Annotated in this window: 62 protein-coding genes (1 of these 62 running past the window's edge); 41 read left to right on the top strand and 21 right to left on the bottom strand. The window is 55.2% G+C overall.

The features are described 5' to 3' along the window. From ID864_RS22790 to ID864_RS22770, 5 genes are all read right to left on the bottom strand, one after another. A protein-coding gene (locus ID864_RS22790) for a hypothetical protein (protein ID WP_099753753.1) crosses the window boundary here: on the bottom strand, positions 1-782 show its 5' portion. Its footprint begins 244 nt before the window's first position; only the first 782 of its 1,026 coding nucleotides appear in the window; it begins with the start codon at positions 780-782; the stop codon falls past the left edge of the window. An 875-nt stretch (positions 783-1,657) separates the two neighbouring features. Beyond that, complete coding sequence (locus ID864_RS22785; protein WP_099753755.1) at positions 1,658-2,092, bottom strand: hypothetical protein; 435 nt, start codon at positions 2,090-2,092, stop codon at positions 1,658-1,660. A 68-nt stretch (positions 2,093-2,160) separates the two neighbouring features. Then, entirely contained in the window at positions 2,161-2,592 is a 432-nt protein-coding gene (locus ID864_RS22780) for a hypothetical protein (protein ID WP_224750607.1), read from the bottom strand. Further along, positions 2,586-3,209 (bottom strand): peptidoglycan recognition protein family protein, encoded by a 624-nt coding sequence (locus tag ID864_RS22775; RefSeq protein ID WP_191150416.1) that lies wholly within the window; start codon positions 3,207-3,209, stop codon positions 2,586-2,588. Before ID864_RS22775 ends, ID864_RS22780 begins: the two co-directional genes overlap by 7 nt. A 26-nt stretch (positions 3,210-3,235) precedes the next feature. Further along, positions 3,236-3,718 (bottom strand): Hcp family type VI secretion system effector, encoded by a 483-nt coding sequence (locus ID864_RS22770; RefSeq protein WP_191150415.1) that lies wholly within the window; start codon positions 3,716-3,718, stop codon positions 3,236-3,238. 550 nt (positions 3,719-4,268) lie between these two features. On the opposite strand from ID864_RS22770, the gene ID864_RS22765 reads away from it, so the two are divergent. Together ID864_RS22765 and ID864_RS22760 are read left to right on the top strand one after the other, a co-directional pair. After that, complete coding sequence (locus ID864_RS22765) at positions 4,269-4,559, top strand: type II toxin-antitoxin system TacA family antitoxin (protein WP_099753758.1); 291 nt, start codon at positions 4,269-4,271, stop codon at positions 4,557-4,559. Next, complete coding sequence (locus ID864_RS22760; RefSeq protein WP_191150414.1) at positions 4,547-5,068, top strand: GNAT family N-acetyltransferase; 522 nt, start codon at positions 4,547-4,549, stop codon at positions 5,066-5,068. Before ID864_RS22765 ends, ID864_RS22760 begins: the two co-directional genes overlap by 13 nt. A 41-nt stretch (positions 5,069-5,109) precedes the next feature. Here ID864_RS22760 and ID864_RS22755 read toward each other — a convergent pair whose 3' ends face one another. Genes ID864_RS22755 through fliE form a run of 8 tightly spaced genes read right to left on the bottom strand, consistent with a single transcriptional unit; the run spans position 5,110 to position 12,128 of the window. Next, positions 5,110-5,526, bottom strand: a complete 417-nt coding sequence (locus ID864_RS22755) for a flagellar protein FlhE (protein ID WP_191150413.1) — start codon at positions 5,524-5,526, stop codon at positions 5,110-5,112. Beyond that, a complete protein-coding gene (gene flhA, locus ID864_RS22750) occupies positions 5,526-7,628 on the bottom strand; it encodes a flagellar biosynthesis protein FlhA (RefSeq protein WP_099753761.1) in 2,103 nt (700 codons plus the stop codon). Before flhA ends, ID864_RS22755 begins: the two co-directional genes overlap by 1 nt. After that, the gene (gene flhB / locus ID864_RS22745; RefSeq protein WP_099753762.1) at positions 7,628-8,773 is read right to left on the bottom strand and encodes a flagellar biosynthesis protein FlhB; all 1,146 of its coding nucleotides are present in this window, start codon (positions 8,771-8,773) and stop codon (positions 7,628-7,630) included. Before flhB ends, flhA begins: the two co-directional genes overlap by 1 nt. Positions 8,774-8,791: 18 nt before the next feature. Continuing rightward, positions 8,792-9,430, bottom strand: coding sequence for a protein phosphatase CheZ (gene cheZ, locus ID864_RS22740; protein ID WP_099753780.1), 639 nt, complete (start codon positions 9,428-9,430; stop codon positions 8,792-8,794). Between the two features lie 5 nt (positions 9,431-9,435). Continuing rightward, positions 9,436-9,822: a chemotaxis response regulator CheY gene (gene cheY / locus ID864_RS22735; protein WP_099753763.1), complete on the bottom strand. Its 387-nt coding sequence runs from the start codon at positions 9,820-9,822 to the stop codon at positions 9,436-9,438. Between the two features lie 47 nt (positions 9,823-9,869). After that, a complete protein-coding gene (locus ID864_RS22730) occupies positions 9,870-10,925 on the bottom strand; it encodes a protein-glutamate methylesterase/protein-glutamine glutaminase (protein WP_099753764.1) in 1,056 nt (351 codons plus the stop codon). Then, positions 10,922-11,776, bottom strand: coding sequence for a CheR family methyltransferase (locus tag ID864_RS22725; protein WP_099753781.1), 855 nt, complete (start codon positions 11,774-11,776; stop codon positions 10,922-10,924). The genes ID864_RS22730 and ID864_RS22725 overlap by 4 nt, the downstream gene beginning before the upstream one ends. 19 nt (positions 11,777-11,795) lie before the next feature. Beyond that, positions 11,796-12,128 (bottom strand): flagellar hook-basal body complex protein FliE, encoded by a 333-nt coding sequence (gene fliE / locus ID864_RS22720; protein ID WP_191150412.1) that lies wholly within the window; start codon positions 12,126-12,128, stop codon positions 11,796-11,798. 269 nt (positions 12,129-12,397) lie between these two features. Here fliE and fliF point away from each other — a divergent pair, with 269 nt between their 5' ends. The 15 genes from fliF (at position 12,398) to ID864_RS22645 (ending at position 27,584) form a co-directional block, all read left to right on the top strand. After that, positions 12,398-14,101 carry a flagellar basal-body MS-ring/collar protein FliF gene (gene fliF, locus ID864_RS22715; RefSeq protein ID WP_099753766.1) on the top strand — a complete coding sequence of 568 codons (1,704 nt, stop codon included), beginning with the start codon at positions 12,398-12,400 and terminating at the stop codon, positions 14,099-14,101. Continuing rightward, complete coding sequence (fliG, locus tag ID864_RS22710) at positions 14,098-15,084, top strand: flagellar motor switch protein FliG (protein ID WP_099753767.1); 987 nt, start codon at positions 14,098-14,100, stop codon at positions 15,082-15,084. The genes fliF and fliG overlap by 4 nt, the downstream gene beginning before the upstream one ends. After that, complete coding sequence (locus tag ID864_RS22705) at positions 15,071-15,781, top strand: flagellar assembly protein FliH (RefSeq protein ID WP_191150411.1); 711 nt, start codon at positions 15,071-15,073, stop codon at positions 15,779-15,781. Before fliG ends, ID864_RS22705 begins: the two co-directional genes overlap by 14 nt. Then, the gene (gene fliI, locus ID864_RS22700) at positions 15,778-17,157 is read left to right on the top strand and encodes a flagellar protein export ATPase FliI (RefSeq protein WP_191150410.1); all 1,380 of its coding nucleotides are present in this window, start codon (positions 15,778-15,780) and stop codon (positions 17,155-17,157) included. Before ID864_RS22705 ends, fliI begins: the two co-directional genes overlap by 4 nt. Positions 17,158-17,171: 14 nt before the next feature. Continuing rightward, positions 17,172-17,603 carry a flagellar export protein FliJ gene (fliJ, locus tag ID864_RS22695; RefSeq protein ID WP_230049511.1) on the top strand — a complete coding sequence of 144 codons (432 nt, stop codon included), beginning with the start codon at positions 17,172-17,174 and terminating at the stop codon, positions 17,601-17,603. Continuing rightward, positions 17,600-18,727: a flagellar hook-length control protein FliK gene (locus ID864_RS23820; RefSeq protein ID WP_224750606.1), complete on the top strand. Its 1,128-nt coding sequence runs from the start codon at positions 17,600-17,602 to the stop codon at positions 18,725-18,727. Before fliJ ends, ID864_RS23820 begins: the two co-directional genes overlap by 4 nt. A 127-nt stretch (positions 18,728-18,854) precedes the next feature. After that, positions 18,855-19,355, top strand: coding sequence for a flagellar basal body-associated protein FliL (fliL, locus tag ID864_RS22685; protein ID WP_191150409.1), 501 nt, complete (start codon positions 18,855-18,857; stop codon positions 19,353-19,355). Positions 19,356-19,360: 5 nt separating this feature from the next. Then, entirely contained in the window at positions 19,361-20,353 is a 993-nt protein-coding gene (gene fliM, locus ID864_RS22680; protein ID WP_180276730.1) for a flagellar motor switch protein FliM, read from the top strand. A 7-nt stretch (positions 20,354-20,360) separates the two neighbouring features. Next, positions 20,361-20,735 (top strand): flagellar motor switch protein FliN, encoded by a 375-nt coding sequence (fliN, locus tag ID864_RS22675; RefSeq protein ID WP_187499134.1) that lies wholly within the window; start codon positions 20,361-20,363, stop codon positions 20,733-20,735. Further along, positions 20,735-21,127, top strand: a complete 393-nt coding sequence (fliO, locus tag ID864_RS22670; RefSeq protein WP_191150408.1) for a flagellar biosynthetic protein FliO — start codon at positions 20,735-20,737, stop codon at positions 21,125-21,127. Before fliN ends, fliO begins: the two co-directional genes overlap by 1 nt. Next, positions 21,124-21,870, top strand: a complete 747-nt coding sequence (fliP, locus tag ID864_RS22665; RefSeq protein WP_191150407.1) for a flagellar type III secretion system pore protein FliP — start codon at positions 21,124-21,126, stop codon at positions 21,868-21,870. Before fliO ends, fliP begins: the two co-directional genes overlap by 4 nt. 10 nt (positions 21,871-21,880) lie before the next feature. After that, a complete protein-coding gene (gene fliQ, locus ID864_RS22660) occupies positions 21,881-22,150 on the top strand; it encodes a flagellar biosynthesis protein FliQ (protein ID WP_099753776.1) in 270 nt (89 codons plus the stop codon). Next, complete coding sequence (gene fliR / locus ID864_RS22655) at positions 22,150-22,929, top strand: flagellar biosynthetic protein FliR (protein WP_191150406.1); 780 nt, start codon at positions 22,150-22,152, stop codon at positions 22,927-22,929. Before fliQ ends, fliR begins: the two co-directional genes overlap by 1 nt. Positions 22,930-23,077: 148 nt before the next feature. Then, positions 23,078-26,464: an O-linked N-acetylglucosamine transferase family protein gene (locus ID864_RS22650; RefSeq protein WP_191150405.1), complete on the top strand. Its 3,387-nt coding sequence runs from the start codon at positions 23,078-23,080 to the stop codon at positions 26,462-26,464. Beyond that, positions 26,451-27,584, top strand: coding sequence for a DegT/DnrJ/EryC1/StrS family aminotransferase (locus tag ID864_RS22645; RefSeq protein ID WP_191150404.1), 1,134 nt, complete (start codon positions 26,451-26,453; stop codon positions 27,582-27,584). Before ID864_RS22650 ends, ID864_RS22645 begins: the two co-directional genes overlap by 14 nt. Before the next feature lie 16 nt (positions 27,585-27,600). On the opposite strand, the gene ID864_RS22640 is transcribed toward ID864_RS22645, so the two are convergent. The 4 genes from ID864_RS22640 to ID864_RS22625 all read right to left on the bottom strand — a co-directional run bounded on the left by ID864_RS22640 (position 27,601) and on the right by ID864_RS22625 (position 31,566). Continuing rightward, positions 27,601-28,185: an acyltransferase gene (locus ID864_RS22640; RefSeq protein ID WP_099754320.1), complete on the bottom strand. Its 585-nt coding sequence runs from the start codon at positions 28,183-28,185 to the stop codon at positions 27,601-27,603. 110 nt (positions 28,186-28,295) lie between these two features. Beyond that, positions 28,296-28,814: a hypothetical protein gene (locus tag ID864_RS22635; RefSeq protein WP_099754319.1), complete on the bottom strand. Its 519-nt coding sequence runs from the start codon at positions 28,812-28,814 to the stop codon at positions 28,296-28,298. After that, complete coding sequence (locus ID864_RS22630; RefSeq protein WP_191150403.1) at positions 28,786-29,616, bottom strand: winged helix-turn-helix domain-containing protein; 831 nt, start codon at positions 29,614-29,616, stop codon at positions 28,786-28,788. The genes ID864_RS22635 and ID864_RS22630 overlap by 29 nt, the downstream gene beginning before the upstream one ends. Before the next feature lie 459 nt (positions 29,617-30,075). Beyond that, complete coding sequence (locus ID864_RS22625) at positions 30,076-31,566, bottom strand: flagellin N-terminal helical domain-containing protein (RefSeq protein ID WP_099754317.1); 1,491 nt, start codon at positions 31,564-31,566, stop codon at positions 30,076-30,078. Between the two features lie 340 nt (positions 31,567-31,906). Between ID864_RS22625 and fliD the strand changes: the two genes are divergently transcribed. From fliD to ID864_RS22610, 3 genes are read left to right on the top strand one after another with little or no spacing between them, the layout of a single operon-like run. Further along, the gene (fliD, locus tag ID864_RS22620) at positions 31,907-33,376 is read left to right on the top strand and encodes a flagellar filament capping protein FliD (protein ID WP_099754316.1); all 1,470 of its coding nucleotides are present in this window, start codon (positions 31,907-31,909) and stop codon (positions 33,374-33,376) included. A gap of 46 nt (positions 33,377-33,422) precedes the next feature. Next, entirely contained in the window at positions 33,423-33,830 is a 408-nt protein-coding gene (gene fliS / locus ID864_RS22615) for a flagellar export chaperone FliS (RefSeq protein WP_191150402.1), read from the top strand. Next, positions 33,823-34,161: a flagellar protein FliT gene (locus ID864_RS22610; RefSeq protein ID WP_099754314.1), complete on the top strand. Its 339-nt coding sequence runs from the start codon at positions 33,823-33,825 to the stop codon at positions 34,159-34,161. The genes fliS and ID864_RS22610 overlap by 8 nt, the downstream gene beginning before the upstream one ends. A gap of 130 nt (positions 34,162-34,291) precedes the next feature. On the opposite strand, the gene ID864_RS22605 is transcribed toward ID864_RS22610, so the two are convergent. From ID864_RS22605 to flgA, 3 genes are all read right to left on the bottom strand, one after another. Further along, a complete protein-coding gene (locus tag ID864_RS22605) occupies positions 34,292-34,732 on the bottom strand; it encodes a flagella synthesis protein FlgN (RefSeq protein WP_099754313.1) in 441 nt (146 codons plus the stop codon). A gap of 19 nt (positions 34,733-34,751) precedes the next feature. Beyond that, positions 34,752-35,048 (bottom strand): flagellar biosynthesis anti-sigma factor FlgM, encoded by a 297-nt coding sequence (gene flgM, locus ID864_RS22600; protein ID WP_099754312.1) that lies wholly within the window; start codon positions 35,046-35,048, stop codon positions 34,752-34,754. A gap of 75 nt (positions 35,049-35,123) precedes the next feature. After that, positions 35,124-35,828 carry a flagellar basal body P-ring formation chaperone FlgA gene (flgA, locus tag ID864_RS22595; protein ID WP_191150401.1) on the bottom strand — a complete coding sequence of 235 codons (705 nt, stop codon included), beginning with the start codon at positions 35,826-35,828 and terminating at the stop codon, positions 35,124-35,126. Positions 35,829-36,091: 263 nt separating this feature from the next. On the opposite strand from flgA, the gene flgB reads away from it, so the two are divergent. From flgB to ID864_RS22490, 21 genes are all read left to right on the top strand, one after another. After that, the gene (flgB, locus tag ID864_RS22590; protein ID WP_191150400.1) at positions 36,092-36,499 is read left to right on the top strand and encodes a flagellar basal body rod protein FlgB; all 408 of its coding nucleotides are present in this window, start codon (positions 36,092-36,094) and stop codon (positions 36,497-36,499) included. 14 nt (positions 36,500-36,513) lie between these two features. Beyond that, a complete protein-coding gene (gene flgC, locus ID864_RS22585) occupies positions 36,514-36,918 on the top strand; it encodes a flagellar basal body rod protein FlgC (protein ID WP_099754310.1) in 405 nt (134 codons plus the stop codon). Between the two features lie 10 nt (positions 36,919-36,928). Continuing rightward, positions 36,929-37,606: a flagellar hook assembly protein FlgD gene (locus tag ID864_RS22580; RefSeq protein ID WP_099754309.1), complete on the top strand. Its 678-nt coding sequence runs from the start codon at positions 36,929-36,931 to the stop codon at positions 37,604-37,606. A 29-nt stretch (positions 37,607-37,635) separates the two neighbouring features. Then, complete coding sequence (gene flgE / locus ID864_RS22575; protein WP_191150399.1) at positions 37,636-38,844, top strand: flagellar hook protein FlgE; 1,209 nt, start codon at positions 37,636-37,638, stop codon at positions 38,842-38,844. Positions 38,845-38,856: 12 nt separating this feature from the next. Continuing rightward, positions 38,857-39,594, top strand: a complete 738-nt coding sequence (locus ID864_RS22570) for a flagellar basal body rod protein FlgF (RefSeq protein WP_099754307.1) — start codon at positions 38,857-38,859, stop codon at positions 39,592-39,594. Between the two features lie 21 nt (positions 39,595-39,615). Next, positions 39,616-40,398 (top strand): flagellar basal-body rod protein FlgG, encoded by a 783-nt coding sequence (gene flgG, locus ID864_RS22565; protein ID WP_099754306.1) that lies wholly within the window; start codon positions 39,616-39,618, stop codon positions 40,396-40,398. Between the two features lie 63 nt (positions 40,399-40,461). Further along, entirely contained in the window at positions 40,462-41,175 is a 714-nt protein-coding gene (locus tag ID864_RS22560) for a flagellar basal body L-ring protein FlgH (protein ID WP_099754305.1), read from the top strand. Position 41,176: 1 nt separating this feature from the next. Continuing rightward, positions 41,177-42,298, top strand: a complete 1,122-nt coding sequence (locus tag ID864_RS22555; protein ID WP_099754304.1) for a flagellar basal body P-ring protein FlgI — start codon at positions 41,177-41,179, stop codon at positions 42,296-42,298. Then, the gene (gene flgJ / locus ID864_RS22550) at positions 42,298-43,245 is read left to right on the top strand and encodes a flagellar assembly peptidoglycan hydrolase FlgJ (RefSeq protein ID WP_187499125.1); all 948 of its coding nucleotides are present in this window, start codon (positions 42,298-42,300) and stop codon (positions 43,243-43,245) included. Before ID864_RS22555 ends, flgJ begins: the two co-directional genes overlap by 1 nt. Positions 43,246-43,358: 113 nt before the next feature. Further along, positions 43,359-44,993 carry a flagellar hook-associated protein FlgK gene (gene flgK, locus ID864_RS22545; protein ID WP_191150398.1) on the top strand — a complete coding sequence of 545 codons (1,635 nt, stop codon included), beginning with the start codon at positions 43,359-43,361 and terminating at the stop codon, positions 44,991-44,993. 25 nt (positions 44,994-45,018) lie between these two features. Next, positions 45,019-45,927: a flagellar hook-associated protein FlgL gene (flgL, locus tag ID864_RS22540; RefSeq protein ID WP_099754301.1), complete on the top strand. Its 909-nt coding sequence runs from the start codon at positions 45,019-45,021 to the stop codon at positions 45,925-45,927. Between the two features lie 75 nt (positions 45,928-46,002). Further along, positions 46,003-47,643 carry a methyl-accepting chemotaxis protein gene (locus tag ID864_RS22535; protein WP_191150424.1) on the top strand — a complete coding sequence of 547 codons (1,641 nt, stop codon included), beginning with the start codon at positions 46,003-46,005 and terminating at the stop codon, positions 47,641-47,643. A gap of 170 nt (positions 47,644-47,813) precedes the next feature. Then, positions 47,814-48,542, top strand: a complete 729-nt coding sequence (fliA, locus tag ID864_RS22530; RefSeq protein WP_187498022.1) for an RNA polymerase sigma factor FliA — start codon at positions 47,814-47,816, stop codon at positions 48,540-48,542. Positions 48,543-48,768: 226 nt separating this feature from the next. Beyond that, on the top strand, positions 48,769-48,915 hold the full coding sequence (locus tag ID864_RS22525) for a hypothetical protein (RefSeq protein ID WP_180276756.1): 147 nt from the start codon (positions 48,769-48,771) through the stop codon (positions 48,913-48,915). Positions 48,916-48,957: 42 nt separating this feature from the next. Then, a complete protein-coding gene (flhD, locus tag ID864_RS22520) occupies positions 48,958-49,320 on the top strand; it encodes a flagellar transcriptional regulator FlhD (RefSeq protein ID WP_191150397.1) in 363 nt (120 codons plus the stop codon). Beyond that, the gene (flhC, locus tag ID864_RS22515; RefSeq protein WP_099754297.1) at positions 49,310-49,888 is read left to right on the top strand and encodes a flagellar transcriptional regulator FlhC; all 579 of its coding nucleotides are present in this window, start codon (positions 49,310-49,312) and stop codon (positions 49,886-49,888) included. The genes flhD and flhC overlap by 11 nt, the downstream gene beginning before the upstream one ends. A gap of 84 nt (positions 49,889-49,972) precedes the next feature. After that, complete coding sequence (motA, locus tag ID864_RS22510; protein ID WP_191150396.1) at positions 49,973-50,869, top strand: flagellar motor stator protein MotA; 897 nt, start codon at positions 49,973-49,975, stop codon at positions 50,867-50,869. Continuing rightward, positions 50,866-51,774: a flagellar motor protein MotB gene (gene motB, locus ID864_RS22505; RefSeq protein WP_099754295.1), complete on the top strand. Its 909-nt coding sequence runs from the start codon at positions 50,866-50,868 to the stop codon at positions 51,772-51,774. Before motA ends, motB begins: the two co-directional genes overlap by 4 nt. Next, entirely contained in the window at positions 51,761-53,728 is a 1,968-nt protein-coding gene (cheA, locus tag ID864_RS22500; protein ID WP_191150395.1) for a chemotaxis protein CheA, read from the top strand. Before motB ends, cheA begins: the two co-directional genes overlap by 14 nt. Beyond that, entirely contained in the window at positions 53,728-54,231 is a 504-nt protein-coding gene (locus ID864_RS22495) for a chemotaxis protein CheW (RefSeq protein ID WP_191150394.1), read from the top strand. The genes cheA and ID864_RS22495 overlap by 1 nt, the downstream gene beginning before the upstream one ends. A gap of 152 nt (positions 54,232-54,383) precedes the next feature. Beyond that, positions 54,384-55,931: a methyl-accepting chemotaxis protein gene (locus ID864_RS22490; protein ID WP_191150393.1), complete on the top strand. Its 1,548-nt coding sequence runs from the start codon at positions 54,384-54,386 to the stop codon at positions 55,929-55,931. Between the two features lie 502 nt (positions 55,932-56,433). Here the strand turns inward: ID864_RS22490 and ID864_RS23815 are convergent. After that, on the bottom strand, positions 56,434-56,672 hold a 239-nt coding region (locus ID864_RS23815), incomplete at its 5' end, for a hypothetical protein (protein WP_224750603.1).

Below are 56,672 nucleotides of genomic sequence, written 5' to 3'. Positions count from 1 at the left end.
TGATACATGGTGCCAACCCACAGGCTGGCATGAGACTGCGGAATATTGAACCTGTCGGAACCGGGTACGGTAAAGCGATAGCCTACGCGCGGCGTGAAGGTGAAGGCATGGGTGTTACCATCCAGAATATCGAAATCGGTGCGGGTATAGTTAAAATCGAGCGTACCAAACCAGTCATGATAGCCATAGGCCAGAGTGGTGCCTGCGCCATAGGTGGTGCCTTTAAATTTAAGCTTAAAATCGAGGTCTTTATACAGAACCTGAGCGCCCGCTGCCACCGTATCAATCCGGGAAACGGAAGAACCTTTGGTATGCCCTACGATGCCGTATATGTTCATAAACGGGAATAGCCAGGTATCCAGGCGCGCGGTGTGCGTCTGAGATTTTTCACGGGTATGTCCGACGTTGATCTTAAAATTATCGCTCGATAGCGGCGATCCGAATAGTGACAGTCCGCTAAAGTTAATGCTGTTTACCTTAATATTTTGGTGCATATCCATATAGTTATAACCTATCCCGTAAGGATCGGGCAGATCATAACCGCGCTGACGAATTTCCTCACCAAAGAATGGCAGTGGACCGGTGGTTTCACCAAACAGATCGGGCGCTCTGGCTGGCTTCGGTTCCTGACTCAGTGCAGAGGGATCAGGCGCGTGACGATAATCAAGTGCGAGCGGGTGTTTCTCAGCATTGGGAATAGCGGCGAACACCATTGATACGGGGGCAGAGCTTAAAAAAAGCCCGATAAGCATATTGGCCTTTTTGCGTGAGTGCTGGTTCATTATTACAATCCATGTATAGCGTTAGGGTAAGTTGTGCGCAGAAGTCTATATGAGTTTTATGCTAATAATTACGCCATAAAATGCGCTTGGGTTGAACTTTTTGGCTATCCCAACTTTAAATGCTAATGCTAGTTACTACGGGTTAATCTTATTCTTAAATATTTAAATTCTACCGTTTCGGTAGCCAGGCGCGGCGAGGAGTATTCATGGTATAACTCACCAGTTTTATTAATTTCAATATAACCTACATCTCTTCCAAAAACTTGGTGAGAAATGATAAGGGTTAATAGTAAAACGACCATTTTTGTGGGGGGGGGTAAGTTACCATTTTGCTGTGCTAGCCTCCTTACCCGTTTATTAAGAAGCAGACTACGCATACAAATGCGGATTCAATATTTAGCATTTGGGTTCATCTTGTTATGATTGTAGAAGAAATTTTCTGATTCTCCGTTGCTAAAAATAATGTATGCCAGACCGCTAGATTGCACAGTCCAGTCGCCGGATGACCCATCTTTGAACGTTATGGAACCTGTGGCAGAGCAAGGAGAGTAATATTCATGAAGAAGTTCGCCACTTTCCTTCTACTGTTTAGATAAACTAAAAAAACGGATTATCTGCTTTTTAGTGGGCCTGAAGGATTTACACTGCTTTTCTTCAGCCTTATCGTTACGCCCGTCATCATGTAACCCTACCCATTTTACTTCGACATGGCTGACTACTCTCGCTTCTGCATGGGCCTGGAGGATGAGCAAAGTTGAAATAACCACTAAGGATGAATTTTTAACGTTTATCATTTGCCTCCGTTGTCCTCCCTGGCGGTTTAATGACTTAGTTATTACGTCATTTTTCGCATAATCAATTGACTTAAATAACGATTAACATATGTCTTTAGGTTCATCGATGCCATTACCATGCTCACAAGGTAAAGGATTAAACCAGTGATTATCTCTGTAGAAAAACAGATGTTGTTTTTTATCGCTAAAAGTCACGTATGCGCCGCCATTTGCTTCTAAAGTCCAGCGTGCGGACGTACCGTCTTTAAACTTTACCAGTCCATAAGCAATGCACGGTGAATAATAGTCATGCAGCAACGGTCCGTTATCATCGGAATCTGTTGCCAGGTTGAAGTAACGAATTAATTGTTTCTTGCTCGGTCTGAATGCTTTGCAAACTTTCTCTTCATATTTATCATTTCTTCCGCTGTAATGTTCACCCACTGCTTGAATATCAATGCTGCTGACTACCCTGGATATGGCTGGAGTTGAGACAAGAAACAGGGTGATGATGATGATATTTTTAATCTTTACCATTTTGCTGAGCTAGCCTCCTTACCAGTTTATTAAGAAACAGACTGCGCATACAGATGCGCAGTCAATATTTAGCATTTTGGTTCATCACCTAAACCGTAAGTGCAAGCAAAAGGATCTTTCCATTTGTTATGATTGTAGAAGAAAGTTGCTGATTCTCCGTTGCTAAAAATAACGTATGCCAGACCGCTAGATTGCACAGTCCAGTCGCCGGATGACCCATCTTTGAATTTTATTGAACCGGACGAAACACAGGGTGAGTAGTAGTCATGTAGCAATTCTCCACTTTCCTTTGATTCTTTAGCTGAGTTAAAAAAATGTATAAGCTGTTTTTTAGTTGGCCTGAAAATTTTACAGGCTTTTTCTTCATTTTTATCATCTCGCCCATCATATTGTAATCCTATTCCTTTAATATTAATTTGACTGACTATCCTTCCTTGTGCTTGGCTTGATAAAAGACAGAGTAATATTAAGCCTGAAAAAAATTTATTCATTTTTACCATGTTGCGGTGCTAGCCTCCGTTTTGTTTTTTCGGGCTATTTCAGAATGGCGGTAGATCTCTTTCATGGATGTCTTCAATGTGTCAGATAGTTCTTTAATCAACCAATCTAACGATCTGTTTTGTTGTTCGTTAACTGGCTCATAAACATCACCAATATTAAGCCCTTTTTCATCTATCATCTTTTGTGCTTTACCTACAATTTCTATCCCTATGCTGTCAATGTTACCAGGGTAACGGTCAGGGAATTTTTTCTTCTTTTCTAATTTACTTATTTCAGGGTAATTTCTCCACGACTTTTCCAAACCAGCAGCTTTATCGAACTCAGCTGGTTTGCACTTTTTGGTTAAATAACAGCGAGATTTCATTGTTCCTACATGCCAAGTGACCCGAAATACCGAGGCTGTCTGATAAATAGTGCCATCGCGGTCAATCAGGAAGTGGGCACCGTTGGCTCCTGCGTTTTGATAACTGTTGAAGGTACTGCTTGCTGTCGGGGCATTGGTCTGATGGACAACGATACCATTCACCTTATCCATTTTCTCCCGTTCAATTTTATTGAATATTTTAACAATAATACGGTCATCATCGATGTATCCATGATCGTCTATATATAACATAACTAATCCTTAGTTTATGTGATGGTTTAGATGTTTTTGTTTGCCTTAATGTCATATCCCATTGCCACTGTTCCAGCGGGGCCACCTTCAGAATTTTGTAAAACATATTCCATTCTTACCCGAGAGAAAGAGAGTGCAACGCTTTCTCGCAGTGTGCGCGTGGATACGGTACCGTGTGGGCGTACGCCGCTAATAATGATCTCCTGTAAGATAATACGCAGATATTCCAGCGGCGAGCCTCCGGCTTTGCGTACCGTCAGCACCGCTTCGGGAATGTGTTTGCCGCTCAGGCAATACTGCAACAGATTAGTGCTGGCTTTGTCGAAGCGATGCACAAAGCACAGATCCTCAACGCTGCTTTTTCCGGCGCCGCCGCCGCTACCCGCGTGCATATTGGCGGGCTGGCTCACCGCCCAGTGCCAGCTGAGCACCTCAATTTCCCCGCGATGTGCAGCATCCGAGGATTCCCCTTCAACTCCGTTGATTTTGATAAAAATATCCTGAGCCATAACGCTTTCTTCCTTGACAGGTTCTGAAAAATGCAGTGGGTTAGTTTCTGCACAGGCAATCGTAGGGGCAAAAAACACCGGGGGAAAGCAGTAAAAATGCTATTTTTACCCTTAACTGATGCAGGGCGGAAAAATTAATTTAGCGTTTCCACTAATAAAAGGGGTAAGGGATTTCGCGTGGAACGATTGAGCTTTCACTTAATATATGTGAAATAGCAGAGCAGAAAAGAAAAGGATTTGCGTTGCGCGCATGATTCCATTGCTTCGACAAGTGCTGTAATGCAGCGATATTTTTTATGCGCCCGCTTCCAGAATTTAAAACGGGTGAGGAAAAGTGTTTGCGGCATCAGGCTGCGCTTGTCAGGATAAACTCACGTCGGCTAAATATCGCGTCATCACAGCGGGAGGGCCACAATCTTTCTGACACCGAAGACGCTTGCTGTGGCAGCAGCGATAACTTACTACCGGAACAAAAAGATCATTGGAACTGCCTGATTATATAATGTACTCTTTCTTGTACGTAAGATAACCGTACAAACTGGAGAAGCCCATGGTGGCCGTAGCAAAAACTGAACGACTGGAGCTGCGTATCAGCCCTGATGTTAAAAGTGAAATAGAAACTGCCGCGCAGCTGAGTCGTGTCAGTGTCTCCCAATTTATAGCGGACTCTGCCATGCAACGTGCGGAAACGGTAATCAACGAGCACAACCGTATTAAACTGACCGAACAGTCATGGAATGCGGTGATGGAAGCGCTGGAAAATCCACCCGCACCGAATGAACGACTGCATCGGGCGGCTGCACTCAGCCATGAGGGATCGACCTGGGAATGGAATCGGTAAAACTTAAAATCATGAAGTACTCGGCTGATATCATTATCAACGTCGAAAACTTCAGCTGTGGCCGCCCGGAGCTGGATGAATTTCTGAAAAAGCACCTGGCTAAGCAACATGCAGGCAACGTACTGAAAGCCTATCTGCTGGTTACTGATGAACCCGTCCCTGAGGTGGTGGGGTTTTATACTCTGTCAGGCGGCAGTTATGCAAAATCTGGCATGACGCGTCAATATCAGAATCAGATCCCATACCATGAAACCTCATGTATCACGCTGGGCCGACTGGCAATTGATCAGCGTCTGGCAGGACGGGGTTATGGCACGCAGTTAGCGATCGACGCACTGCGCGTAGCCTGGTATGCCTCTGACTCTGTCGGGATCTGGTCCGTAATGATAGAGGCAAAAGATGAAGAAGCCGCAGGATTCTGGCGCAAAATGGGCTTTATCCAGCTTAAAACCAGCGACGATAAAATTAAATTTTTCTTCCCGGTCAGGAGCATTGAGCCGCTGCTCTGATTTTATCTCTCCCTGATGCATCCCAACATCATTTGGCAAAATTATCTGTTCCCGGCGGCAACCCGGTAATTCACCGTCAGCTGATTGCGCAGAATGGTCAGCACTGGAAACAGCGGGCCGCGCGACTGGGCGTAGTAGGTAAAATAAAACGGTCCGCTTACCGGGAAGAAAGCCGGCATTGCCAACTCACCGGAAAGTGCAGGCAGCGCCATGCAGCGTTGCGCGCTGCACAGCGTGATTTTCAGATCCGGCGGCGGCGTGTGGCTGGGGGTAATGCGCCATGCCACTCGCACTCCCACCGCGCCGGCGGGGAGGGAACCGGAAGGGGTGATCGGTTCGCTTTTCACCTGCTGTTTACCCATTGAGATCGTCCCGCCGCGGCTCTGACTGCCCCAGGAACCGCCCGCGGCCTCTGCGGCCAGCGGTGCTGCCAGCAGCAGCCAAAGCCAGGCCTTCATCAGCGGCCACCAATCATATAGGTCATGCGCACGTTGCGCTGGCTGCTGATCTCCTGGCTCGACAGCACCACCAGCTGCGGGAAGATACGGCGCAGATAGCGTGAAAGCATCAGGCGCAGCATCGGGTTGACCAGCATCACCGGCGGCGCGCCAATACCCTCCTGGTGCTGCAACGCCAGCTCGGTCTGCTTCATCAGGTTTTCAGCAATGCCGGGTTCAATGGCGCTGCCGCTTTGCGTGGCCTGCATCAGCAGCTGTTCCAGCGACAGGTCGAGGCCAATAACCTGAATATCCTGGTCCGCCGGGAACCATTGGTGAGTGATGGCGCGAGCCAGGCGGGCGCGCACGCGGGCGGTCAGCTCATCGGCATCGCTGTGGCTGGTGGCAAATTCCGCCAGGGTATCAATGATGGTGCGCATATCGCGGATCGAAATACGCTCCGCCAGCAGGTTCTGCAAAACCTTATGCAGCGTGGTCAGCGTGATCACGCCGGGAATAAGATCCTCCACCAGCTTCGGCGACTGTTTGGTCAGCTGATCGAGCAGCTGCTGCGCCTCCTGGCGGCCAAACAGCTCGTCGGTATGGATGCTGATCAGATGATTCAGGTGGGTGGCAATCACCGAGCTCGGGTCAACCACCGTATAGCCAAGGGTCTGTGCCAGCTCGCGCTGGACCTCTTCAATCCACAGCGCAGGCAGACCAAAGGTCGGCTCAACGCAGGCAATGCCGGGAACATCTCCTTCGGCACAGCCCGGATTGATCGCCATAAAGCGCTCCGGCATGGTTTCACCGCGGCCAATCTCCACGCCCTTCAGCAGAATGCTGTACGAGGTCGGCGAGAGGTCGAGGTTGTCGCGGATATGCACCGCCGGCGGCAGAAAGCCCATCTGCTGGGCAAACTTCTTACGGATGCCGCGCACCCGCGTTAACAGCTGACCATTTTGTTGCTGATCCACCATCGGGATCAGGCGGTAGCCCACTTCCAGCCCGAGCACGTCTTCCATCTGTACATCGGACCAGGTGGCTTCATTGACCTGCGCCGCTTCGGCCTCGGCCAGCGCTTTCTCTTCGGCGCTGCCCCCGGCCACGCCGGCGCGGGCGCTCTGCTGGCTCTCACGACCGCGCAGCCACCAGGCAATGCCCAGCAGCGCGGCGGTAAACAGCAGGAACACCAGGTTCGGCATGCCCGGGATCAGCCCCAGCAGGCCGATCACCGCGGCAGAGAGCACGATGACGCGCGGAGAGGTAAACAGCTGGCTGACCATCTGCTCGCCAACGTCCTGCTCGTTGACCACGCGGGTCACCACCACACCGGCGGCAGTTGAGATCACCAGTCCCGGGATCTGCGCCACCAGGCCATCGCCGATGGTCAGCAGGGTATAGGTTTCCGCCGCCATGCCCGCCGACATGTCGTGCTGCATGATGCCGATCATCAGTCCGCCCAGCACGTTGATCACCATGATCATCAGCCCGGCGATCGCATCACCGCGCACAAACTTGCTGGCCCCGTCCATCGACCCGTAGAAATCGGCTTCCTGCGTCACTTCCTGGCGGCGGCGCTTGGCTTCATCTTCGCCAATCAGCCCGGCGTTGAGGTCGGCATCAATCGCCATCTGCTTGCCCGGCATCCCGTCGAGGGTAAAGCGAGCGCCCACTTCGGCGATACGCCCGGCACCCTTGGTGATCACCATAAAGTTAATGATGATCAAAATGATGAACACAATGATGCCGATGGCGAAATTACCGCCCACCAGGAAGTTACCAAAGGCTTCAACTACCGCGCCTGCGGCTCCGGTGCCGGTGTGGCCTTCCATCAGGATTACCCGCGTGGAGGCGACATTCAGCGCCAGGCGCAGCAGCGTGGAGAACAGCAGCACCGTCGGGAATGCCGAGAATTCCAGCGTCTTCTGGGTGAACATCGCCACCAGCAGGATCATGATCGACAGCACGATGTTGAAGGTGAAGAACAGATCCAGCACGAAAGTCGGCAGCGGCAGGATCATCATCGCCAGGATGGTCATGATCAGCACCGGGCCGGCCAGCACCTGCCACTGGGTCTCTTTAAACTTCGGTAATCGTAACTGGGTGGCGAGATTAGCCATCACTCTTTACTCTCTTGGGCAAAATCCAGCGCGTCGGGCACGGGAAGGTTTTCAGGGGTGACAGGGCGCTGTCCAAAGCCTTTACGCCAGCGGCGCAGGCCGTAAACCCACGCCAGGACTTCTGCTACCGCGTTGTATAAATCAGCCGGAATGGGTGCGCCAATTTCGCAGTGGCGATACAGCGCACGCGCCAGCGGGGGCGCTTCCAGCATCGGAACTCTGTGGCTTTCCGCCAGCTCGCGGATGCGCAGGGCAATCAGGCCGCTGCCTTTGGCCACCACTTTTGGTGCGCCGAGGCTGCCGTCCTGATATTTCAGGGCGACAGAGTAGTGCGTCGGGTTATTGACCACCACGTCTGCATCGGGAACGTCGCTCATCATGCGCTGCTGCGACATGGCGCGCTGCATCTGGCGCACGCGGTTTTTAATCAGCGGGTCGCCTTCCTGCTTTTTGAACTCATCTTTGATCTCCTGATGGCTCATGCGCAGCTTCTTCCAGTTGCTGTAGATCTGGTAAATCACGTCAAAGGCCACCATCGGGATCAGCGACAGGATCACTGCCAGCATGCAGCCGATCAGCAGGCTGGCGATATCGCTGAGCGCCATGCCGAGCGGTTCGAAGATCAGCCGGATAAATTTCTCTTTATTAAGCAGCAGGTAAAGCCCGCCGCCGAGCGAGGCCAGCAGCACTTTTAAAATCGCCTTCAGCATCTCGGAGGCCATCTGCGCTGAGAACATGCGCTTGATGCCGCTGAGCGGATTAAGCTTTTTCAGATTCAGCTTGATCGACTTCGCGCTCAGGTTCAGCCCGCCAACAATCGGCTGTGCCGCAATTGCGGTAATAAACAGGCCGCAGACAAACGGCAGCGTGGCGAGAGATGCCTGACCAAGCAGGCTGGCAGCGCGTCGCAGCATATGCGCCGGGTCGGCCGTCAGCAGTCGATCGAAAGTCAGTCCGTTGTGCAGCAGATGCATCAGACTGCGCGCCAGGCTCTCACCGCCACCGACCATCAGCCCCCATCCCACCAGCAGCATCAGCAGCGTGGTCAGCTCTTTTGAACGTGGGATCTGCCCCTCTTCACGCGACTTCGCCAGTTTTGTCGGCGTGGGGTCTTCGGTTTTTTCGTTATCACTTTCTTGTGACATAGCGGCGATTCAGTTAACTCAGAAGCCCAGTGATTCCAGCAGATCGTCCACCTGTTCCTGCGAGGCAACAATGCCTTCGGCGGTGGTGTTAATCTGCGGGCCATTTTTCAGATGGGCGTTTTCATCTGCATTAACCGGCTCAATCTCCTGCATATTTTCCAGCAGGACGCTGATCAGCTCTTTCTCCACCACTTCTATCACATTGACCAGGCTGTGCAGCACCTGGCCGGTCAGATCCTGAAAGTCCTGCGCCATCATGATTTCGGTCAGCTGGTGGTTGGTGCTGCGGGTGACGTCCGGAACCTGACGGAGGTAGGCACGCGTGGCGTTGACCAGCTCGCGCGCTTCTTCCAGCGGCTGCGGCTCGACAAACCAGGCATCCCAGCGGGCGTTCAGCGCCGTTGCCTCGTTACCCAGTGACTCCTGCAGCGGGCGGGCGACTTCCACGCAGGTCAGCGCCCGGTCGGCAGCCTGGGAGGTCTTTTCCGCAACGTAGTCAAGGCGATCGCGGGTATTCGGGAAGGCCTCAGCGACTTCCTGTAAGGCCTGTTCGAGGCCAAGGTTAGCCATGCTGTTGCGCAGCACGCGCGTCAGCTGGCCAATACGTAAAAAGATGTCTTTAAAATTATCGCTGCCGGGTGAATTATTCTCTGTCATTGTCATTAACCGAGTTTTTCGAAAATTTTGCCCAGCTTCTCTTCCAGCGTGGCGGCGGTGAAAGGCTTAACGATATAGCCATTGGCGCCGGCCTGAGCAGCAGCAATAATGTTTTCGCGCTTGGCTTCTGCCGTGACCATCAGTACCGGGAGTTTGGCCATTGCCGCATCCGCGCGAATGGTCTTCAGCAGTTCCAGACCATCGATATGCGGCATGTTCCAGTCGCTGACCACAAAATCAAATTCGGCCGCGCGCAGCTTGTTCAGCGCATCCTGTCCGTCTTCCGCTTCTTCAATGTTCTTGTAACCCAGGTCCTGTAGCAGATTGCGAACGATGCGGCGCATCGTGGCAAAATCATCAACAACCAGAAAACGTAAGCTCTTATCCAACATGGTGTTATCCTGAAAATCCTCCTGCAAACGGTGGAGGTATCCCGCTGTTATTTTGCTGTTTTACTGCGATCCGCCGGCGTGAAGCTGTCGATCAAACGCTGGCTGATATGCTGTAGGTCCGTCACTTCCAGCGCGGCCTGTAGCGCAATGGCTTCGCGCGGCATACCGAATACCACGCAGGTCTGCTCGCTTTGTGCCAGCGTCCAGGCTCCCGCCTGGCGCATCGCCAGCAGCCCGCGCGCGCCGTCGTTGCCCATCCCGGTCAGGATCGCCCCGGCGGCGTGCTGCCCGGCATGTTCGGCCACCGAATACAGCAGCACGTCGACCGAAGGGCGATGGCGGTTAACCGCCGGATTGCTGTTGAGACGGATCTGATAACCCCTGCCCTGACGCGCGATCTCCATATGACGATCGCCAGGAGCAATATAGGCGGTGCCTCTCAGCACCGGTTCGCCTTCCTCGGCCTCTTTCACCGTCATCGCACACAGTGAGTTCATACGCTGGGCAAACGACAGGGTGAAGCCCGCTGGCATATGCTGAGCGATCAGCACGGCGGGGCAGTGGGCTGGCATTGGGGTCAGTACCCGGCGCAGGGCTTCCGTTCCCCCGGTTGAGGAACCGATAGCGATAATTTTTTCCATCCCGAGGTGCGGCGCACTGATGCTGTGGCGTTCGCTCGCGGCGTGCGCCCGCGGGGATAATTCGACCCGCGCCGCCACGCGGATTTTATCGGCTACCAGCAGCGCCCAGTGGTCGATTTCACTGTTCTGTCTGATATCCGGTTTGGCGATAAAATCTACTGCCCCCAGCTCCAGTGAGGTGAGAGTGGCTTCGGACCCTTTGGCGGTCAGTGAGGAGACCATCACCACCGGCATCGGGCGCAGGCGCATCAGGCGTGAAAGAAACTCCAGCCCGTTCATACGCGGCATATCGATATCCAGCGTCAGCACGTCGGGGTTAAATTTCTTGATGAGCTCGCGGGCAGTGATCGGATCGGCCGCCGTCGCCACCATCTCCATATCGTGCTGCTGATTGACGACCGCCGTGATCATGTTGCGCATCAGGGCGGAGTCGTCGACGCACAGCACTCGTATCTTATTCAACGTCCTGTCTCCGTTAGTGCGTACACCGACTGTCCGCGCAGGCGGAACGGGCTTTGCCGGTGGTTAAAATGCTCCGAATGGCCGACAAACAGCAGTCCGTCTGGCTTCAGCAACTGGGCAAAACGCTGGATCAGCCGCTGTTGCGTCGGCGCATCGAAATAGATCATTACGTTGCGACAAAAAATCGCGTCAAACGGGCCGGGCACATTCCAGCTGGCGTCCAGCAGATTCAGGCGCTGATAGTGGATCGCCGCGAGCAGCTCCTGCTTCACGCGCACCTGTTCACTGTTATCCCCGGTGCCGCGCAAAAAGAACTGGCGCTTTTGCGCAGGGCTAAGGCTCTGCACGTCTGCCAGGCGGTAAACCCCGGCGCTGGCGCGCGCCAGCACATCGGTATCAATATCGGTTGCCCAGATGCGCGGCCCGCCGATGGTCGGGCCGAGAACCTCATCCAGCGTCATGGCAATTGAGCACGGCTCTTCACCGGTCGAGGCCGCGGTACACCAGACGCGATAGCCACTGGCATGCTGGCGGGCATGTTCTGCCAGCGCTGGAAAGTGGTACGCCTCGCGGAAAAACGCGGTCAGGTTGGTGGTCAGAGAATTAATAAATACCTGCCATTCCGGGCTGTCCGGGCTGGATTCCAGGATCTGAATATATTCACTGAAGCGCGCTAATTTTAATTCACGCAGGCGGCGTGACAGGCGGTTAAATATCATGTCTCGCTTTTGTTCGGTGAGAACAATACCGGCACGCTGATATATCAGCTGGCTGATACGCTGTAATTCCCGGTCGCTCAGCGCGTCTGAGAGTTGGGGAGTACGAAGCGGTACGCGCAAATTTTCATTCATGATGATGTTCGTCAATGCCTTAAACCGGCATGCTCATAACTTCCTGATAGGCGCTGAGCATTTTATTACGCATCTGCACGCCAAAGCTAAATGCCACCGATGATTTCTGCATTGAGAGCATCACATCATTCAGGCCGACATCGCTTTTTCCGGACATAAAATCCTGGGTGTTTTTCCTGGCTACCTGCTGTGTCTTATTGATTTCATTGATACTGTTAAACAGAGCGTCCGAGAATGTCGCGCCGCCCACGTTATCTGTTAACTTTCCGGCAGAGAGGAAATCAGCGGATCCCGAAATTTTCTGGGCCTGGGCGTGCATTTGCCCAATCACACTGTGAATTGATGCTGACATTATTTTATTCCGGCTAATTAATGAATTCTGGTGCAATAAAAATTGCGCAGCTTTTAGACGGATGCATATTAACACGGGGGAGAAATGGGCGAAAAACCCGATAAGCTGACAGAACTTCGAGCTTATTTATGCTTAAAAAAAACGCCTTTAGGACGATAATACGCCCCTCAAAATTTCTCAAAATATACGTTCATCGGCTGCTGTCTTGCATCACCGGCAGGCTTGTTCGCAGGTTTTGGCTGCGTGATTATTTCTTACAGGATTACGGCATGAGTGCCACAACAAATGATTTAAAGAGCAACCCGGCAGACAGTATAAAGGCGGCAATGAGCTCATTTCGCGCCAACCCTAAACTGCTGCTGGTTATCGCCGCTGCTGCGGCACTTTCCGCGATCATTGCACTGCTAATCTGGGCGAAGGAGCCGGGGTATCGCGTGCTGTTTAGCAACATCAGCGATGAGGATGGCGGTGCCATTGTCACTCAGCTGTCGCAGATGAATATCCCTTACCGCATCGATACGCCGGGCGGTGCCATTATGGTACCGGAAGGGATCGTGCACGAAGCGCGCATGAAGATGGCTCAGCAGGGGCTGCCAAAGGGCGGTTCCGTTGGCTTTGAACTGCTTGACCAGGAGAAGTTCGGCATCAGCCAGTTCAGCGAGCAGATTAACTTCCAGCGTGCGCTGGAGGGCGAGCTGTCACGCACCATCGAAAATCTTGGGCCAATCCTCACAGCCCGCGTGCATCTTGCCGTGCCGAAACCGTCAATGTTCGTGCGCGACCAGAAGCAGCCAACCGCTTCGGTCAGCGTCACCCTGGCGCAGGGCCGCAGGCTGGACGACAGCCAGGTCACGGCGATTACCCATCTGGTTTCCAGTGCGGTCACCGGGCTATCGGCGGATAACGTCACCCTTGTCGACCAGCGCGGCAACCTGCTGACGCAGAGCGGCGTGCGCGGCATGCAGACCTCACAGCTGAAGTATACCAACGAGATTGAAAACGATTATCAGCAGCGCATTCAGCGTCTGCTGGCCCCGCTGGTGGGCGACAGCAATGTGCGCACCCAGGTCACCGCCCAAATGGACTTTACCCAGCAGGAGCGCACCGATGAGCAGTATCAGCCCAATGCAGACAGCGACAAAATGGCGATCCGCAGCCGCCAGTCCAGCCAGTCAGCGCAGGGCAACGGACGCACCACCGGCGGCGTTCCGGGCGCGTTAAGCAATACGCCGCCAACCCCGGCAACGGCTCCCCTGACGAAACCGCTGACGCCAGCCACTCCGGCCGCCAAGGGTCAGAACAACAGCACCAGCACGCAAACGGCAGGCGCGGGCAGCAACGAGAGCGCCCAGCCTTATAACAACCGCAACGATGAAACTACCAACTTTGAGGTTGATCGCACCCTGATCCACACCAAAACCAGCGTCGGGCAGATCCAACGGCTGTCGGTGGCGGTGGTGATTAACTACCTGCCTGCCGGCAAAGAGGGCAAGCCAGGCCCGCTGGCCGCCGCCGAGCTGGAGCGTATCAACACCCTGGTGAAAGAAGCCATCGGCTACAGCGCTGCACGCGGTGACAGCATCAATATCGTCAACTCAGCGTTTAACGGCGTAGAGGCTGAAGTGGTACCCCCGCTGTGGCAGCAGCAGAGCTTCCAGGCGCTGATGATGTCCATCGCCCGCTATCTGGTGATTGCCATTATTGCCTGGGTGCTGTGGCGCAAGCTGGTGCAGCCAACCTGGACGCGCCATCAGGAAACCGCGATCCGTCGTATGGAGATGGAGCAGCAGGTACGCCAGTTTGAACTGGATGAGAAGAAGAAAGTGGCAGAGATGCAGGCTCATGCCAAAGCGCAGCGCCGCGTGGACAGCGAGATGAACAGTCAGCAGCTGCGCGAACTGGCGGAACAGGAGCCGCGAGTGATCGCCCTGGTCATGCGCCAGTGGATAAATAAGGAGCAGCAAAAACCATGAATGCCTGTGACAAAAGCGCCATCGTGATGCTGACGCTCGGCGATGAGCTGGCGGCCGAAGTCTTTAAGCATCTCAACGCCCACGAGGTCAAACAGATCAGTAGCTCGATGGTCAATATGGCCGGTTTTACCCATGACCAGATGTCGGCAGTGCTGGAGGAGTTCGCCAAAGACTCCAGCGAGTATGCGGCGCTGAGCCTGAACACCAACGAATACCTGCGCAGCGTGCTGGTGAAAGCGCTGGGCGAAGAGCGCGCCTCGTCGCTGCTGGAAGATCTGCTGGATTCCCATCAGGGCAACAACGGCATTGAAACGCTCAACTTTATGGATCCACAGACGGTATACGATCTGATCCGCGAGGAGCATCCGCAGATTATTGCCACCATCCTCGTGCATCTGAAGCGTAACCAGGCGGCAGATATCCTCGGGCAGTTTGATGATAAAGAGCGTAACGACATTATGCTGCGTATCGCCACCTTTGGCGGCGTGCAGCCTGCCGCGCTGCAGGAGTTGACCGAAGTGCTCAATAATCTGCTGCACGGCCAGAACCTCAAGCGCAGCAAAATGGGCGGCGTGCGCCCGGCGGCGGAGATCCTCAACCTGATGAAATCCCAGCAGGAAGAGGCAGCCATCAACGCGGTGCGCGATTTCGACGGCGAGCTGGCGCAGAAAATCATCGACGAAATGTTCCTGTTCGAAAATCTGGTGGATGTCGAAGACCGCAGCATCCAGCGCATTCTGCAGGAGATCGAAAGTGAAACCCTGCTGATCGCGCTGAAAGGGGCCAACGAGGCGCTGCGCGAAAAGTTCTTCCGCAATATGTCACGCCGCCAGGCGGATCTGATGGCCGAGGATCTTGCATCCCGTGGTCCGGTACGCCTGTCGCAGGTCGAGGCAGAACAGAAATCCGTCCTGCTGGTGGTACGTCGCCTTGCTGAAGCGGGCGAAATTCTGATTGGGAGCAGCGACGATGCCTACGTCTGATGAGCAGAATAAACTGCAGTGGCGCAGCTGGAAGCCGGATAATTTGCTGGCTACAGAAAGCGTGCACGAGGAGCCGCTGCCGGTGACGAATAGCCCGGCCAGCGATGCCCAGTTCAAGGCCGAACTGGCACGATTGCGCAAGCAGGCGGAACAGCAGGGGTACAACCAGGGGCTGGCCCAGTGCCAGGAAGAGGGCAAAAAGCAGGGCTATGAAGCCGGATTCCACAGCGGGCACGAAGCTGGCATAGCGCAGGGCATCAGCGAGGCTCAGAGCGCTCAACAGGCGGCGATGAAGGACGTCGAAGCGTGGATCGCCTCCTTTAAGCTGTCGCTGGACAGCCTTGACAGCTTGATCCCCAGCCGGCTGGTGCAGCTGGCGTTGCAGGCGGTACAGAGCCTGCATGGCAGCGAGCAGGGCAGCAGCAATACCCAGCTACAGCAGCAGATTAAACAGCTGATGCGCCAGGATCCGCTGCTAAACGGCAAGATCCGGCTGATGATCCACCCGGACGATCGTCCGCTGATTGACGCCGCCCTCGGTGAGACGCTGGCAGCGATGAGCTGGGAGCTGCATACCGACAGCCAGCTGTTACCCGGCGGCTGTCGCATTCTGACCGACGAAGTGGAGCTGGATGCCACCTTAGAAACCCGCTGGCAGAAGCTGTGCCAGCTGGCGCACGAGGAGCTATCCGCATGACAGCACATCTGCAACGCTGGCTTGAATCGATCGATCGCGTAGAAACGCGCATCGGCGATATCGCACCGTTTCGCCAGTATGGCAGGCTGACTCGCGCCACCGGGCTGGTGATGGAAGCGGTCGGGCTGAAGCTGCCGATTGGCGCGCTGTGCATTCTTGAGCGTCAAACCCGTCACGGCGTGGTGCCGGTGGAAAGCGAAGTGGTCGGCTTCAAAGATCAGGTGCTGTACCTGATGCCGCTGGAGCACGTCGATGGCATCCTGTCCGGCGCCCGCGTCTACGCGCCGGAGTCCGAAGAGGTTGGCAAACAGCTGCCGGTCGGGCCACAGCTGCTCGGCAGGGTGCTGGACGCCCAGGGTCGCCCGCTGGACGGGCGCCCGGCGCCGCTGAAAACCGACTGCGCCAGTCTGTTTACCCAGCCGCTTAACCCGCTGCACCGTGACCCGATCAAAAAAGTGCTCGATGTTGGCGTACGTGCGATTAACGGCCTGCTGACCGTCGGGCGCGGCCAGCGCATGGGGCTGTTTGCCGGATCCGGCGTCGGCAAAAGCGTGCTGCTCGGCATGATGGCGCGCTTTACCGATGCCGACGTCATCGTCGTCGGCCTGATCGGTGAACGCGGACGCGAGGTGAAAGACTTTATTGAAAATATCCTCGGTGAAGAGGGGATCCAGCGTGCGGTGGTGATTGCCGCCCCGGCGGATGTGTCACCGATCCTGCGCATGCAGGGCGCGGTGTACGCCACGCGCATTGCCGAAGATTTTCGCGATCGCGGCCTTAACGTGCTGCTGATTATGGATTCCCTGACGCGCTTCGCCATGGCGCAGCGTGAGGTGGCGCTGGCGATCGGCGAACCCCCGGCGACCAAAGGCTATCCGCCATCCGTGTTTGCCCGCCTGCCCGCGCTGGTGGAAAGGGCCGGTAACGGTATGCCCGGCGGCGGTTCCATCACCGCGTTCTACACCGTCCTGACCGAAGGCGACGATCAGCAGGACCCGATTGCCGACTCGGCACGCGCCATTCTCGACGGCCACATCGTTCTGTCGCGCCGTCTGGCGGAGTCCGGGCATTACCCGGCAATCGATATTGAAGCGTCGATCAGCCGCGCAATGACCGAGCTGATCCCGCACCCGCAGTACCGCCAAGTGCAGACCTTTAAGCAGCAGCTCTCCTGTTACCAGCGCAACCGTGACCTGGTCAGCGTTGGCGCTTACGTGGCGGGCAGCGATGCGCTGCTCGACCAGGCTATCCAGCACTATCCGGCGATGGAAGCGTATCTGCACCAGGCGATCCACGAAAGCTGCGATTACGACCGGGCCGTCAGCGCGCTGGCGCAGCTGTTTCCTGACGTTACCGCACAGGGCATAAGCCGATGAAAAGCCAAAATACGATGGTCATGCTGCGTGAGATGGCCGCAGAGAAGTTAACGCAGGCCACGCAGGCGTTAGGCAGCGCGCAGCAAAACTGGCAGCAGGCGCTGACCCAGGGCGAGCAGCTGGAGGGCTATGAACGTGAATACCAGCAGTCGCTGCGCAGCGGCATGCAGAGCCGCGGCATGAGCGTGGCCGATCTGGTGAATCATCAGGCGTTTATTTTAGCGCTGAATCAGGTTGTGAAGCAGCATGACCAGCACGTCAGCCAGTGCGAGCTGAACGTCACCCAGGCGAAGCAGAGCTGGATGCAGGACAAGCAGCGGCTCAACGCGTTTGAGACCCTGCTGACGCGGCGTGAAAACGCCCGCACCCTGGCGGAAAACCGCCATGAACAAAAAATGATGGACGAGTTCGCGCAGCGAGCCGGGCAAAAAAGAGACAGGCTATGAATATTGATATCAATGCGCTGCTGGGCAGTGCGGCCCGCAGGCTGGCAGGGCCTGATGAGACGCTGGCTGCAGGGGAAGCAGGGCACTTTGCTCAACTGCTGGCAGGATTGACGGACGACGCGCCGCTGCTGCCGGAAGCGCGGGTGGATGTGGAATCGCTGCTGCCAGGGCAGCCCGGGGAAGAGATTCCGGGCGCGCCGCTGGCGGAAGGGGTTGCTGCGGATGACCAGAGTACTCTGCCGCCAGTGATTGGCGCGGATGACAACTCCGCCCTGCCAGAGATTGTGCTGCTGACGCCCGACGCGGTGCTGCCCGCTCAGCCAGCCCTGCCCGATGGCTGGCAGCTACAGCAGCTGGTGGCGCAAAACGCCGGGGCAGATGCGCAGGATGCCCCATTGCTGCGCGAGGTAACGGCGGACGTGCGGCCATCGCGCTCCCCGGTGCCGCGCCAGCCGTTGCCGCTCAATCAGGCGGCGAACGCCGTAGCGGAAACGCTGCCAGCCACCCTGCCGCAGCTCGGCGCGCTGGCCGTCAACACCACTAAACCGCTGGTGGTCAGCCCTGAGGGCGAGGCTTTGCTGCCGCTGGATAGCCGTAGCACCAGCGATGCGCCGCTGATGGCGGCGCCGCGTCCGGTACTGACCGCCATAACCTTGCCCGCTCCGGCAGCGCCGCCAGTCGTCGTTAACCCGCACCCGGTTGGCACCCCGGCATGGCAGCAGTCACTCGGTCAGCAGCTGGCGATCTTCAGCCGTGATGGCGTGGATAACGCGCAGATCAAGCTGCACCCGGAAGAGCTGGGCGCGCTGCAAATCACCCTGCGCATGCAGCAGAACCAGGCGCAGCTGCATATCGTCAGCGAACATCCGCAGGTGCGTCAGGCGCTGGAAGCCGCAATGCCGCAGCTGCGCAGCGCGCTGGCAGAAACCGGCGTCCAGCTGGGGCAGACCAGCGTCAGCGCGGATAATCCGCATTTCGCAGGCGCTCAGGCCCAGGGCAACGGTTCATCCGGCCATGGCCACGCGTGGCAGGGGGCCGCTGAACCTCTGCGGGAAGAGGAGATAACTCCGCCGATCGCGCTGCATAACCTGAGCTCCGCTGCCGGGATTAATACCTTTGCATGATGCAGTGAAATACCCGCACTAATGGAACTTCATCAGGTAATTATCCTGGTGAATAAGTGGACTACAATACGCGCCTTATCTGGTCTGACAGAAACCGGAACAGCGCTTTCATTACAGAGTTTATTAAATGAGTAATAAAAATAAAAAAAAGGGTGGCAGCTCGAAGCGCCCATTTCTTATGGCTTTGATGTTTATAGTGACGATTGCGGCCTGTGGTTTTGCGGGTTATATGTTTTGGGAAATAAAAAAGTTAAAGAGTCATTCTGCCGGTGCGGATAAAACCGTGGAAGTAAAAAAACCGCAGGAAGTGGAGCCAATCTATCAGTCTTTAAGCACTTTTACCGTCAGCCTCAAGCCCACAGAAAAAGAGAGCGATCGCGTGCTGTTTATTGGCCTGTCGCTGCGCATGGCGGATAAAGAGTCGATGCTGACCCTGGAAAAGTTTCTGCCGGAATATCGCAGTCGCCTGCTGATCCTGCTGTCGAAGTTAAGTTATGAAGAGCTGTCCACCAGTGAAGGTAAGCAGCAGTTGATGGACAAAATTAAAGATGAAGTGAGTAAGCCACTGGCATCTAAACAGGCGGTCAAAGTCACTGATGTCCTGTTTAACGAATTTATTCTGCGGTAATAACCATGTCTGATAACTTTTTATCCCAGGCGGAAATCGATCATCTGCTCAATGCCGACAGCGACAGCAGCGTTGAGCCGCTGAATAGCGCCGCCGATCATGAGGCGAAACCCTACGACCCGCACACCCAGCGGCGGGTGATCCGCGAGCGTCTGCATTCGCTGGAAATTATTAACGAACGCTTTGCGCGCCAGTTTCGTATGGGGTTATTTAACCTGCTGCGCCGCAGCCCGGATATTACCGCCGGAAGTATTAAGATCCAGCCGTATCACGAGTTTGCCCGCAACCTGCCGGTGCCAACCAACCTGAACCTGCTGCATTTGAACCCGCTGCGCGGTACTTCGCTGATGGCGTTCTCGCCGGGGCTGGTATTTATGGCAGTGGATAACCTGTTCGGCGGTGATGGCCGCTTTCAGACCAAGGCCGACGGGCGCGAGTTTACCCCGACCGAACAGCGGGTGATCCACCGCATGCTGACCATGGCGCAGGAAGCTTATGAGTTTGCGTGGAGCACTATCTACAAGATCAAAACGGAATATATCCGTTCTGAAGTGCAGGTGAAATTTACCAATATCACTTCGTCACCCAATGATGTGGTGGTGACGACGCCGTTCTCGGTGGAGATTGGATCGCACAAGGGCGAGTTCAATATCTGTATTCCGTTCAGCACCATTGAACCGCTGCGTGAAGTACTGAGCAACCCACCGATGGAGAATCCCGGTCACGAAGATACCCGCTGGCGCGGCCTGCTGGTCAGCCAGATGCGGGAGACCGAGCTGGAGCTGGTGGCGCAGTTTGCCGATGTGGATACCCGTCTGTCGAACGTGATGAATCTCAAAATTGACGATGTGATCCCATTAGATAAGCAGGAGCTTATTGCCGCCCGTGTCGGCGGCGTGCCGGTATTTACCGCGAAATATGGCTCCGTGAATAATCAGTATGCTCTTCGCATAGAGCAGATGATTCAATCCGCATTACACACGTTTGATAAGGAGTAATTTCCCCATGAGCGACAATAAACTCTCGTCGGGTTCTGAGACGGATGACCTTTGGGGGGAGGCGATGAGCGAGCAGAGTTCAGCGGGAATGACCCAGCCAATATCAGCGCCACAATTTTCAGATGAACTTAATTTAATCCTCGATATCCCGGTCAAAATGACGGTAGAGCTGGGTCGCACCAAAATGACCATTAAAGAGCTGCTGCGCTTGAGCCAGGGGTCGGTGGTGTCGCTTGACGGCCTGGCGGGTGAACCGCTGGATATCCTGATTAACGGCTACCTGATTGCGCAGGGCGAAGTGGTGGTGGTGTCCGATAAGTTTGGCATCCGCATTACCGATATCATTACCCCGTCCGAGCGTATGCACCGCCTGAGCCGCTAATGAAAACCTCTTCCTCAATGATCAATACAGCCCCGGCAGGCGGGGCTGACTCCGTGCTGCTGACCGTCTCCGGTGCGCTGGCGCTGATTATCCTGGTGATGGTGCTGCTGGCCTGGGTGGCGCGCCGCAGCGGTATCGCCCGTCGCTTTAATGACGGCAGCCTGATTGCGGTGGTCGCCAGTAAATCGCTGGGCGCCCGCGAGCGCATCGTGCTGATTGACGTTGAGGATCAGCGTCTGGTGCTGGGCGTAACGGCGACGCAGATCGCCTGCCTGGCCACGCTGGCGAAACCGTCCAGCGCGCAGCCAGAGGTTGCGCCAGCAGGCGCGGGAAGTTTCGGCCAGCTGCTGCATAAGTTCAGCCAGAAACATCGCGGGGGCGCGGCATCATGACGCGTGCCTGCCTGCTGCGGCTGTTCTGCGGCCTGGGCGCACTGCTGCTGCCTGCCGCGAGCGCGCTGGCGGCCAACAGCGATATCACCCTGGCGAATCCGCAAAGCGATGGCGGCTGGACGCTGCCGGTACAGACGCTGGTGCTGCTCAGCTCGCTGACTTTCCTGCCTGCGCTGCTGCTGATGATGACCGGCTTTACCCGTATTGTCATCGTACTCGGGCTGATGCGTAACGCGCTCGGCACGCCGACGGCACCGCCAAACCAGGTACTGGTCGGGCTGGCGCTGTTCCTGACCTTTTACGTGATGTCGCCGGTGTTTAACCAGATCTACGATGAAGCCTGGCAGCCGCTGCAGGACGATAAGATCACCATGGAGGTGGCGCTGGAGAAGGGCCTCAAGCCGCTGAAGGCCTTTATGCTGGACCAGACGCGGGAAAACGACCTGGCAATGTTCGCGCAGATCGCCAAAGCCGGGGAGTTCAACACGCCGGAAGAGGTGCCGCTGGGCATTCTGGTGCCGTCATTTATCACCAGCGAGCTGAAAACCGCGTTCCAGATCGGCTTCACCATCTTTATCCCGTTCCTGATTATTGACCTGGTGATTGCCAGTATTCTGATGGCGTTGGGGATGATGATGGTGCCGCCCGCCACCATTGCGCTGCCGTTTAAGCTGATGCTGTTTGTGCTGGTTGACGGCTGGACCCTGTTAATGGGCTCGCTGGCGCAGAGCTTCTACAGTTAGGTAACCCGCCATGACTCCTGAAAGCGTTATGAACCTCGGCATCCAGGCGATTAAACTCGGCCTGATGGTCGCCGGGCCGCTGCTGCTGGCCGCGCTGGCCACCGGCCTGATTATCAGTATTTTGCAGGCCGCCACGCAGATTAACGAAATGACCATGACCTTTATTCCCAAAATCCTGGTGATTGTCGGCATTGCGGTGATCCTCGGCCCGTGGATGATGCGTAACTTTATCGAATACACCCGCGCGCTGATTATCAACATTCCGTCAGTTATCGGCTGATGGCCTTTTCCGTTCCCCTGCCGCAGATCTATGAGCTGCTCAGCCACTATTTCCTGATTATGGTGCGTATTGCCGCGCTGTTAACCGTGGCGCCAGTCTTTAGTGAGAAGGGCGTCAGCGTGCGCGTGCGCGTTGGGTTATCGGTCCTGATTGCCGCGCTGATTGGCGGCCAGCTGCCGGACAGCCAGATCGCGCTGTACTCGCTGCAGGGCGTCTGGGCGGTGGCAAAACAGGTGTTGATTGGCGCGGCGTTAGGGCTGTCGATCCAGCTGCTGTTTGTCGCGGTGAAAATGGCCGGGGAGATGATTGGCATGCAGATGGGCCTGTCGTTCGCCACCTTCTTCGATCCCAACGCCGGGAATATTCCGGTGATCTCACGCTTCCTCAATCTGCTGGTCACTCTGCTGTTCCTGGTGTTCAACGGTCATCTGTGGCTGATTGCGATGGTCGCTGCAAGCTTCCAGCAGCTGCCGGTGGATGATGCTCCGCTGCAGTTGGGCGGGTTTTACCTGCTGGTCAATCAGGCCGGCATGGTTTTTCAGCAAGGGCTGATGCTCGGGCTGCCGATTATCGCGCTGCTGCTGTGCATTAACTTTATCCTCGGCCTGCTTAACCGCATGACGCCGCAGCTGTCGATATTTGTTATCGGCTTCCCGCTGACGCTGACCGTCGGCATGATGGCGCTGTCGCTGATTTCCCAAACCCTCGCACCGTTTATCGAAAGGCTGATGGCAACGGTATTTGATCATATGGCCGCCCTCATTCACGCCCTGGCTTAATATCCGCTAAAAAGTTTAATTGTCACCACTTATGCCCGTTTATCCGCAGCTCGACTTTTCCCGCTGAATGATAGAATTTTACCCTGGTCATATTCTTATTTTATGGCGCGCAGCGCAGGCAGGATTCACCCTCACTCAGGAATTATTTGTGGCAAGTTTATATACCTCATGGCATCACTCTCCTACGGCAATTTCGGCTGCGGCCTGGCTTTATAATTACAGCTGTAGCGATATTTCTGGCGCCGCTATTCTGGAAATTGGCTGCGGGAATGGCGCTAATTTAATTCGTCACGCCACGATTTATCCACAATCAACTTGTGTGGGTGTGGATATTGATGCGCAGCGTATCGAGGCAGCGCAGAATAATGCCCGCCAGTCTGAGATGAATAATCTCCACCTTTACTGCATGGGCTTACAGGATCTGCTGTCCATAGATGCGGGCCGCTTCGATTATATTATTATCCCGGCGATGTACACGCTGCTGGATAACAGCGCGCGCAGTGCACTGATGCAATGGTGCCAGCGGCAGCTCAACGATAATGGGATTATCGCGGTGCGCTGGAATACCCTGCCGGGGGCCAGAAGCCAGAAGATATTACAGCAGGCGATTGCCTTCCACTGCGCTGCAGCGCAGAGCGAACAGGCGTGGCTGACCAGCGCCAGAGCGATGCTGACATTTATGGAGATGACCGACAGCAGAGGGGAAGTGAAAGCGGCGGCAGCGTCGGCACAGAAGCTGACTGATGCCGAGCTGCTTGGACAGTATCTTGAAGATAATCAGGACGCCTGTCTGCTGAGCGATTTCGCGCAGCGGGTGAAGGCCGAACGGCTGCAGCTGCTGGGAGATGTCGTGCCGCAGTCTGAGCTGGCTGAGCATTACGGCGCGCCGATAGCCCTGCTGCACCAGACCGTTGCTTCAGGCAGTCATGCTCTTCAGGCGCAGCAGTACCTCGATTTTGCCGTGCAGCGCAGCGAGCGCTTTAGCCTGCTGATTAGCGCGAAATCCGGTCACCCTTTCAGCCACCGTCCGGAACTCAACCAGTTAAAGACGATGCATTGGGCGGCGAGCTGTGCGCTGACCGAAGATGAAAACCAGCGTATCACCCGCTACGGTGAAAAGGTCAATACCCGCAGCCCTGATATTCGCCGCCTGTTCGACTGGCTGAGCGCCGCATGGCCGCGCAGTCTCAGCACAGAACAACTCATCCAGCTGACGCTGGAACCAGAAAACCCGGTCGACCATCGCGAAAGGATGATGGCCGCGCTGGAAGAGCTGTTCCTCAATAAGCCGCCATCGCTGTATCTCAGCGCCGCGCCGTCACCCTATAACCGTGCCGAGGGTGAGCTGAAGCTGATCTGTGATTTCAGCACCACGGAAGTGGCCGACGGCGCTTACTGCGCCCGTACCAACGGGTGGGGCGAGCGGCTGGCGTTTAAGCGTGAAGAGTTTGCGGCGTGGCAGCGATGGCCGCACCCAGATAATTTGAGCGATGCAAGATACGCCATTGAACTGGCGGGCAAAGGCCTGCTTATTGGCAGCGCTACCAGCTGGGCGCACTTCTGGCAGCGCATCATTGCCTGTGGCGATCGCGCCTTGATTGAGGGCGCCATGCGCGCATTTCTGCTGGCTACCAGTGCAGAAAAGCAGGGCGGCTTGTTATCAGCCAGTATGGAACGTAGCCTGCGAGCAATAAAACCGCGTGTCAGCGTCAACCCCAAAAAAGCGTCTAAAGCCCAGCAGTTGCTCAATGCAGGGCATATTCAGCAAGCCCGCGAGGATATTGCCGGGCTATTGATAGAGCACCCCACGGACAGTACCTTACTGATGCTGGCGGCCGCGGCCTGCAATAAGGCGGGAGATAACGAAACGGCGCTGACGCTGCTGGCGAGAAGGCTTGGACAGGGCGGCGATCTGCACTCCGTGCTGAATTCGCTGGCGCGGGTGCTTACCAGCCTTGAGGCAAAATCATCTACCCCACGATTACTGTTTCAGCAGCTGTTAAAGCAGGATGACAAAAACGGCGAGCGCTGGCTGGATTTATCCAGCTGCTACCACGCAATCGACGATAAAATACGCGAGGAGCAGTGCCTGCAGGCTTCCTTAAAGCATGATGCGAAAAACAGCATCTGCCTGTTACGTCTCGCCACCCTGTATAGCCACACCGGGCGGATGGAAGAGGCAAAAGCGCTGTGCACGCAAGCGCTGGCATTACCGATGGGCGCAATTAATCGGCTAAATAGCCATGCGCTTTACCTGTTTCTTTTGTCCCATGATGCCGTTCTCAGTGCGGAAGAAAAATTCCATGCCCACGTCGATTTTGGCGTGCTGGCCAGCCAGTGGGCGCAAAGCACTACGCTGGCGCGAAGCGCACAGACTCCTTCGGACGGCAGGGGCAAAATCCGCATTGGCTTCGTTTCAGGGGATTTAAGAGGGCACCCGGTTCATCATTTCATTTACCCGGTGTGGCACAGCATCAATCGCGACCGCTATGAACTGTATGCTTATGCAACGGGCAGAGAGGATCGGATCACCCAGCAATATCGCGACATTGCGACAGTGTTTCGCAGCGTTGCGGCCCTGAGCGCGCTGGAACTGGCGCAGCAAATTGCCAGCGATAATATCGACGTGCTAATCGATCTCTCTGGCTTTACCGAAGGTAACCGCCTGCTGACCTTTGCACTGAAACCCGCTGCGCTACAGATGTCATGGATTGGATTCGTCGGCACCACCGGGCTGCAGCAGATGGATTATTACATTGCCCACGATCATTTAATGGCACCCGGTGAGCTGGATGCGATCTTCACGGAAAAATTAGTCTCCCTGCCTTCGGCAAAAATATTTGAATACAGCTCAGTGGCGCCGGAAGTGGGTAAACTGCCAGCGTTGAAAAATGGCTATCTGACGTTAGGTAATTTCAACCGGCCGCAAAAACTGACGCCAGCAATCCTCGACTGCTGGGCCAAAATCCTGCGTACGTTGCCACATGCCCGACTGCTGTTCGCCTATATGGACGATGAACGGATGATCGACAGCTATCGAGTAGAAATGACCCGGCGTGGCGTCAATCCTGAGCAGCTGGATTTTCGTATGAAGCAGAGCTTTGCTGACTATCTGGCTATGCACAATGAGGTCGATATTCTGCTGGATTCACACCCTTATTCTGCCGGAACGACCGCACAGCATGCCTGCTGGATGGGCGTGCCTCTGGTAACGACGACGGAAGGATCTGCCGTTTCCCGTACTACGGCGGCAACGATGAAAACCTTCAACCTTGGCGAGTTTGTCACCGCCAGCCTGGATGAGTATGCAGAAAAGGTGATTGAGCTCGATCGGCGCTATGACTGTCTCAGCGCCATTCGTCAGTCGCTGCGCGCACGTATCAAACAGCGCGAAGCCAGTCATAGCCATAATGCGGTCTACTTTGAACAGATGATCGAAACCGTCTGGCAGCGTCATCAGGCGGGCGAGGCACCGTCTGCGCTGTTTATCGAAGATCAACACCGCTGGGATGAGCAACACGATGTCATCAAATAAAAAAACCTTTGTTACCCGCCCGCTCATGCCGCCACTGGCCGAGTTTATGCCTTATCTTGAGCAGATCTGGAGCAACCAGATTTTAACTAACAATGGCCCTTACCATCAGCAGTTGGAAAACGCATTGGCCTCTCACCTTGGGGTGGAGCATCTGAGCCTGTTTTCCAACGGTACCATTGCCTTACTGACCGCATTACAGGCGCTGAGGGTGTCCGGCGAAGTGATCACCACGCCCTACTCATTTGTTGCTACCGCCCATTCGCTGCTGTGGAATGGCCTGACGCCGGTATTTGTCGATACCGAAGCGGGCGGATTTAATATGGATGCGGATAAAATTGAGCAGGCGATCACCGCCAACACGACCGCAATCATGCCGGTGCACTGCTACGGGATCCCCTGCAACAGCGCGCGCATTCAGCAGATCGCTGACCTGTATGGCCTGAAAGTCATTTACGATGCCGCCCATGCCTTCGGCGTGCAGCACAACTCGCGCAGCGTGCTGCTGGAGGGCGATCTGTCGGTGCTGAGTTTCCACGCTACCAAGGTTTTCAATACCATTGAAGGGGGGGCAATTATCAGCCACAGCGCCAGCATGAAGCGGCGTATCGACCTGCTAAAAAACTTTGGTATTGCTGATGAGACCACTGTGGTGGCGGCGGGAATCAATGGCAAAATGAACGAGTTGCAGGCGGCTTATGGCTTGCTGCAGCTGGAGCATATCGAACATGCGATCGGCCAGCGCGCGGCGGTGGATGCCCTATACCGTCAGGGGCTGGCCGGGGTGAAGGGCATTCACGTTCCCCAGGTGCCGCAAAACGTGGCCTGGAACTATGCGTATTTCCCCCTGGTGGTCGAAGCGGAATATGGGTTAAGCCGTGACGCCCTTTACCAGGCGCTCGTCGCACAAAATATTATCTCACGCCGCTACTTCTATCCGCTGATCAGCAGCTTCCATATCTACCGTCACTCGGCCGGGGCCAATCCTGACAATCTGCCGAATGCGCATCTGGCTGCCGATCGAGTGATCTGCCTGCCGCTCTATCCGGGACTGGAGCGGGATGTCATTGAGGTTATTCTCGGGATTATCAGACGCTATGCGCCAAAAGACACTGCGGCATAGTCGTAGCGCGCCAGAACTATGGGGCTGGCGCGGTAATGAATTTTTCCAGCGCCAGCGGGTTACGCTTGCGCTGGTTGATTTTTCGGGCGGGTGAACCGGCATAGATTGTCCACTCCTCACAATCTTTGGTGACGAGGGAGTTGGCGCCAATCGCGGTGCCATCGGCAAGAGAGCAGCCAGGCATAATGCTGGCCTGTGAGCCAACAATGGCGTGACGGCCAATCTCGATCGGGGCCGACGTCACATTGGTGAGGTGCGAGGGGACCATTGGATTGGTCATAAACTGCCCGCTATAGTCGTCGCTTTTGGTATACAGCCTGACGCCGTGCGACAGACAGGAGAAATCGCGCATTACGATCCCCGCACTGGCAAGCAGGGTGCAGTGACTGCCGATATGAATGTAACTACCCAGCGTTAAATACCCCTCTTCAGGCGCAATGATAGTGGTAAAACCATCAATTCTGACATGGTCACCCAGACTAATATTACCTAACCCGACAATGGTGCAGTTTTTCGCCACCCGCACATTTTCCCCTGCCGACTTGAAGCCGATCTCCCTTAACTGCTCACCGCTGTAATAACCCGGATTCAACCTTTCCATCGCTGTTCTCTCAGAGTCTGATTGGCAGGTATTTTAAGCGATATGTCCCCCGATCTTTAGCGCGTTAAGCGGGCAGGAATTGAGCCAATTAGTGGTGATACCCCCGATCGTCAGTTAACACAGACCGTACGCGGTGTGGTTTCACTGCCTGTCGCAATGGCTAAACCGTTTAACAGATAGATCCAGAGGGTGCTTTTTTCACCGGGCTTGATATGCGGGAAAACGTACTGTAAGACCTGCTGATCGCTGCTTTGATCGCCCAGCTTGCGGCTCTGTTCCAGCACCGTGCTGTGCAGACGATTCTGTCTCAGATGTCCCTCAATGATCACTTCGCGCAGCACCGTTACCGCCCGCATCGATGGCATTCCGCTGGTGTAGTGCTGGATGGTGCCGTTATACACGGTACGCACCTCTGACAGCCCTTCACGATAGGAGTGATAAACGCCACGGGCTACGGTCCAGTGGTTATTATCATCAATGGAGTAGTAGGATACCGGCGCCACGCAGGTATTTTTCAATGGATAAAACATCACCTCTTTCACCCAGAAGAATAGCAGTACCAGCAGGAAGCTCCCGCCAGACCACAGCAGGGTGGAGGACTTAACGTTTGGTAAAATAATACGACTCACAATTATTCTCCGAGGTTCGCAGCGGGATAGCACAGGCAATCAGCCCCATATGACGGGGGGAATGGCCAATAGTGATGTAGAGGAAGCGCGCTTTTTCGGCATTAGTCTCATAACTGCTGGCATAAAGTGCATAGAGTTGAAGCGTCTGGACTACCGTTTTTTGCTGTGCGGCGGACAGCTCCCCCTGCGGAACCCACACTTCGGTCTCGGGCGGTATTGCCTCCCCATACCAGCGGGTAAAGTCGGTGCGCTGCGGCGTAAATTTAAAATACCCGCTGATGATCAACACCGCCAGCCAGCCCAGTAACGCCCCGACGGCACAGGCCAAAAGACGGCGTGGCCACACGGCGGTTTTTTCGCCTGATAGGGTCGCGGGCAGCGGCGGCAGTGACGGTGGGGCCGCTGCTGGCGGGATGGGGGGCTCTAGCTGAGGAATGCTGGCCTCAGCGTGGCGCGCAGCGGTAATCACGGCCACCTCTTTATTGACGATCAGACGATAGCCGCTGCGGGTAACGGCAACCAGCTGGATCCACTCGTCAACCTTCAGCGTCACCAGCGCGCGGCGGATTTTGGTGATCATCACACGGACGCTGTTTTCGGTGACTTCTACCCCGGAATTGCGCCAGCCGATATCCATCAGCTGTTCATAGGACAGGACGTTCTCTTTCTCCTCCACCAGCGCTTTCAGGCAGCGGCAGGCAGAAGCCGGCAGCGTGACGCTGCTTCCGTTTTTAATATTCGACAGCGTGCGGGTACGCCGGTCGAGTTTAAGCGAGGTGCCAATGGCGATAGTGTTATGCATAAGAGTGACGAATCTTCTTTAAGAGTTATTATATTTAGTGAGCTATTGATTTAATTGAATGTATTAGGATTTTTCCTAGTTAGGGAAAGGAGCGCCAGGCCTGAAACGGTTGCTGTATTTAGCATTGTTAATGTTTTAATAGTGATGGAAGGGCTGCTTCTTTCTGTTAATTTATTAATTTCACAGCGTATTATGCACCACATATGGCCAAAAGTCGCGACGGTTGCCAGGGTTATTAATCTTGTAAATGCTTGTTAATTAGCAAATGGACATTGAATATTCTGCTATGAGCGAAAGAGATTTAGCTTTGTTAATCGTGATTAATACGCAGAAAGGAGGGCGTGGGAGTGGTGAGGTATTCAGTTAATTAATGGTACTTAGCGCACGTATAAAAAAGCCCTCCCCAAAGGGGAGGGCTGCAGCCCAGAATTGACAGGATGGGCTGGAAACTTACGCGAATTAACGCAGCAGCTGCAGCACGTTCTGTGGCACCTGGTTGGCCTGGGACAGCACGGTGATACCGGCTGACTGCAGGATGTTGGCACGGCTCATCGCCGACACTTCAGAAGAGAAGTCTGCATCAAGGATGCGTGATTTCGCTTCAGTCATGTTGTTCACGGTGGTGTTCAGGTTGCTGATGATGGAGTTAAAACGGTTCTGCACCGCACCCAAACCAGAACGGAAGCTGTCAACCTGCGCCAGCGCAGCATCCATCGTTTTCAGAATGCCGTTGCCAGAGTTCAGCTCTTCCATTTTCTGCAGATCTTTGATGCTCAGATCGTCAGTTTTAGCTGCGGTGAAAGTACCACCTGCATCATCCAGGTCCAGAGCGATACCGGTCTGCTTACCCGTGGTGGCATCGGTGTGTACCGCGTAGTAAGAAACGTCGCCGTTCTTATCTGCCAGACCCATCACTTCCATGTTGGCGACAGAAGAGGCATCACCGCCCAGTTCAGTGGCGATAGCTTCCAGGTCCGCAGCTTGCAGCGTATGCTTGTTGCCGCTGGCCAGAGTAATCTCTTTGCCTTCACCGTAGGTCTGCAGTTCACCTTTCAGTGCACTTGGCCCGGTCTGCAGGATATCGCTATCGACTGCGCTCAGGACTTTGCCCGCGGTAACAGTGTCAAGTTTACCAGCACCTGGAGTACCCGCACCTGCACCATCTGATTTCAGCGTAACTTCAGTGGCCTTATCATTAACCTTGTCATAAGCGTAATGATGAGTTGCACCATCTTTATCGGTGGTGCTGTAAAGTTGGATATCAGTACCGGCTGCCGCGCCCACTTCAGTGGCGATGGAAGTCATTGCTGCTGCATCAAGCACGATCTCGTTAGCGCCAGCACCGATAGTATCAGTTGCGCCGATTGAGGTGCCCGATGCTTCCAGCGTTGGCTTGTCGTATTTGCCGTTCAGGGCATTCATTACGCTGTAGTCATCCAGACCCAGTTTTTCCAGGTCCATTGCCGGCAGGTCGATACCGATAGTCTGACCATCTTTCGCGCCGATCTGAATCTGCAGTGAAGAGGTTGAGCCATCCAGTACGTTTACGCCGTTAAATTCAGTGTCTTTGGCGATACGGCCGATTTCGGCCAGACGCGCGGTCACTTCTTCCTGGATAGATTTTTTATCCGATTCTGAGTTGGTGCCGTTCAGCGCCTGCTCGGACAGGCGACGGATGTTCAGCAGGTTGTCATTGATCTCGTTCAGCGCACCCTCTGTGGTCTGCGCCAGGGAGATACCGTCGTTGGCATTACGGGCCGCCTGAGTCATGCCTTCGATGTTGGCAGTGAAGCGGTTGGTGATCGCCTGACCCGCTGCATCGTCTTTGGCGCTGTTAATACGCAGGCCAGAAGAGAGACGCTGGATAGCGGTACCCAGAGAAGCCTGTGATTTGTTCAGGTTAGTCTGAGCCATCAGGCTCAGTGAGTTAGTGTTAATGACCTGGGCCATATTTAAATCCTCTTGAATAGGTTGGATTGTATTAAAAGCTATTAACTTATGCGTCGTTCGTTGTTGCGCATAACTAAGCTATCGGTGGGAATTAAAAATGACTGAAATTTTTTTCGCGGAATAATTTAAATCATCAAATTGCAGTCAACTATGACGCTAATTATCCGTTTAGGGGGGCGGGCTTTCCTTTATGCGAAATTCAAAGCGGAGAACAGATGGCACCCGTGTTCGATTAAGGGCGGGCAGTTGTCGCCAGAACTGTAAAAAATTAAACTAAAGTGAAAAATATCCGATGGCTATTTATGTGATAACACATTAACCCTACGAGCAGGAGAGTAAAATGGCCGGGTTTGCAATTCCAGGGCTGGGTTCTGGCGGTACCATCGATTTTGAAAATTTGCTTTCTCAGATTAAAAAAGCCGAGCAGTCAAAGCTGGATCCGTATACCAAAAAGAAAACCGGATTCAATAATCAGGTGTCATCCTGGGGAAAAATCTCCAGCTCGCTGTCGGCGCTCAACGACAATCTGAAAAAGATCGGTGACGATGGCTTCCACGGCGTTACCATCGGCACCAATAAAGCGTTTAAAGCGAGCGCCACTTCCGGCGCGCAGCCCGACAGTTATGAAGTCTACGTTGAGCAGCTGGCGCGCGCGCACAAAATTGGTACCGGGGCTCAGAGTAGCCGCACCGACAATCTTGGCGATCAAAGTGTGGATAAGCGCACGCTGAAGATCAGCGTCGGTGATGGGAAGCCGATGGAGATCGAACTGGAAGAGGATCAGACCTCACTGGATCAGATCGCCAAAAAGATTAATCAGCAGAAAGGCGATGTCACCGCCTCAGTGCGCCCAACCGAGGATGGCAAATTCACCCTGGTGATGACCTCGAAGAAAACCGGGGAAGAGGGCCAGATCAAAGTCGAAGTCGAAGGGGACTCCCGGCTGGGCGATGTGCTGAACTTTGATCCGGCAGCCGCCAGGCCACCGGCAGGGAAAATGGCGACCACGGTTGAAGCGCAGAATGCCATTGTGGTGATTGATGGCGTCAAGCTCAACCGCAGCAGCAACACCATCACCGATGCCATAGACGGTATCACGCTGGAGCTGCAGCAGATCTCTGAAAAAGATAAAGACAGCGGCGAATTCATTTATGAAAACCTCTCTGTTACCAGCGATACCTCCAAATTCAAAGGTGCTGTTGAAGAGTTTGTGAAGCTGTATAACGCCTTCCTGTCTGAGTCCAGCAGCGCCAGTGCGTGGAAACCACCCGCTGAGGGGAAAGAGGATGAACCCAATGCGGGCAACGGCGCGCTGATGGGCAACAGCACGCTGCGCCGTCTGACGGCAGATATGCGGGAAGTGACGGTGGGCAGCAACAGTGAGCTGAGCGAGGTCTTTGCCTCGCTGGCGAAGTTGGGTATCGAAGTCAAAACCGAAGATGCCGCCACCGGCAAGCTGACCATTGACAGTAAAAAGCTGGAGACGGCGGTCAAGGAGAACCCGGCAGAAATTGAAGCCCTGTTCCTCGGCAAAGGCAGCAACGAAGGCATCGCCGACAAGATGCAGAGCATTATCAAAAACTATATTGGTGATTCAGACGCTATTCCAAAAGTGAAAGGCGTGATCGAGCAGATCACCAAAGGACTGCAGGATCAGACCTCCCAGGTCAGCGACCGCATTAAGCAGATGGAAAAGATGATCGATTCCGTGGTGGAGCGTAACCGCAAAGACTTCGAACGCCTCGATCTGGCGATGAGCAAGATGAACAACATGAGCAATCAGCTGGCATCGATGCTGGCCGGGCTTTAACTTTTTTAACGCCGGGCATCACTGATGTCCGGCAGGAAAACTCACTATGTATAGCAGGACAGGCCAGAGCGCCTACGCGCAGGTATCGCTCGAAAGCCAGCTGGCAGGCGCCACGCCCCATCAGCTGATCACTATGCTGCTGGAGGGCGCGGTGAATGCCATGCTGCGGGCGAAAATCTATTTTGACCAGGGAAATATCGCAAGGAGAGGCGAGATGATCTCACGGGCGATTAATATTATCGACAACGGTCTGCGCTGCGCGCTGAACCATGAGGTTGGCGGCAATATTAGCGAAGAGCTGGAGAGCCTGTACGAATATGTTTCGCGCAATTTGCTGCTGATCAATCTTAATCAGACGCCGGAGGAGTTACCGCACCTGATTGAGATTATGAGCACCATCTCAACCACCTGGAAAGAGATTGAGCCGGCGAAAAAGCAGGTGACTTATGGATAAGACATTGACCTGCGGGCTGCAGAAAGCGGCGCTGTTGAACAGCAATCTGATGGAGCTTACCCGTGAAGGGAAGTGGGACGAGTTTATTGATTCGATGACCGAATATGCCACGCTGCTGAGTGAGGCCATCGCCTGCGATCGTGACGATCTGAGTGAAGATGAGCAGACCCACGTTCGCCAGATTATTGCCGAACTGATGGCCAATGAAGAACTGATGATGCAACGCATGCGCACACGTCTCGACACCCTGCGTAGTGAAATGACCACGTTAAATAAAGGTAAAGCGGCCAGCAATGCGTACGCCGCGCCTTTCACCTCTCTTACCCGTTAATTCCCGGCTGTCACCACTGCTGCAGCGATTTTATTGTTGTAGCAGTGCGTCTATTTGATTACATTTTTCATACAAAAAAAAGCCAGCGGCGTGCTGGCAAATCGTTACAAGGTAAACGCTAAAGGGATGTTCAGACGCTGATGTTATAGGCGCGTGCGGTTGGCGCACGGTGGGCTTCACCGGCAGAGCCGTAAATATTATTGCCGTTTACGCCATCCACCACTTTCTTCAGCTGCTGATTTTTTTTCATATGGATATTCAGCAGCTCTTCGACTTTACCGTTCAGATCTTTGGTTGCCTGGATCTGCCCGGTGACCTGCTGCCAGCAGCTAAACAATTTACCCTGCTGACGATAGGGCGCAGCCATTCTACGCTCGGCTTCTTCCTGACGACGAAGCTCGTCGTAATACTGAATGGTCGACAACAGCTGGCTTTTATTGTCCGTTAATACCTGTAGAGACACAGGATTAATCTGTGGGCGATTCAGCTGATTGACTTCCTCAATCATGATCGCCTCCAGCTCGCTCAGCGACGTTTTCATTTGTGACAATATCGAGTGCAGCTTGTCCATGGCTTAATGGGCTCAGTGTTTAATTAAATTGAAAGATATCCATTACCAGCGAACGGGCAATGTTTTCCGGATCAATGGGCAGCTCGCCGGCTTCCAGTGCAGCACGCACCGCAGCAACGCGCGTATAGTTGATGTCACCGTGGGTATCCGCTTTCATCTGCTGCGTCAGTGCGCTCAGCGTTACGTCGGTTTGCTCATCGAGGGTCGCCTGCACGCGCGCGGTTTCTGCTTCCTGCTGAGGATGACGAATGCGCATATCCTGGGTGGCAGCAATGGCGTTAACAGCGGTAGCGGGAGTAGTACGGTCAATGCTCATGGTGGATCTCGCCTGGTAAAGGGTAAAAGTGACTGCTTATAACCTTCTCATCGGTGATTGCGCGAGAAACTAAAATTATTCTTGCAGAAAAATCACCACCTGGCCGTCAGCGTTCACTTTACCGCTCACGGTCTGACCACCCCGGGTCTGCACTTTCAGCATATCGTCAACCGCGGCGTTAGCCAGCGCCTTGCCCGCGCTGCGAATACGAAAGCCTTTTCCCAGGGTCACAATCTCCACCGTCTGACCATTGCGCAGCCGCCAGTGCTGGCGCAGCTGGTTTTGTCGCAGCGGGCTGCCTGCCGCAATGGCGCGCGTGGTTATCTGACCGATGATCTCTGCGGCATCAAAAATAATCCCATCGGGCTGGTGCTCAAGGCTGCCGGTGAACGGTTCAATATCGCCTGCGGAAACCCGGCTGCCCGCTGCCAGGCGGTTTTTCGCCAGCCACCAGGTTCCCTGCGCCCGCACCTGAATGGTCAGGTAGTGGCGCCGCGCGCCACACGTTGCCACCACGCTGCGCCGCCCGACCAGGCGGCGCTCATTCCCCGCCAGGGTCAGCACCGGTTCGGCGCAGAGTGCAGACAGCTGCCTCGCCGGGCTTAACAGCGTCGCGACCTGCACCAGATTGCGCTTCTCACCTGTTGGCCGACCTTTATTAAGCAGGCCGTTAATGGTTGTCAACAGGCGCTGCTCGCTGGCAGAAAGTGCCTGGGTGCTGGCATACAGCGAGGTGCTAAGAGACAGCGTCAGCAGCAGAAAAGAGGAACGAAAAAACATAATAATAAAGTGCTCTGGTTGCCGGGTATAAATCATGCCAACTCGGTGATTGATGATTAAATTATAAACTAACTATTGCGAATGTTATTACGCTAAATGCAGACACTTCTGTCGCCAATTAATGGTGTCGTTATTTGATATATCTCGCCGGAAATTTTAACCCGCTAAAAGCGCTTATTTCTGTCAGTTCTTTGCAGTGTAATATTTGAACTGCGCTGGCTAAAATATGACGGTTAAATTTTCAGGCGCGAGGCCTAACTTCGATGATTAATAAACTTGATGATGCGTTTCGCTTTCAGCAGGAGGCGTTGAGTTTGCTCTCGCGTCGGCAGGAAGTGCTGGCATCAAATATTGCTAATGCCGATACGCCCGGCTATATGGCGCGCGATATCGATTTTTCTCAGCAGTTACAAAACTCGCTGGCGAATCAGTCAATGGCGAAATCACCGGTGTCACTCTCATTAACCTCTAACCGCCATATTGAGGGGCAGGGCAATATTTTTGACGATGCCAGTCTGCTGTACCGCATTCCGGACCAGCCCAGCGCTGACGGCAATACCGTTGATATGGATCGCGAGCGTATCAGCTTTGCCGATAACAGCGTGAAATATCAGTCGAGCCTGACCTTCCTCGGTGCGGATATTAAAAAAATGATGAGCGTCCTCGCTTAGGGAGAATCATAAAAATGTCGTTATTTAGCGTTTTTGATATTTCAGGATCGGCAATGACCGCCCAGTCAAAACGACTGAACGTCAGCGCCAGCAATATGGCCAACGCCGACAGCGTGGCCGGTCCGGACGGGCAGCCGTATCGCGCCCGTCAGGTCACTTTTGAGGTGGATACTCACGCCGGAGGCGATATCGGTGGGGTAAAAATCGGTGAGGTGGTGGAAAGCACCGCGCCGGACCGGCTGGTGTATGAGCCGGGCAATCCGCTGGCGGATCGGCAGGGCTACGTGCGCATGCCGAACGTCAATGTGGTGAGCGAAATGGTCAACACGCTTTCCGCCTCCCGCAGCTATCAGGCCAATGTCGAAGTGATGAACTCCGCGAAGTCGCTGATGTTGAAAACTCTGTCACTCGGCCAGTAAGGATAACTTTATGGCAGTTTCTTCCGTAAACAACAACAGCAATAACGGTGTTGGCACCGGCAGCAGCGCTGCCGACCTCACCAACAGCTTTATGACGCTGCTGGTGGCACAGATGCAGAACCAGGACCCGACTAACCCGATGGACAATAACCAGCTGACTTCCCAGCTGGCACAGTTCAACACCGCTGCCGGGGTTGAGAGCCTGAATAAATCGCTTAATACCGTGGGCGGGCTGCTGGTCAATATGCAGCAAATGAGCTCGGCATCCTGGGTTGGCCGCGAAGTCATGGTTGAGGGCGATCAGAAAGTGACCTGGGGGGGAGTGGATACCGCCAGTGACGAAAAACCGCTGAGCTTTGCCCTCGGGGGGGAAGCAGAGAAGGTCACCGTGACGCTGACCGATGCAGCAGGTAAGGCCTATACCGCCGAGCTGAAAGGGTCGAAGACGAAAGCGGGTATTAACGAGTTCAGCCTCGACGACCTGGAGAACTTCAAACCGTCTGAGCCAGAAGCAGACATGGAATACACCGTGACCTATAGCGCCAGCGCGGCCGAGGGCCAGGCGCCTGAGATCGTTGGTTTGGTTGCCGAGAAGATTGAAGCGGTCTCCTTCGGAGCACAGGGCGCGGTGTTGCATCTGGCTAAGGGCAAAACCACGACGTTAAGCGAGATCTTCGTTATTCGTTAACTACTCACTTCACTTTCTGGAATTTTACTATGAGCTTTTCACAAGGCCTGAGCGGCCTCAATGCGGCATCGCGCGCGCTGGACTCGGTGGGTAACAACATTGCCAACTCACAAACCTATGGGTTTAAAGCGGGGTCAGTCTCCTTCGCCGATATCTTCGCCGGTGCGCAGGGCATGGGCGTGCAGGTAGCCGGTACCAGCCAGAACTTCAACGATGGCGGTTTAACCAGCACCGGGCGTAATCTCGATCTCGGCATCAGCGGCAACGGTTTTTTCCGCCTGATGGATGAAGCAGGGCAGGCGTACTACAGCCGTAACGGCCAGTTCGATACCGATGTTAATGGCTACATCACTAACATGAGTAATGGCCTGCGCCTGACCGGCTATCAGGCCACCGGCACGCCACCGGCGATTCAACCGGGCGCGGGCGTGGGGCCGATTCAGATTAATAAGACCGGTATGCCGCCAGTGGCATCCACCAGCGGCAAACTGACCGGCAACCTGAAGTCAGGTGAAGAGATTGTCACGAAAACCCCTTTCGATCCGAAAGATGGCGATACCTACAGCTACTCCAGCCAGGTTGAAGCCTATGATAGCCAGGGTAACCGCCACACTGTTGATATCTACTATGTCAAAACCGCCGATAACCAGTGGACGGCATACAGCAACGACAGCACATCACCGACCACTCCCGTGAGCTATAAGTCTGTCGATCTCCAGTTCGATACCAACGGAAAACTGATTACCGATCCGGCCGAACTGTCCGTGCTGGGCGGCGCTTTCAACGGCGCAGCACCGCTCAGTATGACCCTCGACCTTTCAGGACTGACGCAGAACTCGGGTGAGAATGCGATGGATCCTGCCACCATCGATGGCCACGCGCCGGGCAAATACGTCAACTTCCAGATCGGCGATAACGGCGAAATCGTTGCCAACTATGACAATGGTGAAAAACAGCTGATTGCCCAGGTGGTACTGGCAAACTTCACCAACCCGGGCGGGCTGCAGCAGAACGGCAATAACACCTGGGTCGAATCACCGCAGTCCGGCCCTTCCGTGGTCGGCATCGCCGGCACTGGCAGCTTCGGTAAGCTGACCGGAGGGGCGCTGGAAAGCTCCAACGTCGATCTCGGCGCTGAAATGGTCAACATGATCGTCTATCAGCGCAACTACCAGTCCAACTCTCAGACCATCAAAACCCAGTCTGAGCTGTTGCAGACCCTGGTTAACCTGCGATAACGGCGGCAGATAATGGATCGCGCGATATATACCGCCATGAGCGCCGCCAATGCGGCGCTGAACCGTCAGGCCGTCACCGCCAATAATCTGGCTAACAGCTCCACTACCGGCTTTCGTGCCCAGCTGGCGGCTTTCCGCTCGGTGCCGATCGAGGGTGAAACGCACGCCACCCGTGCGCTGGTGGCTGAGAGCACGCCATACCACGACAACAGCATGGGGCCGATTAATCACACCGGGCGCAGCCTCGATGTCGCTCTGCCGCAGGGCGGCTGGCTGGCCGTGGCGATGGCCGACGGGCAGGAAGCTTACACCCGCAACGGGGCGATTCAGGTGGATAGCGAAGGGGCGCTGAGCATTAACGGTTTTCCGCTGATGGGCGACGGCGCACCGCTGACCGTGCCGCCGCAGTCCGCCGTGACCATTGCGCCGGACGGCACGCTGACGGCGCTCGGCGCCGGGGATGACCCAACGGCGGTGACGCCGATCGGGCGTATCAAGCTGGCGCAGGCGGAGATGCAGAGCCTGCTGCACGGCGATGATGGGCTGTTCCACCCGGCTGGCGGCGGTGCGCTGGCCGCCGATGAAGCGATGCGCCTCAGCCCCGAAGCACTGGAAGGCAGCAATGTCAGCCCGGTCAAATCGATGACCGAAATGATCGCCACCGCACGCAGCTTCGACATGAACATGAAAACTATTCGTACCGCCGATGAAAATGCCAAACAGGCTAACCAGCTTTTAAGCGTGAGCTAATGCCCGCGCAGGAGTCTTAACATGATCCGTTCTTTATGGATTGCAAAAACCGGTCTGGAAGCCCAGCAGACCAATATGGATGTTATTTCTAATAACCTCGCCAACGTCGGCACCAACGGCTTCAAGCGCCAGCGCGCGGTATTCCAGGACCTGCTGTACCAGACCATGCGCCAGCCGGGGGCACAGGCTTCCGAGCAGACCACGCTGCCAACCGGCATGCAGCTGGGGACGGGCGTGGCGCCGGTGGCGACCGAGCGTCTGCACACCCAGGGTTCCCTGACGCAGACCAGCAGCGACTACGACATCGCCATTCAGGGTAAAGGCTTCTTCCAGGTACAGATGCCGGATGGCACCACCGCGTATACCCGCGACGGGTCGTTCAAGCGCAATGAAAACGGCCAGATGGTTACCGCCGAGGGAAACCCGGTGCAGCCGGATATTACCGTGCCGCTGGACGCGCAGAAGCTGACCGTCGGTGAAGACGGGATTGTCACCGTGACCCTACCAGGCCAGGCGGCGGCGCAGCAGGTCGGGCAGCTGACGCTCAGCACCTTTATCAACGATGCCGGTCTGGAGAGCATCGGCGGCAACCTGTATGTGGAAACTCAGGCCTCCGGTGCACCGAATGAAGCCACGCCGGGCATGGATGGCGCAGGCCGCCTCAAGCATCAGTATGTGGAAACCTCCAACGTCAATGTCGCGGAAGAGCTGGTCACCATGATCCAGGTTCAGCGCGCCTATGAGATCAACAGTAAGGCGGTTTCGGCTTCTGATCAGATGCTCCAGCGCCTTGCGCAGCTGTAATCCTCACCTGTACCCGTCAGTGCGCAAGCCTGGCGGGTTTCGGACCGTTAAGTTGCCAATAAAATGAATATATTCAGTGCGTTTTATCGTCGTGGGCGTGCCGCCAGCGCCGCCCTGAGCGCGGCGATGTTCCTCAGTGGCTGCGCGCATATTTTGCAGCAGCCTTTAGTACAGGGCCCGACCAGCGCAGCACCGTTAGCGATGGCTGCGACCCGTGCAAACGGCTCGCTGTTTCAGAGTGGGCAGGGGATGAACTATGGCTATCAGCCGATGTTTGAAGACAGGCGGCCGCGTAACGTCGGCGACACGCTGACTATCCTGCTGCAGGAGAACGTCAGCGCCAGCAAAAGCTCCAGCGCCAGCGCCAACCGTAATGGCTCGGCCGGGGCCGGGTTGACTGCCGTGCCGGATTCGGTAGGCGGTTTTCTGGGTAACGGCAAGTTAGATTTCGCAGCCAGCGGCAAGTCGGATTTTGCCGGTAAGGGCGGCGCTGCGGCGCGCAACACCTTCACCGGCACCCTCACCGTGACAGTGATGAACCTGCTACCCAACGGCAATCTGCAGGTGGTGGGTGAAAAGCAGATTGCCATTAACCAGGGCACCGAGTTTATCCGCTTCTCCGGGGTGGTGAATCCGCGCACCATCAGCGGCAATAACACCGTGTCCTCCATCCAGGTGGCTGATGCGCGTATCGAATACGTGGGCAATGGCTACATCAATGAAGCGCAGAACATGGGCTGGCTGCAGCGCGTGTTATTGAACCTCTCACCATTCTGATATGACGATGAAAAAACAAACTTTTTTACTCTGCACCATGCTATTAAGCGCGATGGCGATGCTGGCGCCAACCTGCGTTCACGCCGAGCGCATCCGCGACCTGGTGACGGTGCAGGGCGTGCGATCTAACTCGCTGATGGGCTACGGCCTGGTGGTCGGGCTGGACGGCACCGGCGATCAGACCATGCAGGCGCCCTTTACCGGGCAGAGCCTGAATAACATGCTGTCCCAGTTGGGCATCACTGTACCGGCTGGCACCAATATGCAGCTGAAAAATATTGCGGCGGTGATGGTGACGGCGGAGATGCCCGCTTTTGCCCGTCCCGGTGACCGCATCGATATTGTGGTTTCGTCACTCGGCAATGCCAAAAGCCTGCGCGGCGGCACGCTACTGATGACGCCACTAAAGGGGGCGGATGCGCAGATCTATGCGCTGGCGCAGGGCAACGTGCTGATCTCCGGCAGCGGTGCGCAGGCGGGCGGCAGCCGGGTACAGGTTAACCAGCTCAACGGCGGGCGCATTAGCGGCGGTGCCAGCGTTGAACGTGCGGTGCCGAACGATTTTGCCAGCCAGAGCGCGCTGCGTCTGCAGCTCAACGACACCGATTTTTCGCTGGCACAGCTGATCAGCGATGAGATTAACCGCCGTTTTAGCGGTGCGGCGATGCCGGAAGATGCGCGTACTGTACGCCTGTTTGCCCCGGCTGATGGCCCCTCGCGCGTGCGCTTTCTCGCCAATATTCAGGATATCCCGCTGCGCGTGGGGATCCAGGATGCCAAAGTGATCGTCAACTCGCGTACCGGGGCGGTAGTGATGAACCGCCACGTGACGCTGGATTCCTGCGCGGTGGCATACGGCGGCCTGACGGTGGAAGTGTCGCAGAATAACCAGGTCAGCCAGCCGGATACGCCGTTTGGCGGTGGCGAAACCGTGGTGGTGCCAAAGACTGATATCTCGGTGCGCGATAGCGGCGGCGCTCTGCAGCACGTCAGCAGCAGCACCGATCTCAACAATGTGGTGCGGGCGCTCAACGGCCTGGGGGCAACGCCAAACGAGCTGATGTCGATCCTCGAAGCGATGAAAAGCGCGGGCTGCCTGCATGCCAGGCTGGAGACCAACTGATGAGCGAGATCGACCAGTTTAATACGGCTTCCTGGGATTTGCGCTCGCTGGACCCGCTGAAGCTGAAGGCGGGGAGCAGCGAGTCACCGCAGGCGCTGCGCGCCGCCGCGAAGCAGATGGAGGGGATCTTCGTACAGATCATGCTGAAAAGCATGCGTGATGCCGGGTTTAAGGATGGCCTGATGCATAGCCAGGCCTCGGAGATGTACACCTCGATGCACGATCAGCAGCTGGCGCAGGACCTGGCGCAAAAAAGCCCGCTCGGCTTTGCCGATATGATCGTGCGCCAGATGGGGGGAGAGGTGAAGGATCCGGCCGGGCAGGCGCAGCGCATTGCCGCGCCGGCCCCGGGGCCTTATTCACTCCCTCATGCGCCATTGAACGCCACCTCAGTGGCGGCAAGTACACGGGCCACGCCGGTCAGCGCGATGACTGCCCAGAGCAGCAGCTCACAGCCGTTTATCTCCCGCCTGCTGCGCCCGGCACTGCAGGCCGCGCAGAGCAGCGGCATCCATCCGCATCTGATTTTGGCTCAGGCGGCGCTGGAGTCGGGATGGGGAAAACGCGAAATTCTCACCGGGGAGGGCAAGCCAAGCCACAACCTGTTCGGCATCAAGGCCAGCGGAGACTGGCAGGGCAAAACCACCGAAATTACCACCACCGAATATATCAACGGCACGCCGCAGAAAATCCAGGCGGCGTTTCGCGTTTATGACTCCTACGGCGAGGCATTAAGTGACTATGCGCGGCTGCTGAAGAACAACCCACGCTATCAGAAGGTCGTGCAGTCATCCTCTGCCGAGCAGGGCGCACGCGCGCTGCAGGCGGGGGGCTACGCCACCGATCCGGCCTATGCCAACAAGCTGATCAATATTATCCAACAGGTCAAAGGCAATATTACCCAGGGCTTGCAGGCGTATAAAACCGACCTGTCACAACTTTTTTAGTAAAGACGTTTTAGTAAATTTGTGAATCACCGATGAAGTAATAAGGACAGTAAAAAACAGGCGCCGTCTGAACCCTGATTCGGGCCGCGCACGATGAATTTCGTGGATAAAATATGAATCTATTTAATTTAGCCAAAAGTGGTCTCAGTACCGCGAATTCCGCAATATATGTCATCGGTAACAACATCAATAATGCGACAAACGCCGGTTACAGCCGCCGCGATATTATTATTGGCGAAGCGGGCGGGTTGAGCACCGGCAATGGTTTTTACGGTTACGGTGCCCAGGTTAACGGCGTCTATCGTAATAATGACAGTTTCCTGAACGGCCAGCTGCGGGGGGCAAACAGCAACTTTGGCGCGCTGGTTGGCCGCTATGAGCAGCTGGCGGAGATCGACGATATGATGGGCAACAGCGATGCTAACCCCTCAGTATCGCTGGATAATTTCTTTAAATCGCTGAAAACCCTCAGTAGTGAACCGGATTCGCCAGCTGCGCGTCAGTCGGCATTTAACACCATGGGTTCAGTCAGCTACCAGTTTAATACCACCAGCAAACGTCTTAGCGGCCTGGAAAAAAGTACCAATAGCCAGATAGAGCAGAGCGTTAAAGAGATTAACGATGCCACCACCCAGCTGGCGAAGCTGAATGAAGAGATCGAGAAAATCACCGCGCAGCACGGTACTCCACCGGGCGATCTGCTGGATGCGCGCGATAACCTGCTGGATTCACTCAGCGGGCAGATGGGCATTCAGATCGCGGAAAATAAAGAGACTGGCCGCGTGGATGTCGCGATGCCGGATGGCCGCCCGCTGGTGTCCGGCAACCGCTCGTTCAAGCTGGAAACCTCTGTCTCTGATGCCAACCCTAATAAAACCGTGGTGTCGTATGTTGATGGCAGCGGCAATGCCAGGGAGCTGAATGAGGAACGTTTCACCGCTGGCAAGCTGGGCGGGCTGTTTAAATTCCGTAACGACGATCTGAGCCAGGCACGTAACGAGCTGAACCAGATGGCGTTGCAGATGGCAGCACGCTTTAACGAGGTCAACCGTGACGGCTTTGATGCTGACGGAACACAAGGCGGCGATCTGTTCAAGATCCCGGACCCGAGCGCTTACGCCAACCGCAATAATGGCGGTGATGCCAGCCTGATGCCGCGTTTCAATGGCCCTGCCGGCAGCGTGAATGCCGAGGATTACACCATCACCCGCACCGCCAGCGGTTGGGAAGTGAAGGGGGCGGACGGCCGGGTGGTTCCACACACCACTAACCCAATGGGCGAGCTTGAGTTTGACGGTCTGTCCATTGGCGTCAGCGGTGCGCCGCTTGAAGGCGATAGCTTTATGCTCAATCCGGCTGAGGGCGTTGCGGAAGGTCTGGACGTGGCAATTACCAGCGGCGATCGGATTGCCGCGGCGGGCACCTTTGATGGCGGTGAATCCGATAATACCAACCTGGAAAAACTGCTAGGTATCCAGGATGAAAAACTGATTGGTAAAGCCACGCTGAGCGAAGCCTATGCCAGCCTGGTCAGCGCCATTGGTTCGTCAGCCAGCTCACTTAAGGCCGACCTGAAAACGGCGGAAAGCGTACTGACCGAACTGGGTGAAAAGTGGCAGTCGGTGGTCGGGGTAAATATTGACGAAGAAGGGATGAAGCTGCGCATGTTTTCTCAGTACTACAATGCCAACGCGCAGATCCTGCAAACCGCTACCGACATGTTTGATGCTCTACTGGCCATTCGATAACGGCCCAGATAATTGAGGAAAGAGTATGCGCCTTAGTACGCAACATATGTTTAACCAGAGCGTCAAAACCATGTCGGCGCGCATTAATGAAACTTACAGCGTTTACTCACGTTTATCCGCAGGTAAAACCCTGATGGCCGCCTCGGATGACCCGCAGGGCGCGGCAGATGCGGTGAAGTATCAGAATGCGCTGGCAAAAATGGAGCTGTACAGCAACACGCGCTCAACCGTCATGGGGAACATGCAGCAGGCCGATTCCGTACTGCAGTCGATGAGCCAGCTGGTATCAAAAGAGCTGAATAGCAAGATCCTTGCGGCGATGAACGGGACGGCATCGAAGGAAGATCTCGCCGCGCTGGGTAAAGAGATTAGCGGCATCACCAGCAGCCTGACGGATTTAGCCAACTCCCGCGATGGCAGCGGGCGTTACCTGTTCTCCGGTTTCAAAACTGACATCGCACCGTATGACGATCTGGGCAACTACATGGGCGGCGATACGGCACAGCGGCAGACCATCGACGAAGGGACCGAAATCCAGACCGGGCACCTGGGCAAGGATATCTTTAACAGTGGTGAGCCGGACGATCTGTTTAAAAATCTGCAGGCGGCGGCGGCGGCGCTGACGGCCGACCCGATCGATCCGGATGCGGTGAAACTGGCGCTGGGCGATGCCAACCGCGCGGTTGATGCCGGTATCAGCAGCATTGGTAAGGTTCAGTCCGAGCTGGGTACCCATATGCAGCAGATTGAACGACTCAATATGCAGGGTGATGCCGATCGCGACGCAATGATGGAAAAACTGACCAACGTGCTCGGCGCGGATATGGGCACCATGGCCCGCCTGTCCGGTGACGCAAAAATGTCGCAGTATGCGATGGAATCCTCAATGCTGGTATTCCAGGCGATGCAGAAAATGACGCTGTTCAGGTCATAACCCTCTTTCCTCCTTATTTGTATAGGCGTATCCCACCGGGGGCTCACTCTCCCGGCGGGATAGCGTATGGACACTATGTTGAAGAATCTAAAAATACAAAGCGCAATCAGCCTGATCATCGGTCTGTTTGCCCTGGTGCTGTTACTCACCACTGTTTTTTCCGTCTATAACGCCACGGGAAATAACAAAAACCTCCAGCGCATTGTTGTTTCATCGGTGAATGACCGCTCGCTCAGGGATGCTGCCTATAACATCAGTTCCAGCTTTGGCCACATTAACGGACTGATGCTGCAACAGCAGCTGGGCAATCCGGCATCACCTGAGATGGTGCAGACGGCTGACCGGATCCTGAAAAACGCCCGCGAGCGCATGGATCTGTTTATGTCCTCACCGTTTAATACCGCTGAAGAGGCTAACGCGGCAAATGAGGTTAAGGCGGTGTTTGAAGCGCTGTATAAATCAGCGATGCTGAAAAAGAATTACATCGCTAACCCTGCCGCCTACACGGGCTCACTGGAAGATGAAGTGCAGAACCGTAATCTGCTGCGGGAAAAAATGGCGACCTATGCGGGATACTCAGACAGTAACGATCGGGAATATCTGGATGAAGCGGAGAAAGATTACCAGCAGATGATCGCGCTGGGCGTGACCGTATTGATTGGCGCACTGCTGATGCTGTTTATTGTGCGGATCTGGTTGAAACGTACCCTCGCTAACCGTCTGGAACTGACGATCTACTCGCTGGAAACCATCGCAGCGGGCGATCTCAGCAAAGTGGTAGAGAGCGGTGCCAGTAACGAAATCGGTCTGATGCTGAAGGCGCTGGAGCAGATGCGTACCTCGCTGACCGCGACCATCTCGGGCATTCGTGAAAGCGTGCTGGGTATTCATAAAAACGCGCGTGAAATCTCTACTGGTAACAGCGATCTCTCGTCACGTACCGAAGAGCAAGCATCTGCACTGCAGCAAACCGCCGCCAGCATGGAACAGATTAAAACCACCGTGCGCCAGAATGCAGACAACGCGCACACGGCGCGCCAGCTGGCAGAAAGCGCCAGCGGCAATGCGCGCAACGGCGGTGAGGCGATGCACAATCTTGAGCAGATTATGCAGCAGATCACCAGCAGTTCACGTCAGATAGCCGACATCAACGGTGTGATTGACAGTATTGCCAATCAAACCAATATCCTGGCGCTGAATGCCGCCGTTGAAGCGGCGCGTGCCGGTGAGCAGGGCCGCGGTTTTGCGGTGGTGGCGGAAGAGGTGCGTAACCTGGCGAAGCGCAGCGCGGAAGCGGCAAAAGAGATTAATCAGCTGATTAATACCTGTGTGGCGACCATGGACACCGGTTCGCGTCAGGTGGTACAGGCCAGCGCCGTGATGCAGGAGATTGTCTCTTCCGTGACTCAGGTCACCGAAATTATGGGTGAAATCACCTCAGCTTCTGATGAGCAGAGTGCCGGTATCAACCAGATTTCTCAGGCGGTGAATGAGATGGATCTGGTCACTCAGCAGAATGCGGCAATGGTGGAAGAGGCGGCGATGGCCTCCGGCGAGCTGGAGATGCAATCTGATGCGCTGGAAAACCTGGTGTCGCAGTTTGTCCTCAGTGACGCGCAGCAGCCGCAGACTGTGGCAACTTCACGGGTAGCACCGGGGCGTACTTTTAAACCGCCAGTAACGGATAATGACAATGATAATTGGGAAACGTTTTAATCCTGAGAATTAGCGTCAATAGTGTCGATTATTATCGCTGTTAATCATCTTAATTATTATTCTGTAATCAAAGTGAAAGATTAGCCGTTTTTATAAAGTCTTTTTGCACTATTTAAATACGGTATTTCACCTGATAATTCTTGCTGGTATTATCAGCTGAGAATGGTAGCGTGGACGGAATATATACTTCAGGTGGCATTGAAGATAAAACGGCGTTGTGGGCGAAATATAAGCATATCGCCCGCCAGGAAGCCCTTCGCTTACAGAAGCGTTTACCTGCCAGCGTTGAGCTTGACGATTTGATTCAGGCCGCATCACTGGGGTTTTTATCTGCCATCGATAGTTTTGATCCGAAGAAAGGTGTGACGTTAAGTGCTTACCTTTCACAAAAAATTCGCTGGTCATTAATGGATGAATTGCGCGAGCGTGACTGGGTACCCAGACGAGTGCGCAAACACGCGCGCGAAATGACCGTCATGATCCAGCAAATAGAGCAGGAAAAGGGCGGGGAAGCCAGCGAAGCTGATATTGCTGAAAGAATGGATGTCAGCGTTCAGGAACTGCAGCAGATGCTGGCGGATACCAATAGCAGCCAGGTCTATTCGCTGGATGAATTACAAGAGCAGTTTGCAGACGCTTACGAACGCGTCGATGAAGAACATGAGTCGTTAAATCCGCTTAACCAGGCGATGCAGGATAATCTGATCGGTAAAATCAGCGAACATATCAGTATGATCCCGGAGAGAGAGCAGAGGATTTTACAGCTCTATTATCAGCAGGATTTAAACATGAAGGAAATTGGGCTGGTGTTTGGGCTTACTGAAACGCGAGTCAGCCAGCTCCACAGCCTGGCGATAAAAAGAATAAGAGCAAGAATGGATGCTTCTCGACCATACTGATAATACTGTCTGGCAGAGAAAATAATAATCGCACTGTCCATTTTTTGTTCTATAAGTGTGTTTATATTTTTAAGATGGCTCTTGTTATATTAATACCTTTCAAATTAATAATGATTAATTTTTATTAATATTGATCAATATCAATGAGATAGGTTGGTGTTTTGCATGAAACAATCTTTGGGTGTGTTGTGGTCTGAAACTAAGCTGGTTAGGATGCTCGCACATTTTGATGCAGCCGCCGTTTGGTGTTGAACGTATTCTCTTTGGTTTTTCCATGCTGGATGATATTCGCGTGGCTAAACAGGGGGGACAATACCAAAACGTTCTCTGCGTCAGCTTAAGTAATCAGGGTGTGATTGGCTACTTCTCCTAATCACATCTCCATTATCAGCTGCGTAAAGTTGAGAAACTTCAAATGCCAAATTTTGATGAAAGCCTGCAAAGTATTCATGATATTAACCTGTCCTACCTGCTTCTGGCACAGCAACTTATTCGCAAGGATAAATTTGCCGCTGGTTTCCGCCTCGGTTTATCCGATGGGACGATCGATAATCTGAAGGAACTGTCGCTGCCACAGTTAATGAAGCTGGCATCGACAAATCAGCTTATTTGCCGTCTGCGCGTGGACGATGAAGTGGTGATTGAAAACCTGACTAAAGATTCGCGTATTGAAGCGCTCCAGCAGATTCACACCGGTATTATTTTATCCACTGATTTACTGAACAATCTGTGCCTGCACCATAACGCTGTCAATGAGGGTGAGAAAAATGTGCGATAACAAAAGCCTGCTCGAAGAGATTCATGAGGTCAATATTGCCATGGAACTGATTACCCTGGGGGCCAGAATGCAGGTACTGGAATCAGAAACCTCATTGAGCCGCCGTCGTTTATTGCGCTTGTATAAAGAACTGCGTGGCTGTCCCCCCCCGAAAGGCATGCTGCCATTCTCCGAAGACTGGTTTATGTCCTGGGAGCAGAATATTCATTCGTCGATGTTTTATAACATCTGCCTGTATCTGCAAAAGACGGAAAATGGCCGACCGATTGAAACGCTGATGAAGGCTTACCGTCTTTATCTGGAACAGTGCTATCCGCGTTCCGCAGAAAAACCCGTGCTGGGATTAACCCGTGCATGGACCTTATTACGCTTCGTAAGCTGCGGCATTATTTCTCAAAAGCCTTGCAGCGTGTGCAAAGGCGGGTTTGTGGTGTCGACTGAATACATCAAAAATCCCTTTACCTGCAGCCTGTGCAGCCCTCCTTCGCGTGCGCTGAAACGCTCACAGGCCAGTAGCCAGGATTATGTTAACGCATTCAACCAGCAGCAGCTGGCGGCATCCGCTTAACCGACCCGGCAGTTTACGAGATGGCTGTTACACGATGGTGGCCGAGATGCCGACATCGGACTTGAAGAGTAGATAGGAGTCGTTGTGTTAGTTATTATTGGCTATCTTGTTGTAATTGTTACAGTATTTGGCGGGTTCATGATGTCTGGCGGCAACCTGGCCTCACTGTTTCAGCCGATTGAGCTGTTGATCATCGGCGGTGCAGGCGTTGGCGCATTCATTGTCGGTAATAACGCTAAATCACTTAAAGCAACGGGTAAGGCGCTGGGGCGCCTGTTTGTCGGGCGCAGCTACAATAAAGCGGTCTATATGGACCTGATGGCGCTGCTGTTTCTGCTGCTGTCGAAGAGCCGCATTAATGGGCTGATGTCGCTGGAAAAAGATATTGAAGAACCCGCCAGTAGTGACATCTTTGCTGCCTACCCCCGACTGCTTAACGACCCTATCCTAATCAATTTTGTGCTCGACTACTTCCGTCTGATGATCAGCGGCAGCATGAACTCCCATGAGATCGAAGATCTGATGGACGAAGAGATCGAAACCCGCCAGGAGGAGCTGGAAGTCCCGGCCAACAGCCTGAATACCGTCGGCGATGCTTTTCCGGCATTCGGTATTGTTGCCGCGGTGATGGGCGTGGTAAATGCGCTGGCCGCCGCCGACCGCCCCGCGGCCGAACTGGGTATGCTGATCGCCCACGCGATGGTCGGTACCTTCCTCGGTATTCTTCTCGCTTACGGCTTCGTGCTGCCGTTGGCCACGCTGCTGCGCCAGAAGAGCAGCGACCAGCTCAAAATGATGCAGTGCATTAAGGTGACGCTGCTCTCCAGCCTGAACGGCTATGCGCCGCAGATTGCCGTCGAATTTGGTCGCAAAACGCTGTACACCAGCGAACGCCCATCGTTCGAAGAGCTGGAAAACCACGTGCGTGAGATCAAGAGCAATGCCAGCGTCAGTGGTAAAACGGCGGAAGCGACGGAATGAAGGGCACCACGACCATCATCCGTTCGCGCAAGCGCAAGCATAAAAAACATGCGCATCATGGCGGCACCTGGAAAATCGCTTACGCCGATTTTATGACCGCGATGATGGCCTTCTTCCTGGTGATGTGGCTGCTTTCATCCTCTACCCCGATGCAGCGCGAGCTGATCGCAGACTACTTCCGCATGCCGCTTAAGCCCACCATGGCCAACGGTAACAAAACCAGCTACAGCGACAGCATTATTCCGGGGGGCGGCGACGACCCGATGAAGCAGGATGGCGAAGTGTTTAAGCACAAGGTCGATAATCTGGACCGCTTTAAGAACGTGCAGAGCCTGAAAAGTGCCAAAGCGCTGCTGGAGGCGATGATTGAAACCGACCCGCGCCTCAGCGACTTCAAATCCAACCTGCTGCTGACGCTCACCGACGATGGTCTGATGATTCAGATCACCGACAGCCAGGAGCGGCCGATGTTCCGCACCGGCAGCGAAACGCCCGCGCCCTACATGAACGGCATCCTGCATGCACTGGTACCGCTACTTAACCAGTTGCCCAACCCGATCAGCCTGACCGGGCACACCGATTCCCTGCCTTACGCCGGGGGTAACGGCGGCTACAGCAACTGGGAACTCTCTGCGGGCCGTGCTAATGCTGCGCGCCGCGTCCTGGTGAAGGCCGGGCTGGATGACGAGCGCTTCCTGCGCGTGATCGGCACCGGCAGCCGCATGGGGCTGACGAGCATCAGCCCGGACAACCCGATGAACCGTCGCATCAGCATTCTGGTCCTGAGCAAGCTGAAAGAGCGCCAGGTGCTGCAAGAGAATACTGTCCTGCAGCAGCCGGACGCCAGGCTGCCGCAGGGCACAACCGTGACCGCAGTGCAGGGTGATAATCATGGACGTGAATGAATTTTCTCAGGTGTTCTTCGCCGAAGCGGAGGAGCTGCTCACCGAGATGGAGCAGCAGCTGCTGCAGCTGGATACCGTTAATCCGGATATCGAACAGCTGAACGGCATCTTCCGCGTGGCCCACTCGCTGAAGGGCGGGGCAGGGACCTTTGGTTTTGATGTGCTGCAGGAGACCACGCACATTCTGGAGAACCTGCTGGATAAAGCGCGCTGCGGCGAAATGCAGCTGAGCCGCGAGATGATTAACCTTTTTCTGGAAAGTAAGGACATTATGCAAGCGCAGCTGGAAGCCTACCAGTCGTCGCAGGAACCGGATGAAGAGAGCTTCCGCTATATCTGCGAAGCACTTCAGCAAATCGCGCAGCTGGAGAAGGGCTGCGCGACTGCGGATGTTCCCGCCGCTGCCCCGGCAGCAGACGCTCCTGCCCGCCATGACCGCCTGATGATTACGCTGTCGCGGCTGGGTCACGATGATCGGACGCTGCTGCGCGATGAGCTGGCAAACCTCGGTGAAATTATCAGCTATCAGCCAGCGGAAGCCGGGATGACGGTGGAGCTGGAGACCAGCGTTGCGGCTGATGATATCAGCGCGGTGCTGTGCTTTGTGCTCGATGAATCGCAGATTGCGATCCAGCCGATCGCCGCCGCCGCTGTGCCACCCACTCCCCTTGCGCCACCCACTCCCCCTGAGCCGCCCGCGCCCGTTACACCGCCGGTGACAGAAGCCGCAGTAAAATCTGCTGTCCCTAAACGCCCGGCCAATACCGAATCCGGCAGCATCCGCGTGGCGGTGGAAAAGGTGGACCAGATTATTAATCAGGTCGGCGAGCTGATTATCACGCAGGCGATCTTCTCACAGCTGACGGCGCAGCTCGACCCAGCCAAATACGGCATGCTGCTCAGCAGCGTGGCCCAGCTGGAACGCAACGCGCGCGAGCTGCAGCAGTCGGTAATGTCGATCCGCATGATGCCGATGGATTACGTATTTAGCCGCTTCCCGCGCCTGGTGCATGACCTCGGCAGCCGCCTGAATAAAGACGTGGCGCTGACGCTGAAAGGCGGTTCGGCCGAGCTGGATAAGAGCCTGATCGAACGCATTATCGATCCGCTGACGCATCTGGTACGCAACAGCCTCGATCACGGTATTGAAGAGAGAGAGGAGCGCCTGCGTAAAGGTAAAAGCGCAACCGGCAATCTGACGCTGTCGGCAGAGCATCACGGCGGCAATATCGTGATTGAAGTGACCGACGACGGGGCGGGGCTGCCGCGCGACAAGCTGCTGGCGAAGGCGCGCGCGCGCGGCACGCAGATCGGCGACTCCGCGCCGGATGAAGAGGTGTGGATGCTGATCTTCGCTGCGGGATTCTCCACTGCGGAGAACGTTACCGACGTTTCCGGGCGCGGCGTTGGCATGGACGTGGTGCGGCGCAATATCCTGGCCATGGGCGGCCACGTCGAGGTGCACTCGGTACGCGACAAGGGCACGACTATCCGCATTCTGCTGCCGCTCACTTTGGCGATCCTCGACGGTATGTCGGTGAAGGTCGGCGACGAGATTTACGTGCTGCCGCTCAACGTGGTGATGGAGTCGCTCAAGCCGGGCGACGATATGCTGTACCCGTTTGTCGGCGATTCACGGCTGGTCCACGTGCGCGGTGAATATCTGCCGTTAATCGAGCTGCGCCAGGCTTTTGCCGTACCGGGCGAAGCCAGCGGCGATGACGGCATTATCGTGATCGTGCAGAGCGGCGGTTGCCGTTACGCCCTGTGGGTTGACCAGCTGATTGGTCAGCACCAGGTGGTGGTGAAAAATCTTGAGCACAACTATCGCAAAGTTCCGGGTATCTCCGCCGCCACCATCCTCGGCGATGGCAGCGTAGCGTTGATCCTCGATGTTATTGAGCTGGCGGGGCTGCGTGACCTGCCCGCCGCGCAGAAAGGGATAAATCAATAATGCTATCAACCGACAGTCATTCTGCTGCGGCCGACGCTGCAGTACATAAGTATCTGGTCTTCCGCCTGGGAAATGAAGAGTACGGCATCGATATTTTAAAGGTACAGGAGATCCGCGGCTGCGACCGCGTAACGCGCATCCCCAACGTGCCGGACTTTATTACCGGCGTCACCAACCTGCGCGGCGTCATTGTCCCGATCGTCGATTTACGCACGCGCTTCGAGCTGCCGGTAGTGGCGGAAGACGACAGCGCGGTGGTGATTGTGCTGAACCTGAAAGAGCGGGTGATGGGCATTGTGGTCGATGGCGTCGCGGATGTGCTGTCGCTAAACGACAGCCAGATCAAGCCCACCCCGGACGTCTCCTCGGTGATGACCAGCCGCTATCTTGCGGGACTGGGCGTGCTGGATAAGCGCATGGTGATACTGGTGAATATCGAAATGCTGCTGAGCCGCGAAGAGATGCAGGTGGTTGGCTCGATGGTTGATGCGCTCGCAGAATAACCCCCTCATGAAGAAAACAGGCGCATGGCACAAGCGGTGCGCCTGGGTAGTTTACCGCTAAGAGTAAACCCCCACTTATTTTCACTGCCTCTGAGGACATTACTGCAGCTCGCGCTGTATGGATTACACACCTGCAAATATTGAGAAATGGAATGATGTCTTTAAGAAAATATATGCTGATTGGCCTTGGCATCTTTTTGCTGACGGCGCTGATGAGCACCTTATCTGGCCTGCACAACCTCAACCGTTCTAACACCTCGCTCAACGGCATGAATCAGGAGGTCGGCGTGATTTTGTCGGTAATCGATCCGATTATTCACAGCCGCACTTTCCAGGTGCATCTGAGCCACTACGTGTATGAGCGTAACAGTGGGGCTGGCGAACAGCGCATCGCAGAGTATCTGGCGCAGGCAAAGGCGGTACTGGCGAAAGCCGATGCTGCTTTTGACAATTTCAGCGCAACGGCACTGCTTGCAGATGAGAAGGATTTAAGAGCGCGCTATCGCGCCAGCTATCTGGCGCTGCGTCAGCAGGGATTACAGCCGCTGCTGGCGGCGGCGGAGCGCAATGACGACAGCGCCTATGATAGCGCGCAGCACAGTGTGGGCGAGCTGACGCGGGTGTTTGAAAAAAACCTTGATGCTGAACTGTTGCTGCATGAACGCTATTCGCAGCAGATGAACGAGATGGCGAGCCGCGATCTCCGTACCGGCATGGCGATCAGCGCTGTGCTGCTGATCTTCACTTTTGTACTGATGGCGTGGATGCTGTTTATTGTGCGCCGTAAGCTGATTTCTCCGCTGCATCAGGCGGTGTCACTGGCGGAGCATATTGAGCGCGGGGATTTAACCTCACAGCTCAACGCCAGCAGTAACATTAAGGAGGTGGCGCAGCTAAGTCGCGCAATGCGCTCGATGAACGGGCAGCTCAGCAGCATGGTAGGCGGTATTCGCACTATCGTCAGTAAAGTGCAGGAGGCGTCTGGCGAGATTGCCCTGCGCAATCAGCACCTCGATCGGCGCACGCATCAGCAGTCCTGCGCGGTCGTGGAGACCGCCGCCAGTATGGAAGAGATTACGGCGACGGTAAAAAACACCACGGACAACGTTAAAAAAGCCAGCCAGCTTTCGCACAGCGTATTGACCAATGCTGCCAAAGGCGGGGAAGTGATTGCGGAAGTGGTGACCACGATGAATGAGATTGCTGATAGTTCGGAGCGCATTAACGATATCACTAACGTTATTAACGGCATTGCCGCTCAGACTAATATTCTGGCGCTGAACGCCGCGGTCGAAGCGGCACGCGCCGGCGACCAGGGGCGTGGTTTTGCGGTAGTGGCGGGGGAGGTGCGTAATCTGGCCCAGCGCAGCTCCGAGGCGGCGAAAGAGATTGCCGGACTGATTGATGAGTCGCGCAGCCGGGTAAAAACCGGCACCGAGCGTGTCAATCACGCGGGGGCCAGCATGAGTGAGATTTTGCAGCAGGTCAGTGAGGTGAATCAGCTGATGAATGATATTGCTGAAGCCTCTGACCAGCAGAGTAAAGGCATTGAGCAGATTGGTCAGGCGATTCATGAGCTGGACACTACCACCCAGCAGAACGCTGACCTGGTACGCCAGTCGTCGAACGATGCCAGCACGCTGGAGCAGGACGCCGGCCATCTGGCGAGCATGGTGAAGGTGTTCCGGGTAGCGAGTTAAGCGGCGCGGTTTCCTGTCGGGGCCGATGCTCTTTTCCGGTCGGTCTCGGATCCTTCATATCCCGTTGAGGGCGACCGTCTTTTCCGTTCGGTCTCCAATTATTCATAAACTGTTGGGGGCGACCGTCTTCTTTGGTCGGTCTCCCATCCTTCATATACCGTAGGGGTCGACCATCTTTTCCGGTCGACCCGCAGAGGCTCCGGCACAAATCAGGGGCTTTTCATATGCCGCAGGGTACATCCTGTAAACCCGCACCAACATGACTTCCATCGCGATACCATCAGCAACCCGGCCTGAGGCCAGCCAGAGCACGCCGGAACGGCAAAAGACGCTCCCTGCGGGCCTCGGCACGCGGCATCCCTGCCGCGTGACGTCCGGCTTACCTCCGGCAGGCCTCATCCCTGTTAACAGCGTGCCCGCTGCGAGTGTTAAGCCGCGGCGATGGCAGGAAGATAGGTGGGCTTCATATTTTGTGGTGGCGACTGTCTTTTCCGGTCGGTCTCTAATCCTTCATATTCCGTTGGGGACGCTCCTCTTTTTCGGTCGGTCTCCGATCCTTCATATACCGTAGGGGTCGATCATCTTTTCCGATCGACCCGCTGAGGCTCAGGCAGAATTCAGTGGCCTCAAATGTCGCAGGGTACATCCTGTGAACCCGCACCAACATGACTTCCATCGCGATACGATCGGCAACCCGGCCTGAGGCCAGCCAGAGCACGCCGGAACGGCAAAAGACGCTCC

Source organism: Erwinia aphidicola, from assembly GCF_014773485.1.
Classification (GTDB): Bacteria; Pseudomonadota; Gammaproteobacteria; order Enterobacterales; family Enterobacteriaceae; genus Erwinia; species Erwinia aphidicola.
The sequence above is the reverse complement of the archived record's forward strand: the minus strand, read 5'-3'. Positions and strand labels throughout refer to the sequence as shown.

Coding starts and splice junctions, on each gene's coding strand:
- fliG (WP_099753767.1), top strand. CDS start 14,098: ATGAATGCCTGTGACAAAAGCGCCATCGTGATGCTGACGCTCGGCGAT.
- ID864_RS22605 (WP_099754313.1), bottom strand. CDS start 34,732: ATGGACAAGCTGCACTCGATATTGTCACAAATGAAAACGTCGCTGAGC.
- fliM (WP_180276730.1), top strand. CDS start 19,361: ATGTCTGATAACTTTTTATCCCAGGCGGAAATCGATCATCTGCTCAAT.
- ID864_RS22580 (WP_099754309.1), top strand. CDS start 36,929: ATGGCAGTTTCTTCCGTAAACAACAACAGCAATAACGGTGTTGGCACC.
- ID864_RS22555 (WP_099754304.1), top strand. CDS start 41,177: ATGACGATGAAAAAACAAACTTTTTTACTCTGCACCATGCTATTAAGC.
- ID864_RS22630 (WP_191150403.1), bottom strand. CDS start 29,616: ATGCATAACACTATCGCCATTGGCACCTCGCTTAAACTCGACCGGCGT.
- fliI (WP_191150410.1), top strand. CDS start 15,778: ATGACAGCACATCTGCAACGCTGGCTTGAATCGATCGATCGCGTAGAA.
- fliD (WP_099754316.1), top strand. CDS start 31,907: ATGGCCGGGTTTGCAATTCCAGGGCTGGGTTCTGGCGGTACCATCGAT.
- ID864_RS22705 (WP_191150411.1), top strand. CDS start 15,071: ATGCCTACGTCTGATGAGCAGAATAAACTGCAGTGGCGCAGCTGGAAG.
- ID864_RS22780 (WP_224750607.1), bottom strand. CDS start 2,592: ATGGTAAAAATGAATAAATTTTTTTCAGGCTTAATATTACTCTGTCTT.
- cheY (WP_099753763.1), bottom strand. CDS start 9,822: ATGTTGGATAAGAGCTTACGTTTTCTGGTTGTTGATGATTTTGCCACG.
- flgA (WP_191150401.1), bottom strand. CDS start 35,828: ATGTTTTTTCGTTCCTCTTTTCTGCTGCTGACGCTGTCTCTTAGCACC.
- flgK (WP_191150398.1), top strand. CDS start 43,359: ATGAATCTATTTAATTTAGCCAAAAGTGGTCTCAGTACCGCGAATTCC.
- fliF (WP_099753766.1), top strand. CDS start 12,398: ATGAGTGCCACAACAAATGATTTAAAGAGCAACCCGGCAGACAGTATA.
- fliN (WP_187499134.1), top strand. CDS start 20,361: ATGAGCGACAATAAACTCTCGTCGGGTTCTGAGACGGATGACCTTTGG.
- fliL (WP_191150409.1), top strand. CDS start 18,855: ATGAGTAATAAAAATAAAAAAAAGGGTGGCAGCTCGAAGCGCCCATTT.
- ID864_RS22560 (WP_099754305.1), top strand. CDS start 40,462: ATGAATATATTCAGTGCGTTTTATCGTCGTGGGCGTGCCGCCAGCGCC.
- ID864_RS22610 (WP_099754314.1), top strand. CDS start 33,823: ATGGATAAGACATTGACCTGCGGGCTGCAGAAAGCGGCGCTGTTGAAC.
- ID864_RS22770 (WP_191150415.1), bottom strand. CDS start 3,718: ATGGCTCAGGATATTTTTATCAAAATCAACGGAGTTGAAGGGGAATCC.
- cheZ (WP_099753780.1), bottom strand. CDS start 9,430: ATGACAGAGAATAATTCACCCGGCAGCGATAATTTTAAAGACATCTTT.
- flhD (WP_191150397.1), top strand. CDS start 48,958: ATGCCAAATTTTGATGAAAGCCTGCAAAGTATTCATGATATTAACCTG.
- ID864_RS22760 (WP_191150414.1), top strand. CDS start 4,547: ATGGAATCGGTAAAACTTAAAATCATGAAGTACTCGGCTGATATCATT.
- motB (WP_099754295.1), top strand. CDS start 50,866: ATGAAGGGCACCACGACCATCATCCGTTCGCGCAAGCGCAAGCATAAA.
- fliO (WP_191150408.1), top strand. CDS start 20,735: ATGAAAACCTCTTCCTCAATGATCAATACAGCCCCGGCAGGCGGGGCT.
- flgC (WP_099754310.1), top strand. CDS start 36,514: ATGTCGTTATTTAGCGTTTTTGATATTTCAGGATCGGCAATGACCGCC.
- fliE (WP_191150412.1), bottom strand. CDS start 12,128: ATGTCAGCATCAATTCACAGTGTGATTGGGCAAATGCACGCCCAGGCC.
- flgB (WP_191150400.1), top strand. CDS start 36,092: ATGATTAATAAACTTGATGATGCGTTTCGCTTTCAGCAGGAGGCGTTG.
- flgG (WP_099754306.1), top strand. CDS start 39,616: ATGATCCGTTCTTTATGGATTGCAAAAACCGGTCTGGAAGCCCAGCAG.
- cheA (WP_191150395.1), top strand. CDS start 51,761: ATGGACGTGAATGAATTTTCTCAGGTGTTCTTCGCCGAAGCGGAGGAG.
- flhB (WP_099753762.1), bottom strand. CDS start 8,773: ATGTCACAAGAAAGTGATAACGAAAAAACCGAAGACCCCACGCCGACA.
- ID864_RS22490 (WP_191150393.1), top strand. CDS start 54,384: ATGATGTCTTTAAGAAAATATATGCTGATTGGCCTTGGCATCTTTTTG.
- ID864_RS22535 (WP_191150424.1), top strand. CDS start 46,003: ATGTTGAAGAATCTAAAAATACAAAGCGCAATCAGCCTGATCATCGGT.
- flhA (WP_099753761.1), bottom strand. CDS start 7,628: ATGGCTAATCTCGCCACCCAGTTACGATTACCGAAGTTTAAAGAGACC.
- ID864_RS22570 (WP_099754307.1), top strand. CDS start 38,857: ATGGATCGCGCGATATATACCGCCATGAGCGCCGCCAATGCGGCGCTG.
- fliR (WP_191150406.1), top strand. CDS start 22,150: ATGGCCTTTTCCGTTCCCCTGCCGCAGATCTATGAGCTGCTCAGCCAC.
- flhC (WP_099754297.1), top strand. CDS start 49,310: ATGTGCGATAACAAAAGCCTGCTCGAAGAGATTCATGAGGTCAATATT.
- ID864_RS22725 (WP_099753781.1), bottom strand. CDS start 11,776: ATGAATGAAAATTTGCGCGTACCGCTTCGTACTCCCCAACTCTCAGAC.
- ID864_RS22645 (WP_191150404.1), top strand. CDS start 26,451: ATGTCATCAAATAAAAAAACCTTTGTTACCCGCCCGCTCATGCCGCCA.
- ID864_RS22765 (WP_099753758.1), top strand. CDS start 4,269: ATGGTGGCCGTAGCAAAAACTGAACGACTGGAGCTGCGTATCAGCCCT.
- ID864_RS23820 (WP_224750606.1), top strand. CDS start 17,600: ATGAATATTGATATCAATGCGCTGCTGGGCAGTGCGGCCCGCAGGCTG.
- ID864_RS22785 (WP_099753755.1), bottom strand. CDS start 2,092: ATGGTAAAGATTAAAAATATCATCATCATCACCCTGTTTCTTGTCTCA.
- flgM (WP_099754312.1), bottom strand. CDS start 35,048: ATGAGCATTGACCGTACTACTCCCGCTACCGCTGTTAACGCCATTGCT.
- fliS (WP_191150402.1), top strand. CDS start 33,423: ATGTATAGCAGGACAGGCCAGAGCGCCTACGCGCAGGTATCGCTCGAA.
- fliP (WP_191150407.1), top strand. CDS start 21,124: ATGACGCGTGCCTGCCTGCTGCGGCTGTTCTGCGGCCTGGGCGCACTG.
- ID864_RS22640 (WP_099754320.1), bottom strand. CDS start 28,185: ATGGAAAGGTTGAATCCGGGTTATTACAGCGGTGAGCAGTTAAGGGAG.
- ID864_RS22495 (WP_191150394.1), top strand. CDS start 53,728: ATGCTATCAACCGACAGTCATTCTGCTGCGGCCGACGCTGCAGTACAT.
- flgJ (WP_187499125.1), top strand. CDS start 42,298: ATGAGCGAGATCGACCAGTTTAATACGGCTTCCTGGGATTTGCGCTCG.
- fliJ (WP_230049511.1), top strand. CDS start 17,172: ATGGTCATGCTGCGTGAGATGGCCGCAGAGAAGTTAACGCAGGCCACG.
- ID864_RS22625 (WP_099754317.1), bottom strand. CDS start 31,566: ATGGCCCAGGTCATTAACACTAACTCACTGAGCCTGATGGCTCAGACT.
- ID864_RS22775 (WP_191150416.1), bottom strand. CDS start 3,209: ATGTTATATATAGACGATCATGGATACATCGATGATGACCGTATTATT.
- fliQ (WP_099753776.1), top strand. CDS start 21,881: ATGACTCCTGAAAGCGTTATGAACCTCGGCATCCAGGCGATTAAACTC.
- flgE (WP_191150399.1), top strand. CDS start 37,636: ATGAGCTTTTCACAAGGCCTGAGCGGCCTCAATGCGGCATCGCGCGCG.
- flgL (WP_099754301.1), top strand. CDS start 45,019: ATGCGCCTTAGTACGCAACATATGTTTAACCAGAGCGTCAAAACCATG.
- ID864_RS22755 (WP_191150413.1), bottom strand. CDS start 5,526: ATGAAGGCCTGGCTTTGGCTGCTGCTGGCAGCACCGCTGGCCGCAGAG.